Origin of the sequence: Ancylobacter mangrovi (genome assembly GCF_024752355.1) — a bacterium.
In the GTDB taxonomy this organism is placed as follows: domain Bacteria; phylum Pseudomonadota; class Alphaproteobacteria; order Rhizobiales; family Xanthobacteraceae; genus Ancylobacter; species Ancylobacter mangrovi.
Map to the genome: position 1 here is coordinate 225153 of NZ_JANTHZ010000003.1, position 56353 is coordinate 281505.

The following is a 56353-nucleotide window of genomic DNA, read 5'->3' on the forward strand; positions in this document are numbered from 1 at the left end:
TGCGCAGCAGCTCCGCCTTCAGGGCGAGGAAGTAGCTCTGTATGTGCCAGCCGCGCTCGTAATTGTCGGTGAGGCCGACCAGCGCCGCCGGATGGTTCTCGATCCGCTCGATGAGTGTGTGGAAGTCGGCCGCGTTGGTGGGGCCGAGCAGGCTGTCGTTGAGCAGGTAGAGCGTCTGGCACTCGAAGAAGGCGCGGTAGCTGCGCATGATGTGCGCCCAGGCGGCGAAGTCGAGGCCGACATTCTCGCGCACGAAGATGCCGCGGCAGAGCGCGTGCAGCCATGGCGCGTCGCCGGTGAAGGGCTGGTCGGCGGCGACGAGGAGGTAGACCTCGATGCCCTCGCGCACAAGCGCCTCGAGATAGTGCCGCACATGCGGCTTGATGCCCCCGCGCGGGGAATGTGTGACGAACAGCGCCGCGCGCGGGCCGGGCGGGGCGTATTGCAGCACCTGGAGCTGGGCGTCGGCGACCGGCCGGCTGCGCCGGGGCGGGCCCGGCAAGCGGCCCTCGAGACGGCCGACCAGCCGGTAGTGATAAAGCGCGGACAGGCCGGCTTCGCGCACGTCGGGATTGCTGCCCAGATACCAGCCTGCATCGAAGGCCGGTTCGCCCGCCGCGCCCGTGATGGCTTCCTGCCCCGCATTCAGCAGCAGCTCGCGGAAGGCCCGGCGCGGCCGGCCGGACTTGTGCTGGACCAGGAACTTGAGCCGGCTGCGCGGGCGCCCGCTGCGATGGAACAGCGCGCGGCGCACGAAGCCGCGCGGCCTTCCGTCGGCATGGAAGGCGAGGCGGGTGAGCCATCGAGGCAACCGGATCTTCATGGTCGCGGCCCGCCTACCGGCAGGAGATGACGTATGGGAAACCGCGCGGCACGGGCGGGCCCTGCGGTGCCCGGCGCCATCCGGCACGCCATGTGGAGGGGGACGCGGAGCGCCCTCTCGAGCGGATGGCGGCATGCGCCGGAAAGCAAGGGTGTCGAAGCCAATGCGGGGGCCTGCCGCGTTAGGTGAACTCGAATGCGTTACGGATCGAGCCACTGGGATAGATAGGTTTTCGTATGATTTCCATCCCCAAGTGGGGAGCGGGTTGGGGAAGGGCGTGCGCGACGCCTGGGGGAGATGCTTGGTGGCGCGGGTGTGCGGAAATCAGGTGGCGCCGTTTCGGGGCGGCCGGGCGGCGCCTCACCGATTGATGCAGTGTTAATTGGAAATTGCCCGCATTATGGGTTAAAGCCTTGTCCTAACGAGGAACGGGTGCGCCCCTTCCGTAGGCAGCGCCGGAAAGGGTGACCCGCGACTTCCCGGCCCGAGGGCGATCCGATGGAGGGCATCCGGTCATGGACCGTTGCCACGCAGGCGGCGGCCGGCCGGGATCGGGAGGACACATGGACACCGGACACACGAATGCCGGCGACATGGCGCTGGGAGTCATCCCGGAAGGCTGAACGCGGCGCGGAAAGGCGTGGACGCCAATTCGGCTCGCCGGATAGGTCGCTCGACGTAAACCTTATCTAAATACCATTTATTGGTATTTATCAAGTATTTACGATATTGATGGGTCTCGGCCAAAATAGACCCGCAGTTCTTGCCCTGCCCATACGCTATATTCGCGGCGGGTTGCTTGCCTGACGTGCCCGGCGGTGCTATGGGCTTGTTGGGGCAGGGGGGATACCGAAATTGGCGCGCGTGTCTCGGAGCGGTGCGGGAGAACCGTGCCGCCGATCAGGCATCGATGAATTGCTGCGGCCGCCGTCGCGCGTGCGCGCCGCCTCGCGCCGTTTGCCGATCAGCCTCCCACGACCTTCCCTTCACCTGGCGCATGTCGCCGGCGGCGGTCGGGCGATCCACCTCCATGGAGAGCGCCATGGACGGTAAGCATCTCGTGCTCGGCGGCAGCGGGTTCGTCGGCCGCCACGTCGCGCTGGCGCTGGCCAAGGCCGGCCACGATGTGGTGGTCGCTGACAGGACGCCGCTGCCGAACGACCTGCCGGCGGTGCTGCGCGAGCGGATCTCCTGGCGCTTCTTCGAGCTCGATGGCGCGCCCTGGCGGGAGCTGATCGAGGACGTCGCGGTCGTCCATCACTATGCCTGGAGCTCGGTGCCGGCGAGCGCCAACGACTGCCCGGCACTCGACCTGGCGTCCAATGTTGGGCCGACCATCGCACTGCTGGAGACGGTGCGCGCGCGGGGAGCCGGGCACGCGCCGCGTCTGGTGTTCTCCTCCTCCGGCGGCACCGTCTACGGCCGGCTGCGGCGGGTGCCGGTGCATGAGGACCACCCGCTCAGCCCGCTGAACGCCTATGGTGCCGGCAAGGCGGCGGCTGAGCACTACATCAGCTGCTACCGCAACCAATACGGGCTCGACTGCCGCGTCGCCCGCCTCGCCAACCCGTTCGGGGCGGGGCAGAACCTGGCGCGCGGGCAGGGCGCGGTGACGACCTTCCTCTACCGCGCCCTCGCGCATGAACCGATCGTGATCTGGGGCGATGGCGAAGTGGTGCGCGATTACGTGCACATTTCCGACGTGGCGAACGGGCTGATGACGCTGGCCTGCACCGAGGATGTCGGCGAGCAGCACGTCTTCAACATAGGCAGCGGCATCGGGGTCAGCCTGAACGCGATCGTGGCCGAGCTGGAGACAGCGTTGGGCCGCCGACTCGAGGTGCGCCGGCAAGCCGGCCGGCCATATGATGTTCCGGTGAGCGTCCTTGACATATCGATGATGCATGATTTGCTGAATTGGCGGCCATGGCTGAGTTTTTCGGATGGTATCCGCCGTACGCTGTCGGACCTTGAGCGCGGTTACGCAGTATCCACGCTGGATTAACAATAATAGGCGTCGTGCCGTCAGTTGAGCGAGGCGATCTTGGGGGAGATTTTCGAGAGATTCATTCCGGACAAGGCGCTGGACTGGACGGGAGAGCGGCTGACTTCGGCGATTTCCGGCCAGGCAGAGATCGAACATCTGCATCGTTATTTTATCGCCCGTGAGCTTTGCCGTGATTGCGACGTCATAGACCTGGGCTGCGGCGAGGGCTATGGCAGCGCGTTGCTGGCGCAGGTGGCGCGCTCGGTCGTCGGTATCGACGTGTCGCAGCAGGCGGTCGCCCATGCGCGCGCCAGCTATGCGAGCCCGCGCCTGCGCTTCGAGGAGGGCGATGCGCGCCGGCTGGAGCTGCCGGAGGCAAGTGTCGACCGCATCGTCTGCTTCGAGACCCTGCCCCGGCTCGACGACCCGGAGGCCGTGATGGCCGCCGCGGCGCGGCTGCTGCGGCCGGACGGGCTGCTGCTCCTCTCCATGCCCGAGCGCGACGTGCCCTCGCCGTCCCCTTCCGCGGCGGCGGCGAGCGCCTTCCATGTGCGCGAGCTGAGCCGGGCCGAGCTGGAGGCGCTGGCCCGGCGGCATTTCCCGCATGTGCGCATGCTGGCGCAGCGGGCGATGATCGGTTCCTCGCTGGCGCCGGACGGGGCCAACCCGGCGGCCGGGCTCATCACCTTCGAGAAGCGCGGTGGCGCGCGCTACGAGGTGAATGCGGGCATGCCGCACGCACCCTGTCTGCTCGCCATCGCCTCGGCGGCGGCTCTTCCGCCGACGCCGGTCTCGCTGTTCATCGAGGACGGGGCGGTCGGGACCGTGCTCGAGCGGGCCCAAGGGGGCGCGGCGCTGGAGGGCCGGCTCAAGACGGCGCTCGCCTCTGTCGACCGGCTGACCGCGGATGTCGAGCACTACAGGCGCGAGGTGGACAAGGCGCGGCTGCTTGCCAGCCACGAGGCCGCCCGCCTCGACCAGGCGCGCCAAGAGGTCGAGCGGACACGGCGCGAGAGCGAGATGTTCCGGGTCGTCGCCAGCCGCAGCTTTGCCGTCCTCGGCACCCATGCCTCGACGGGCGTCACCCGCAATTCGGTTGGGCGGGGGGGCGACCATAAGGAATGGCGCCACCTCTACGAGGATTCCGAAGCCCGCCGGGCGCAGCTCGAGGCGAATGTCGCGGGGCTGACGGAGCGCTGCGCGAAGCTCGAACACGAGCTGACGGTCGCGCATCGCTACACCACCAATCTGGTACGGGAACTCGACGGCCTGCGCGGGCGCTACGAGCCAGGCGGCGTCGAGATCAACACGCTCAAGATGGAGCTCGAGCAATGGCGGAGCCGCTATTTCCGGCTCCACGACCGCGTCGAAAAGATGATCCGCCGGGTGACCCCGCGGATCTGGCGCAAGGCCGTGCGCCGGAAGCTGCTCGGCCCGGCGGAGGAGATCTGATGCTGGACCGGCCGGATTCCGACGAATCCGCCGCGGTCGGCGCCGGACTGCTGACGGCCTCTCTCGCCTTCTCGACTGGCGCCTACCGCGAGCTTGCCGGGCTTGGGCCCGATACGGACGCGGCGCTGCATTACGTGACCGAGGGGTGGCGGCAGGGCCTGGAGCCGCTGAGTGGGATCGAGACCGCCTATCTCGCGCCCTATCTCGCCTCGATCGGGCTCGACATGGCGCCCGCCGTCGCCTGGCTCTATTTCGACGCGCTGGGCCTGACCATGCCGGCGATGCGCGAGGCCGCCGAGGAACTCGCGCGCGCAGTCGCCACCAGCGCCAGCTTCGACGAGGCCTATTATCGTAAATGGGCTCCCGACGTTCCCGACGCGGCGTTGCACTACGTGCTGCTGGGCGAGGCGGTGGGGCTGCGGCCGAGCGAGAATTTCGACCCGGCCTATTACCGCGAGAACTATCCCGACGTGACGGCCTTCCTGCCGCACTCTCGCCTCATCAAGCATTACGACGATTTCGGGCGTATGGAGGGCCGGCGCGGGCGCTCCCATGCCGACGACATACGCTTCGAGCCTCTGCCGGAGGGGCGGCGGCCAGCGGTGCTGATGATCTGCCACGAGGCTTCGCGCACCGGCGCGCCGATCCTTGGCTGGAATATCATGCGCCAGCTTGAGCCGAAATGCCGCGTGGTCTCGGTGCTGCTGCACGGCGGCGACCTGGAGGAGGAATTCCGTGCCGCCGCCGCGGCCTCGGTGGCGCCGCTGAACGGCGTCGCGCGCAATCCGGTCGAGATGCGCTCGATGGCGAAGCGGCTGCTAAATGAATACCGCCCTCTCTATGTGATCGCCAACAGCATCGAGACGCAGCCGCTGGCGGCCGAGCTCGGCCGGCTCGGCGTGCCGGTGGTGGCGCTGGTGCACGAGTTCGCAACCTATAGCCGGCCACATTCCAAGCTCGAGGAGATGTTCGGCTGGGCAAGCGAGGTGGTGTTCCCGGCACGGGTCGTGGCGCAGTCCAGCTTCGAGATGGTGACGGGGCTGGAGGACCGTTCGGGGATCCATATCCTGCCGCAGGGGCGCTCCGAGCTGCCGCCGTCCCGAGCGCCGGAGCATGCCGGGAGCGAGAGCCTCGATGCGATTTTCGCGCCACGTCCTGCGCCCGTTCGGCAGCCATCGGTTGGTCGAGCGCCGGATCTCCGCCTGCCCGGGCAGGAAGATGCGATCGTCGTCTTGGGCGCAGGTTGGGTGCAGCTGCGCAAGGGCGTCGAAGCGTTCGTCGAGACCGCGGTGGTGGCACGGCGCCTGCGCCCCGATCTGAAGCTGCGCTTCGTCTGGGTCGGCGACGGCTTCGACCCGCGTCACGACCTTACCTATTCCGTCTATCTCGACGATCAGATCCGGCGGTCGGACCTCGGCGACAGCTTCGCCATGATGCCGGCGGTGGACGATATCGCGGGCATATACCGGCAGGCGGACATCTTCCTGCTCAGTTCGCGGCTCGACCCACAGCCCAATGTGGCGATCGACGCCATGTCGCTCGGCATCCCGCTGGTCTGCTTTGCCGGCGGCGTAGGCACCGCCGAGGTGCTGGCCGAGGAGCCGGCGACGCGCGAGCTGGTGGTGCCCCATCTCGACGCCGCGGCGGCGGCGCAGCTCATCTGCCGGCTGGCGGAGGACCGCGCCGGGCGCGAGCGGCTGGGCGAGGAACTGGTCCGGCTCGCGGCGCGCACCTTCGACATGGAGGCCTATGTCGCGCAGATCGACGGGTTCGGGCGGCGTGCGGCCGAGCGCCTCGCGATCGGCGAGGAGGTGCTGAACGAGGCGATGGCGGTGATCGACCCGTTCCTCCTGTTCACGGTGCACGAGAGCTGGACGCCGCCGCATGACTGGCCGCGTATCGCCGCCATCAAGTGGCGGCTGTGGAACGGGGTGGCGGCGAGCGAGCATGGCCGCTCGCCGACGCGCCCGGTGCGGCGAGCGGTGGCCGGCTTCCATCCTACGCTCTACGCGCTCGCGCGGCGCGCGGCATGCGTCGACGGAGACCGTGACCCGCTGGTGCACTGGCTGGAATCCGGGCGCCCGCAGGGACCGTGGTCGCGGCCCGTGCACCTGCCGCACCGGCGGCGCGAGAGCGGGCTGCGGCTCGCGCTCCATGCCCATTTCCACTATCCCGAACTGGCGGACGACCTGATCGACCGGCTGCGCGCCAATGCCAGCCGGCCGGACCTGTTCGTGACCACTGACAGCGCGCTCAAGGCCGAGATGCTCTCGACCGCGCTGGCGCGCTATCCAGGGCGCTCAGAGCTGCGCACGGTGCCGAATGCGGGGCGCGACATCGGCGCGTTCCTGACCGGGCTCGCCGACGTGATCGGCGCCGACACCTATGACGTGATCGGCCATGTCCACGCCAAGCGCAGCCTCGCGGTCGACGCTCAGATGGGCGAGCGCTGGCGCACCTTCCTGTGGACCAACCTGGTCGGCGGACGAGGGGCCATGATGGACACGGCGGCGCTGGCCTTCGAGGAGAACCCCGGCCTCGGCCTGCTGATCGCCGAGGACCCGAACGTCGTCGGCTGGAACGCGAACCGCGAGGTGGCGCAGGAGCTGGCGCGGCGCATGGGGATCGAGGAGCCGCTGCCCGATTTCTTCGACTTTCCGCTCGGCACCATGTTCTGGGCGCGGCGCGAGGGGCTGCGACCGCTGCTCGATCTCGATCTTAGCTGGCAGGACTACCCGCCCGAGCCGCTACCCGACGACGGCACCGTGCTGCACGCGCTGGAGCGGCTGATCCCCTTCGCCGTCGGCAAGGCCGGGCTCGGCATGGCCGGGCTCAGGGTGCCGGGCACCAGCTGGTAGATCGTAAGCCGACAAATATGGCCGCCGGCCGCGGTCTCGGCAGTTCCGGTTTTTCCGGCCTTGGATTATGGTCTTAAGTCCCGGGGGTGCGACGTGCAGAGAGCAAGTTCCGGGAGGGGCGGCAACAAAAAGTTATTTGTATGCATGTGTTTTCGGGCACGGCCAGGCTTTCCGCTGCGCCGTACGCAGGTCGGTGTGATCTGCGGTGCCGCCCGTGGCGCGCAGCATGCGGGGAGAACGCGTCATGAAGCTGCTGAATGAGGGGGTGGAGTCTCCTCCCTCCCGGGTGGCGGGCCCGCAGATCCCGGCCGCCGAGGTGCCGCTGCGATTCCCCTTCGTGCGTCCGCGCCTGCCGGCGCTGCAGGAGGTGGAGGCCGAGTTCTCGCGGGCGCGGCAGAGCAATTTCTACTCGAATTTCGGCCCCTCCTCGCTGCATTTCGAGCGGTTGCTGGAGGTCGCCTACTTCCCCGGCATGTCGGCGGTGGCCTGCGCGAACTGCACGGTCGGGCTGTCGGCGGCGCTGATCGCGCTGCGCGTCAACCGCCCGGTGCTGTATCCCGCCTTCACCTTCCCCGCGACGGCGGCGGCGATCCGCGGGGCGGGGCTGGCGGCGGTGGTGGGCGACGTCGACCCCCTGACCGGCGTGCTTGATGCCGCGCTCGCCGATGAGCTGATCGCCCGCTACGATATCGGAGCGGTGATCGCGGTCCGTCCCTACGGCATCTGGACCGACATCGGCGCGCTGGGCGAGGTCTGTCGCCGCCACGGCGTGCCGCTGGTGATCGACAACGCCGCCGGCATCGGCGTCGACCGGGCGGTGGTGGAGCGGTTCGCGGTCGAGGGCGCGATGGAGCTGTTCTCGCTGCACGCGACCAAGCCGTTCGGCGTCGGCGAGGGCGGCGTCGCGGTGGTGCCGCCGGCGCACCAGCACAATCTGCGCTCGGCGCTCAATTTCGGCCTGTGGGCGCTGGGCGATCTCCAGCCCGGCGAGGGGCTGAACGGCAAGATGGACGAACTCACCGCCTCGATGGCGATCGCCGTGTTCCATCATCTCGCCGCCCGGCTCGCGGAACGCCGGGCCATGGCGGCGCGCTACAACGCGCTGGCGCAGGCGGCGGGGCTCGGGACCTTCGTGGCGCCGGGCGAGGAGGAGCGCTCGCCCTGGCAGTGTTTCGCGCTGCGCCTGCCCGACGGCGTCGACCCCGAGCGGGTGCTGCGCGCCTGCCGGACCTCCGGCCTGCTGGCGCGGCGCTACTACTACCCGACCGTGGGGCTCGGCATCGGCGCCGCGCATGTGCCGAACGCGGCCGCGCTTTCGGCCCGCGCCGTGTGCCTGCCGGTCTATGACGGCGAGGACGCGGGCAGCGCCGACGAGATCTGGAGCATCTTCCACGAGGCGCTGGCGCGGGCCGGCGGCGGAGGGTGAGCGAAGGCTGGCTGGCGCGAGGGGCCGGGATCGTCCCGCGCTCTCGCCGCTATCATGGTCCGGGGGCATTGCGCGCAGGGCGGCGCGCCGCGTCCGGCCGTAAGTGCCGCGCGGTCCACCCGGCGAGCTCGGGCGTGAGGTGAAGCGGCTGGAACAGGAACGAAGGGGGCGAGGATGGGGGCAGAGGCATTGGACGATAGGCTCGAGGCGGAGCTGGCCATCGTCGCGCGTGCTTTCGACCCCGCCTTCTATCTGTCGACCTATCCGGACGTTGCCGCTTCCGGCATGGATCCACTGCTGCACTTCGTGCGCTTCGGCTGGAAGGAACGGCGCAACCCGAACGCCTTGTTCGATACCGCCTATTATCTGCAGCGCTATCCCGATATCGCCGGAAGCGCTGACAATCCGTTCGCTCACTATGTCGAGCATGGCCGGGGCGAGGGGCGCTTCGCCTCGCCGGGGGAGGAGGCCGCCCAGAGTGCCGCGGCAGCGCCGATGGCGCCGGGCCCCGGATATGCCGGCCTCCTGACCGACCGGGAGGCCGACGATCTGGCCGCCATCGCGGACCAATTCGACCCGGTCTATTACGCGGCGATGTACCGGGATGTCGCCGGGACGGGGCTTGATCCGCTGATCCATTTCGTGACCCTCGGATGGAAGGAATACAGGAAGCCCAATTCGTCTTTCGATACGCGGTATTATCTGGAAGCCAATCCGGACATCGCTGAAGCGGGAGCGAACCCTTTCGTCCACTACGTCCGGCATGGCCGGGCGGAGGGACGCGCGGGATCAGCCAAGGAGCAGGTGCTCCTCGACGAAGCGGCGGCGATCCGGCCGGAATTCGACATCCCGTATTATCTCGCGGCCAACCCCGACGTCCGGGAGGCGGGCGTCGATCCGGTCCATCACTATGTCCTGCATGGCTGGAAGGAGGAGCGGAATCCCACCCCGGATTTCAACAGCGCCGCTTATCTCTTGCTCAACGAGGACGTGGAGCGGAGCGGCATGAATCCCTTTCTCCATTACATTCGCGGAGGCCGTCGGGAGAAGCGGCCCAACGCGGACATCGATACCCCGCAAAGCGCCTTGCTCGGTTCGCGCATCATCCGGCAACTGCAGGACGCGACCTTTCCCGCCCATATCGAGAATGCCAAGGCGTTGTGCGTCTTCCTCGTGCCTGAACATACAGGCATGGGTGGGGGCGTCCTCTCGCTGTTCACGATCGCCGGCGCCGCGGGGCGGCTGCGTCGGAGCCACGGCTATGAGGTCGTGCTGATGACCCGTCCCAACAGGTCCGACCTGACGTTCACGCGGCACGACAAGTTCCGCAACAGCGAGGATGTGTTCCGGTTCTCGCAGCTGCTGCGCTGCCAGTCGGTGGAGAGGCTTTACATCCATATGCCGGAGTACATGGTGTCCGGCTTCATGACGCAGGTGACGGACGAGTTGCGCGACTATCTGGCCTCGCGCCAGCACCTGTTCATCAACATCACGAACCAGAATATCCAGATGATGCCGCGCCGGGAGGAGCTCGAAGATCTTCGTGTCCTTGCGGACGAGCTGACCCAGTCGGTCGCCCATCCAGCCTCCTTTACCCAGCAAACGGCGGATTTCTACAACCTGCCGACGCTGCTACTGCCGGCTTATGTCGACCTCAGCGGCTACGAGCCGATTGATGTGAGCGACAAGGAAAAGCTGATTATCTATTCGCCCGACCCGGCGCCGTACCGGGAGGCGGTGCTCGCTGCGCTGAAGGAGGCGCTGCCCGATTACCGCTTCGTCGAAATCTTCAAGATCACGTTCGACACGTTCATGGACCTCGCCAGCCGCTGCCTGTTCTCGATCAGCTTCGGCGAGGGGTTCGACGGCTATATCGCCCAGCCCGTGTGCCAGGGCGGGATCGGCTTCGCCGTCTACAACGAGACGTTCTTCCATTCGGAAACCCTGAAGGACCTGCCGGTGATCTTCGCGGATCCGGAGGACATGATCGCGAACATCGTCGCGCGGATCCGGGATTTCGAAGCAGATGAGGAGATGTATCGGCAGGTCAACCAGGAGCTGAAAGCGCTGCATGACTCGCTGTACAAGCGGGCGGACTACATAAAGCGGGTCGGCCAGTTGATGCGGCGGGAGTTCGATCTTCTGCCGCAGGCCGAGCCGGCGGAGGAGCCCTGAGACGGGCGGGGCGCCGCGACGCGCGGGTCGTCGCGATCGCGTGGTCGGCAGGAGTGGAGAGAGAGCGTGTCAGTTCCCAATATCGTCATCTACGGCGCGTCCGGCCAGGGCTGGGCGCTCGAGACCATGCTGCAGGACGTCTACAAGGTCGCGCGGATCATCGCCTATATCGACGACATAGATGGCGACAAAGGCCTCGAAATGGCTGGCAAGCCGCTGATCACACGCGATTCCTGGCTGAAGATCGACCCGCTCCCGGATGTGTTCATCTCCGTCGGAAACGCCGCCCACCGGCGGATGATGGCGGACAAGATCGCCGCCGCCGGCGGCAGGCTGCTCGACATCCGTCACATCTATCCCAGCCTCTTCCCCCATATCGAGGTGGGGGTGGGCACCATCGTCGCTTCGCCCTGCTATGTCGGCCCGGGGACGATCATCGGCAACAACATCCAGCTGATGCCGATGTGCTCGATCGGCCATGACGTAACCATCCACGACCATTGCAACATCTGCCCCTCGGCGACGATCTCCGGCTATGTCGTGATCGAGGAGGAGGTCTATGTCGGTGGCGGGGCCACCATCACCAACGGACGGCGCGGGCGGCCGCTGGTCATCGGCAAGGGCGCGACCATCGCGGTGGGCGCCGTGGTCACCAAATCGGTGGCGCCCGGCGCGACGGTGATGGGCAATCCGGCGGTGTCTCCGCGCGAGCTGGCGCGTTCGCGCCGACGCTGAACCGTGCCACCTACGCCGTCTTTCCCGATTGCCGAGGACGGCGAGGGACACTAAGCCATGGGGTGACAGGTCCTTTGGCCGTGTCGTCCCATGGCTTCGACCGAGTGCGCTCATGACGACCCTTGACCCGCCCTTCGCCGCTCCCTCCCTCCTCGATCATGTGCGCCCGCAGGCGCTCTCGCTGCCGGAGAGCGGCATCGTCGAGGTGATGAACTATGGCCGCCAGCGCGAGGGGATGATCCCGCTCTGGGCCGGCGAGGGCGACCTGCCGACGCCGGCCTTCATCGCCGAGGCGGCGACCCGCTCGCTGGCGGCGGGCGAGACCTTCTACACCTGGCAGCGCGGCATCCCGGAGCTGCGCGCCGCCATCGCCCGCTACATGGCCGGGCTCTACGGCGTCAGCGAGGACCCGGAGCGCTATTTCGTCACCGGCTCGGGTATGCAGGCGATCCAGATCGCGCTGGCGCTCACCCTCTCGGCCGAGGAGGAGATCATCATCCCGTCCCCGGCCTGGCCGAACGCGGCGGCGGCGGCGGAGGTGATCGGCGCGCGGCCGGTCTACGTGCCGCTCGCCTTCGACGAGGCGCGCGGCTTCTGGATCGACCTCGACCGGCTGGAGAGCGCGGTCTCGCCGCGCACGCGCGTGATCTTCATTAACACGCCGGCCAACCCGACCGGCTTCGTCGCCAGCCGCGAGGCGCTCGCCGGCGTGCTCGACATCGCCCGCCGGCACGGGCTGTGGATCGTCGCCGACGAGATCTACGGCCGCTTCTACTACGAGGCCGGCGAGGGCGGGCGCGCGCCTTCCTTCCACGACATCATGGAGCAGGAGGACCGGATCCTGTTCGTCCAGACCTTCTCCAAGAACTGGGCGATGACCGGCTGGCGGCTCGGCTGGATCGAGTCCCACCCGCTGCTGGGCGACGTGCTGGAGAACCTGATCCAGTATTCGACCTCGGGCGTCGCCGCCTTCATGCAGCGCGCGGGCATCGTGGCGCTGGAGCGCGGGGAGAGCTTCGTCGCCCACCAGATCGAGCGGGCGCGGCGCGGGCGCGACATCGTCGCCGACGGGCTCGCGACCTCGAACCGGGTACGCTTCGCCCGCCCGCCGGGCGCCTTCTACATGTTCTTCGGCGTCGAGGGCGAGCGGGACATGCGCGCGCTGGCGCTGAAGCTGGTGGACGAGGCCCGCATCGGCCTCGCCCCCGGTACGGCGTTCGGGCCGGGCGGGGAGAGCTACATCCGCATGTGCTTCGCGCGCGGCGAGGCGCAGATGAGCGAAGCGACCAATCGTCTCGTCGACTGGCTGAAGCGGTGATCTTCCCCGATTACCGCCCGTGGAAGGCTTGCGGGCGGCAGATGGCCGGCGCAAATTGGCGCCATGCGCGAGTTTGGTGACGAGCGAAGCGCCGTGGACCAGCCGACCGTTTCCGAGGCGCGGCTGCTTTCGGTGCTCGATACGGCGGCCGATGGCATCATCGTCATCGACGAGCGTGCCCGCATCCTGATCTTCAACAAGGCCTGCGAGACCATGTTCGGGATCGGCGCGGCCGACGCGATCGGGCAGAACGTCAAGCTGGTGATGCCGACCGAATACGCGGCCGATCACGACGAATATGTCGGCAGCTACATCCGCACCGGGGTGAAGAAGATCATCGGCATCGGCCGCGAGGTGCGCGGGCGCCATGCCGACGGCACGGTGTTCCCGCTCGAGCTTTCGGTCGGCGAGGCGGCGACGCCGGAGGGGCGCCAGTTCATCGGCATCCTGCGTGACCTGCGCCCGCGCAAGGAGAGCGAGGCGCGGCTCGCCGAGCTGCAGAGCGAGCTGGTGCATCTCGCCCGGGTGTCGGCGATCGACGAGATGGGCGCGGCCATCGCCCACGAGCTGAACCAGCCGCTGACCGCGCTGATGCTCTATCTGCAGGCGATCCGCCGCGCCCATTCGCGCGGGGTCGACATCAATACCGTGGTCGGCGACATCCTCGACAAGGCGGCGGGCGAGGCCGAGCGCGCGGGCCACATCATCCAGCGCATGCGCCAGTTCGTGGAGAAGCGCGCGCCCGAACGGCACGCGCGCGACCTCGACCCGCTGATCGACGACGCCATCGACCTGACGCTGCTCGGCCAGCGCCACCGCATCCGCATCGACCGCGAGGAGGGGCCGGCGCTGCCGCCGGTGTCGGTGGACCCGGTGCAGATCCAGCAGATCGTGGTCAATCTGGTGCGCAACGCGATCGAGGCCGCCTCCGTCTCGCCCGAGCCGGCGATCCGCGTCTCGACCCGGCTGAAGGGCGACGACGTGATCCTCGACGTGCAGGATAACGGGCCGGGAATCGCACCCGAGGCGCTGCCCAAGCTGTTCGAGGCGTTCGCCAGTTCAAAACGTCGCGGCATGGGTCTCGGGCTTGCGATTTCGCGGACGATCGCCCAGAACCACGGGGGTGACCTGCTGGTCGATCCCGGCGGACACGGCAAGGGGGCTTGCTTCTCTTTGGTCCTGCCGGCCTTCGCGTCGGCCACGGCCGTTGCTGGTGAGGGGGGCGCCGATGGCGCAGATGGGTGAAGTCTTCATCGTCGACGACGATTCGGCGGTCCGCGATGCGCTCTCCCTGGTGCTCAGCCTGGAAGGCTATCACGTGCGCGGCTTCTCCGACGGTGCGGCCTTCCTGTCGGTCGCGCGCACCCATGTCCCGGCCTGCATCGTGCTCGACGTCCACATGCCCGGCCGCTCCGGCCTCGACATATTGAAGGAGCTGGAAGCGGACCGCTATCCGGCGCCGATCTTCATCATTTCCGGCCAGGGCGACATCCCGATGGCGGTGGACGCGATCCGCCACGGCGCGCTCGACTTCATCGAGAAGCCATTCGACGCCGACACTGTGGTGGAGCGTGTGCGCGACGCCATCGACGCGCACAACAGGCGCGCCGGGGCCGAGCCCTCGGACCTGCTGACGGCGCATTTCCCGGGCCACGACCTACTGACCCCGCGCGAGCGCGAGGTGCTGGTGCAGATCGCCTCCGGCGCCTCGAACAAGGAGGCCGGGCGGGTGCTGGGCATCAGCCCGCGCACCATCGAGGTGCACCGCGCGCGCATCATGGAGAAGCTCGGCGCCAAGAACGCCGCCGACCTTGTGCGCATCGTGCTGAAGGACATGCGCGCCTGAGGGCGCGCCGCAACTTCCACCGCCAGCGGAAGATCCGTCCGGCCCCCGCCGGGCCTCGCTCTTTCTTGCACTCGCGAGGGACGAAATGGCGACGGGGCGGGAACCTTTCGATTTTCTACGCATCCCTACGAATTGCTAGGGCGACGGCCCCTGGCTCACCTTCGCGTGCAACAAGCGGGAGAATGCCTGTGCGGGTTCATGTGGTGGAGGACGACGCCGGAGTGAGCGATTCGCTCAGCCTGATTCTGCAGAATCTGGGGCACGAGGTGATCCTCTATCCCGATGCCGAGGGCCTGTTGCGGACCACGCCGCCGGCCGGCGCGGACACCGTCATCGTCGATCTCAGCCTGCCGGGGATTTCCGGCGGGCAGCTGATCCGCTGGCTGCAGAAGCTCGCCTCCCCGCCGGTGCTGGTGGTCATCACGGGCCAGTCGCAGGGAGCGATCGACCACCAGCTGCGTGGGGTGAGCCCGGTGCGGGTGCTGCGCAAGCCGCTGAACGCGGAATCGCTGCTGCACGTGCTGACCGGCGACTAGCTCGCGGACGACCGGCCGGCAGCGACCGGGCCGGTCGGGAAAGTCCCTTACGCAGCCCACCGAACTGTGCGGCGCCGGCAAGCCCTCTACCATTGAGAAAGATCAACGGCGGAGGGAAATATGCGCCAGATCATCGAGGAACGGACCGGCAGCTTTTCGCGCAGCCCGCAGCTTGTGGAGGCACCCGCCGCCAATCTGCGCGTCGCTGCCCACACCACGGTGCTGCATGAGGGCGACCCCGCGCGCCGGATCATGGAAGTGGTCGAGGGCGCGGTGATGCTCACCAAGCTGCTGCCGGACGGGCGCCGCCAGGTGGTCGAGCTGCTCGGGCCGGGCGACGTGTTCGGCCTCGCCCATGACGAAGCCTATGCCTGCTCGGCCGAGACGCTGACCCCCTCCGTGATCTCCACCCATGAGCGCAGCGCGCTGGAGCGCGACCCGGTGCTGGCGGCGCGGCTGCTGCGGCGCTTCGAGGCGCAGCTCTGCGTCATGCATTCCCACGCGCTGGTGCTCGGCCGCATGTCGGCGCTGGAGCGAGTGGCGTTCTTCCTGCTGCGGCTGATGCCCGAGGGCATGGTCGGCGGCGCCACGCTGCACCTGTCGATGACGCGCCAGGAGATCGCCGACTTTCTCGGCCTGACGCTGGAGACGGTGAGCCGGGCCTTTTCCGAACTGAAGCGGCGCGGCCTCGTCGCCCTGCTGCGCGCCGACGAGGTGCGCATCCAGGATCGCGGCAGCATGCGGCGCCTCGCCGGCGCGGCCTGAGGCCGGCAGCGAATAACCACAAGAAGAATCCCTCCGTTGGCCTTATGCCCCGCCTCGAGCGGGGCATTTCCTTTTGCGCTGTCGCCGTCGCCGCCATGCGGGGAAGGGGGCGGCAAGGCCTCCCCCACGCCTTCACACCGCGGTGGAATGGCGCCCGGTGCCGGCCTGCAGGCGCGCGTCGAGCGCGGCGGCGGCGAGCCGCACGAAGGGCCGGCCCTCATCGGTCATCGCCACGTGGCCGCCGTCTATGCTCAGCAGCCCGTCGGCGGCGAGCGAGGCGAGGCGCGGGGCGGCCTCGGTCATCAGGTCGGCGTCGAGATCCACCGCGAGGTCGCACATCAGCCGCTCGATCGCCGCCCCGCGCCTGAGGTCGTCGCCGGTGAAGGCGACGCCGCGGACGGTGGCGAAGTCGCCGGCGTCGATGGCGCGGCGGTAGCTGTGCGCGTCCGGCGCGTTCTGGGTGAAGCCGGCGGGAAAGCGGCTGATCGCCGAGGCGCCGAGCCCGACCAGCGCGTCCGCCCTGTCGACCGTGTAGCCCTGGAAGTTGCGGTGCAGCCGGCCGGCGGCGGCGGCGCGCGCCAGCGGGTCGGACGGCCGGGCGAAATGGTCGAGGCCGATCGCCACATAGCCGGCTTCGAGAAGCGTCTCGCGCGCGGCTTCCGACTGCTCCAGCCGCTCGGCCGCGCCGGGCAGCGAGGACTGATCGATCATCCGCTGGTTGGTGCGCATCCACGGCACATGGGCGTAGCCGAACAGGGCGAGCCGCTCGGGCGCGAGCAGCGTCGCCATCTGCGCCGAGCGCCGCACGTCGCGCGCGGTCTGGTGCGGCAGGCCGAACATGAGGTCGAGATTGATCGCCGCGACGCCTGCCTCGCGCATCAGCCGCACCGCGCGGTCGACTGTGCCGAAGGGCTGCACGCGGCCGATGGCGCGCTGCACATGGGCGCTGAAGTCCTGCACGCCGAAGCTGACGCGGTCGACGCCGATGGCGGCCAGCGCATCGGCGAGCTCCTCGTCGGTCTCGCGCGGGTCGAGCTCGATGGCGTGCTCGGCGACCGAATCGAGGTCGAAATGCCCGGCGATACGGGCGTGGAGCCGCTTCAGCGCTTCGGGGCCGATCAGGCTCGGCGTGCCCCCGCCCCAGGCGAGGTGGACGACGCGCCGCCCGCCGGCCCTGGCGGCGACGAGGTCGATCTCCTTCTCCAGCCGCGCCACATAGGCGGCGACCGGCTCGCGCCGGCGCGTCGCCTTGGTGGTGCAGCCGCAGTAGAAGCACAGCGAGGGGCAGAACGGCACATGCAGGTAGAGCGACAGCGTCGCCTCCGGCCCCAGCGCGGACAGCCAGCTTGCGTGCTCGCCCGCCCCGACCTCGCCCGAGAAATGCGGGGCGGTGGGGTAGGAGGTGTAGCGCGGCACGGCGCGCTCGGCATGGAAGAGCGATGAGTTATGCATGGAGCGGATTTGACCGCGGGGGCCAATCGGCGCATTGATCCGGCGCAAACCGGACGCGACCATCCCTTTCTTTTCGCGCCGCTTTTCCCGCCTCCCGCCCGATCCGCCCGATGCCGCTGCCCAAGCTGTTCAAGCATACCTTCGGCTCCTCGCCGCGCCAGTTCGCCAGCTATGCCTCGACCCTCGTCGCCGCTGGCGTGGGCGGCGCGCTGTTCGCCTATGCCGGCATGCCGGCGGGCTGGCTGTCCGGCGCGCTGGTGCTGACCGCGGTGCTGGCGCTGGCCGGCGTGCCGGTCGCCGTCTCCCCGCCCATACGCACCGCGACCTATGTGGTGATCGGCACCTCGATGGGGGCGACCATCACCCCGGACACGCTGCGCGGCATCGCCACCTGGCCGGTGACGATGGCGGTGCTCGGGCTCTCCGTGCCGGTCATGATCGGCGCCTCGGTGCTCTATCTCGAGAAGGTCTCGCGCTGGGACCGGCGCAGCGCCTTCTTCGCCTCGGTGCCGGGGGCGCTCTCGACCGTGCTGATCATGGCGGAAAGCTCAGGCGCCGACACGCGGCGCGTGGTGTTCGGCCAGTCGATGCGGCTGTTCGTGCTGGTGGCGCTGCTGCCCGGGGTGATGGGCGGGCTCGGCCACCAGCCGGCGGGCACGCTGCCGGTGACGCCGGTGGTGCCGGATCTCGCCGGATTCCTGATGTCGCTCGGCGTCGGCATCCTCGGCGGGCTGGTCGCCGAGCGGGCGAACTTCCCCGGCGGCTCCATGGTCGGGGCGATGCTGGCGAGCGGCTTCGTCCACGGGCTCGGGCTGATCGAGGGACGGCTGCCGGACCTCCTGCTGATCGCCAGCTTCGCGGTGCTCGGTGCCAATACCGGCAGCCGCTTCACCGGCACGCGGCTGGAGACGCTGCGACGCTTCCTGGTCGATTCGGTGGTGGCGCTGGTGATCGCGACGGCGGTGGCGCTGGGCTTCGCGCTGCTCGGCTCGTGGCTCGCCGACGAGCCGCTGCCGAAGGTGCTGCTGGCCTATGTGCCGGGCGCGCTGGAGGCGATGACGATCATGGCCTTCGTGCTCGGCGTCGACCCGGCCTTCGTCGCCGCACACCACCTGATGCGCTTCCTGGCGCTGGCGATGCTGGTGCCGGTGATCGCGCGGCTGTTCTTCGGCCGGGCGGTGGTGCCCTCCGAGGCGGTCGAGATCGACAAGAGCGAACCGAAGGACTGATCCCCGGCGGGATTGGTCCCCGGCCCGCGGCCGGGGAGGGCGCGCGTGCTACTCGGCCGCCTGCGCGCGCGGCACGAAGGCGAGGCCGAGCCGGTTCCACACATCGGTCAGCGCGCGGGCGAGGTCGGCGACCAGCGCGTCGTCGTGGAACGGGCCGGGCGTGATGCGCAGCCGCTCGGTGCCGCGCGGCACGGTCGGGTAGTTGATCGGCTGGATGTAGATGCCGTGGTCGTTGAGCAGCATGTCGCTGGCGGCCTTGCAGGCCTCGGCGTCGCCGACCATGACCGGCACGATGTGGGTCTCGGTGTCGAGCTGGGGCAGCCCGGCGAGATCGAGCGCGCGCTTGACCTTGCCGACCTGCGCCTGCTGGCGCGCGCGCTCGGCGCCCGACGCCTTGAGGTGGCGCACCGAGGCGACCGCCGCCGCCGCGATGGCGGGGGGGAGCGCGGTGGTGAAGATGAAGCCGGGCGCATAGGAGCGCACTGCGTCCAGCACCGCCGCCTTGCCGGCGATGTAGCCGCCGACGACGCCGAACGCCTTGCCGAGCGTGCCCTCGATCACGTCCACCCGGTCCATCACGCCGTCGCGCTCGGCGACGCCCGCGCCGCGCGGGCCGTACATGCCGACTGCGTGCACCTCGTCGAGATAGGTCATGGCGCCGTAGCGCTGGGCGAGGTCGCAGATGGCGCCGATCGGGGCGACGTCGCCGTCCATCGAATAGACGCTCTCGAACACGATCAGCTTGGGCCGGTCGCCGGCCGCCTGCAGCAGCTCCTCGAGATGGGCGAGGTCGTTGTGGCGGAAGATCGCCTTCTCGCGGCCGGCCTGGCGCACGCCCTCGATCATCGAGTTGTGGTTCAGCGCGTCGGAGAGGACGAGGCAGTCGGGAATGAGCTTGGCGAGGGTCGAGATGCCGGTCTGGTTCGACACGTAGCCGGAGGTGAAGACCAGCCCCGCCTGCTTGCCGTGCAGGTCGGCGAGCTCGGCTTCCAGCTCGACGATGGCATGGCTGTTGCCGGAGATGTTGCGGGTGCCGCCGGCGCCGGCGCCGACCTCGCGGGCGGTGGCGCACAGGGCCTCTACCACGTCAGGATGGCAGCCCATGCCGAGATAGTCGTTCGAGCACCAGATGACGATGTCGCGCTCGCCCTCGGGCGAGTGCCATACGGCATGAGGGAAGCGCTGCGTGTCGCGCTCGATCTCGGCGAAGGTCCGGTAGCGCCGCTCATTCTTGAGCGCGTCGACGGCATCCTGGAAAAAGCGTCCGTAGTCCATGTGCACCCACTCCGGCCCCCGAACACAGAGCGAACGGGGCGCGTCGAGCGGCAACATGAACTTTGGAGCCGTTCCGATCAACCCGGCAAACCCCTGACGCGGCGATCGGGCGCGCTTTTGCGAAAAGCGCCCGGCTCACGTCTCTGCGAGGTCGCGCACCTGCGCCAGCGTCAGGGGCAGCACGGCGCGGCCGTCGAAATAGAGGAATCGCAGGCGCCGCCGGCGCGAGACCATGGAGGCGGGCAGCGGATCGTAGCGGAACGCGCCGCCGCCGAGCTGCGGCATCACCGCGCCGACATCGGTCGCCTCGTCCGTCTCCACCCGCAGCAGGCTGACCCGCGCGCCCTCGCGGCTGACGGCGTCGAACGGGATGCGGGCGAGGCGCAGGAAGCTGGTGGGGTCGGAGGTCGAGCCGAAGCCTTCCACGAACGCCTTCTCGACCAGGTCGAGATCGGGCTCGACATGGGCGTGGTCGCCCTCCTCGGGCGGCTCGGGAAGATGCGGGGTCTGCCACTGCGCCGCCGGGCGCGGGCCGGGGCCGTGATTGTGGCCGCCATGGGCGTGGGCGTGGGCATGCGCCTGGGCGTGCGAATGCGCTGTGCCGTGGCCGTGGCTATGGCCGCCGGCGCCGTGGGAATGGTCGTGCGGGTGGTCGTGATCATGACCGCGATGCATGGCGCTCTCCTCCTCGCGCCGGCCGGACCAAAGGCCCGGCGCGGCGGGAGCTGGGCTCAGAAGCTCACCGGCTTGTCGATGATGTGCTTGTGCGCGCCCATCTTGCCATGGGCGACCATGGAGCCGAGCGCCTCGACCACCACGCGCAGGCCGAACAGGGCGGTGATGTCCGAAGTGTCGTAGGGCGGGGAGACCTCAACCACCTCCAGCCCGCACAGCCCCTCGGCGGCGACGAGGCCGAGGATCTTCAGCGCCTCGCGCGGCAGGAAGCCGCCCGGCTCGGGCCAGCCGGTGCCGGGCACGAAGCCGCAGTCGATCGAATCGACGTCGAAGGAGATGTAGACCGCGTCCGCGTCCTTCCAGGCGAGCTCGAGCGCGATCTCGGCGGTCTTCTCCAGCCCGATCTTCTCGATGTCGTCGATGGTCAGCACGTTGGTGCCGCGCTTGCGCGCTTCCTGCACGCCGTAGCGCGGGACCTGCCAGCCGCCGATGCCGAGCTGGACGAGGTTCTGCGGCTTCACGTTCGGCAGGTTGGTCGCCCAGTACCAGGGCGTGGTATGCATGCGCTCGTCGAGATCCTTCTCCTGGATGTCGATGTGGCGGTCGAAATGGATGATGCCGATGCGCTTGGAGGTGCATTCGGCGATGCCGCGCACGCAGGGAAAGCCGATCGAATGGTCGCCGCCGAGCATGATCGGCAGCGCGCCCGACGAGAAGACGTGGGAGACGCCCTTCGAGATCTGGTCGAAGCTCTTCTCGAGATTGGCGGGGATGGTGAACACGTCGCCGGCGTCGCACAGCGTCATCTGCTCGCGCAGGTCGACGCCGAGCTCGTAATTATAGGGCGTGTAGAGCGCGGAGATGCGACGGATGCCCTGCGGCCCGAAGCGGGTGCCGGGCCGGTAGGTGGTGCCGGAATCGAACGGGATGCCGAGCACGGCGGCGTCGTACTTGCCCACGTCGCGCACGTTCTCGACATAGGGCGCCTTGAGGAAGGTGTTGATGCCGGCGAAATGGGGCAGCTCGCCGCGGGCGAAGGTCGGGATCGACTTGTCGGTGATCGAATCCGCGCCGGGCAGGCCCATGTCGAGCGCCCATTGCTGCTCCTTGCGCCAGCCGGCCTCGGACAGGCCCTCCTCGGCCTCCAGCGCCTTCCAGCCCTGCATGCCGCGGATCTCGAAATTGGGATGGTGGCGGCGCCGGCGCTCGGGCGCGGCCATGGGGCCGGCGACGCGGGTGGCGCGGGCCGGGGCGCCGGCGAGAGGCGAGTGGGGCGGGCGGGCGGTGATCGCGAAGGCGTCGATCGGGGTCGCAGGCATTGGGCGTTCTCCTCGCTTGGCCGGAGGCCGGCCGTCGGTCCTGTCGGACGGTTTCGAGGAAGACCCTGCGGTGCCAGAAGATCTGCGCCGCGAAACCGTCGCGCGAGCCTCCCGGGCTTTTGTCCCGCCGTGGACCCGGCGAATGTGATGGGGAACCTCCCCGCGCCGGGCTGCCCCTCTCGGACCAGCCGCGCCGCGACCGGCGCCGGAACCCTAGGGACGAGGAAGGATAGACGGGCTCCCGGCGGACCGGAAGCCCGGATTGTCGGCATCGCGCCGGCCGTGGCGCCGAAAGTTTCGGCGGCGGCCGGCGGGGATTGCGTCAGGCAGGCGCCCCGGCGCGGCTCAGATCGCGCCGGAGAGGATGCCGAGGCCGGCGACCGCGACCACGGCGCCGACCGCCTGGGCCAGGCGCGGCGCGCGGGCCTCGGAGAGCTTGCCGATGGAGAGGGCGAGGCCGATGCCGGCCGCGTGCAGCGCCGCCGTCGCCGCCATGAAGCCGGCGGCATATTCGAGGCCGGACGCGTCCACCGGCATCTCGGCGCCGTGGGCGTGGCCGTGGAACAGGGCGAAGAAGCCGACCAGCGCCATGGCGGCGCCGAGCGGCCAGTCCTTCCGGCCGAGCGCCACCGTGCCGCCGAGCACGATGATGGAGAGCGCGATGCCGAGCTCGACCAGGGGCAGGCCGATGCCGGACATGCCGAGGAAGCCGCCGGCCGCCATCAGCGCCACGAAGCTCGCCGGCACCGCCCAGATGGCGCGCCCGCCGAGCTGGGCGGCGAAGATGCCGACCGCGACCATGGCGAGGACGTGGTCGAGGCCGCTCACCGGGTGCAGGAAGCCGTGCGCGAAGCCGACCGCCGGGCCGTGGCCGGGATGGGCGAAGGCGAGCGCGGGCACCAGCGCGAAGCCGCCGGCGAGGACGGCGCGCGCCGCGTGGCGGGCGAGACCGGGAACGGAACGGCGGGCCGGCGAGACGACGTTGGACATGACAACCCCTCTGGAACGGGCAGGCCGCCTTCGGGGAGCCCCCGGTGCGTACGTCTGCGTATGATGAAATGACGCAGTCAGCTTACGTTCGACGGGGACGGCGTCAATCGTCCTTGTGCGCCTGCGAGGGCAAATCATGCGCCGCGTCATCGTGCGCATGGCCCGCGTGTGCGCGGGCCTGTGCGTCGGCCGGCGCCGGCAGCAGGTGCAGGTGGCCGTAGCGCACGCCGCGCTGGGTCACCACCTCGTCGGCAAGGCTCCGCACCGCGTCGGCGGGGCCGTGCAGCACCGCGACCTCGAGGCAGGTCTCGTGGTCGAGATGGACATGCAGCGAGGCAACGGCGAGATGATGATGGCCGTGCTGCACCCTGGCGAGGCGGCGCGAGAGGTCGCGCTTCTCGTGGTCGTAGACATAGCTGAGCGTCGCGTGGCAGGGCGCGGCGGGGTCCGCCGGAGGGTCGGCGGGTGCCGGGGCCGCCGCGGGCTCACCCTCGGCGAGCACAGCGCCCGACAGCGAGGCGCCGGAAAGGGCGGCGCGCAGCGCGTCGCGGACCGCCTCCGAGCGGGTGGAGTAGCCGTGGCGGGCGGCATAGGCGTCGACGGCGGCGAGCAGCGCGTCGTCGATGGTGAGGGTGATCCGCTGCATGGGCTGCGCCCGCCCGCCGCTACTTGGTGCCGAAGATGCGGTCGCCGGCATCGCCGATGCCGGGCACGATGTAACCGTGGTCGTTGAGGTGGCTGTCGATGGCGGCGGTGTAGACCGGCACGTCGGGATGCGCCTCGTGGAAGGTGGCGAGGCCCTCGGGCGCGGCGATCAGCGAGACGAACTTGATCGACTGGCAGCCGGCCGCCTTGACCTCCGCCACCGCGGCGGCGGCGGAATTGCCGGTCGCCAGCATCGGGTCGAGCACGATCGCGGTGCGCTCGGAAATGTCGCGCGGGAGCTTGAGATAATACTCGACCGCGGCGAGCGAGACCGGGTCGCGGTAGAGTCCGACATGGCCGACGCGGGCGGCGGGCAGGATCTCCAGCATGCCCTCGAGAATGCCGCCGCCGGCGCGCAGCACCGAGACCAGGCAGAGCTTCTTTCCCGCCACCACCGGCGCCTGCATGGTGGCGAGCGGGGTCTCGATCTCGATCATTTCCATCGGCATGTCGCGCGTGACCTCATAGGCCATGAGCATGCTGATCTCGCGCAGCAGCAGGCGGAACTCGTTCGCCGGCGTGCGGGTGCGGCGCATCAGCGTCAGCTTGTGCTGGATCATCGGATGATCGACGACGACGGTGGAAGGCGGCGTGGTGAGGGTCGGGGCGGAGGGCGCGTTCATCGTCGGCTCGCTCGGGCTCGGGACTGTCGGCGGAAGGGTGGGTGGTCGGCGGTCGCGCCAGCCTCCCACAGCGTAGCGGAAAGAGCGATTCCCGATACAAGAAACGGACCATCTCGTCCGATTTTTTAACACTTCCGCGCGCAACCTCTTGCGGAACGGGGGAATTGGCGCTCACATTGAGTGCTTCCCAGCAGCCCGGCACAGGGCCGGACGAGAAGCGAGCCAGTCATGTCCGTCAATGCCAGTGCAGGCGGTCGTTCCCGCAACCACATCGTCCTCACCTCCCATGGCGCGCCCACCGGCGTCGCCGCCGACGCCCCGACCCTGAACTGGGGCGCCCCGTCCCCGCGCGAGCGCGGCCCGGTGGTGGCGACGCTGACGGACCCGAAGCGGCGCAACGCCATCGGCACCCATGCGGGCGGCTATTCGGTCTACCGCGCGCTTGCCATCGCCGCCGGCTCGCTTACCGCCGACTTCCGCGCCGACCTCACCGACACCTCGCCCTCCGACCCGATCGGCCCGCACCCGCAATGGGGCGATCCAGGCAAGATCGTCTCGCTCGACCCCTACGGCCACATGACCGGGGAGGCGTTCGCCGAGGAGATCGCCGCCGGCATCGACGCGCGGCCGAGCATCGCCATCACCCGCGCCCATATCGACATGCCGGAGATCCGCGAGGCGATCCGCGCCGGGCGGCTCGCCATCGACGGCGACATCATCGGCCCCAAGGGCGACGTGCGCGTCACCAAGGCGGCGGTCGACCCGGTGTGGTACCTGCCGGGCATCGCCGAGCGCTTCGGCGTGGGCGAGGGGGCGCTGCGCCGGGCGCTGTTCGAGCACACGGGCGGCATGTTCCCGGAGCTGGTGACGCGCGGCGACCTCAAGGTGTTCCTGCCGCCGATCGGGGGCATGACGCTCTATATGTTCGGCGACCCCTCGAAGATCGGCGACGGCGTGACCCCGCTCGCCTGCCGGGTGCATGACGAGTGCAACGGCTCGGACGTGTTCTCCTCCGACATCTGCACCTGCCGGCCCTATCTCGCCCACGGCATCGAGATGTGCGTGGAGATGGCGCAAAAGGGCGGCGTCGGCCTCGTGGTCTACAACCGCAAGGAGGGCCGGGCGCTGGGCGAGGTGACCAAGTTCCTCGTCTACAACGCCCGCAAGCGCCAGCAGGGCGGCGACCTGCCGGAGACCTATTTCAAGCGCACCGAATGCGTCGCCGGGGTGCAGGACATGCGCTTCCAGGAGCTGATGCCGGACGTGTTCCACTGGCTCGGCATCTCCCGCATCGACCGCTTCGCCTCGATGAGCGACATGAAGTTCAACGCGCTGGCGCGCGCGGGCATCGAGGTGGTCGAGCGGGTGCCGATCCCGGACGATCTCATTCCCTCCGATGCGCGGGTCGAGATGGAGGCGAAGGTTTCCGCGGGCTATTACGGCGTCGGATTCCAGAGCCAATACGACGCGACGCAGGGCCGCGCGCTGAAGGAATAGGCCCTTGCGCCTCGCCTCCGGCCCCGGTGGTGCGCGCGAGTGCAAGGATGAAAGAGATGGATATGGCCGGCGACGACGACGCGTATGTGTATGACGAGGAAACCGGGGAATGGCGTCCCGCTTCCGAGATGGCGGCCGCGGCGGCCGCGGCCTCCGCGGTACGCGACGCCGCCGGCAACGTTCTCTCCGACGGCGATTCCGTGGTCCTCGTCAAGGACCTCAAGGTGAAGGGCGCGGGCCAGACGCTGAAGCAGGGCACCGTGATCCGCGCCATCCGTCTTACCGACAACCCGGAAGAGATCGACTGCCGCTTCGAGGGCATCAAGGGCCTCGTGCTGCGCACCGAATTCGTACGCAGGCGCTGACGCCCGCCTGTCAGAACCGTCCGAGCGGGGCCTTCGCAGGCGCGGGCCCGCTTCAGCCAGTCAAGGACGCCGTATGATCCCGCCCGAACTCGCCGCCCTGCGCTCGCCAGCCGCGGTCCGCTCCCGCTGTCACCTGGTGCTCGACTATGTGCTGGCCGGCCGCTCGGCGCATTTCACCGTCGACGAGGCCGCGCTCGGCACGGTGGCGGACTATGTCGCCGAGGTGACGCGGCAGGCCTATCCCACGCTCGACATCCCCTATCACAGCCGCTGGCGGCACTTCGACGCCGGCGGGCTGCAGCGCTGGCCGGCGCTGGAGCAGCGCTTGCCCACGAACGACGCGGCCGAGCGGGCGCGGGTGATGATCGACCTCGCGGTGGTGAGCGTGCTGCTCGACGCCGGGGCGGGCGATGCCTGGTACTACCACGAGGAGGCGAGCGGGCTCACCATCGGGCGCTCGGAAGGGCTGGCGGTGGCGAGCCTGCGCATGTTCGAGGCGGGCGGCTTCTCCTCCGACCCGAAGGTGCCGCTTCGGGCCGATGCGGGCGCGCTGATGCGGATCGACGCCGACACGCTGGCCCGCCACTTCCAGGTGAGCGAGGCCAAGCCGCCGGTCGGGCTCGAGGGGCGGGTGGCGCTGCTGAACCGGCTCGGCCACGCGCTGGCGACCCGCAGGGACCTGTTCGGCGACGGGGTGATCCGCCCGGGCGGGCTGTACGACGCGCTGTTCGACAAGGCGCCGCTCGGCCGGCTGCCGGCGCCGACCATTCTGGAGGCGCTGCTCGACGGGCTGTCGGCGATCTGGCCGGCGGGGCTGGTGGTGGAGGGCGTCGCGCTCGGCGATGTCGGGCGCCACCCGGGGGTCGAGGTGCCGGACCTGTCGAACCATCTGGTGCCTTTCCACAAGCTGTCGCAGTGGCTGACCTATTCGCTGCTGGAGCCGTTCGAGGCGGCCGGCTTCGCGGTGACCGACCTCGACGCGCTGACGGCACTGCCGGAATACCGCAATGGCGGGCTGCTGATCGATCTCGGCGCGATCGTGCCGCGCACGCCGTTGCTGCCCGAGCAGAAGCAGCCGGTCGGCAGCGAGATGGTGGTGGAATGGCGCGCGCTGACCGTGGCGCTGATGGACCGGCTCGCCGACCCGGTGCGCGAGCGGCTGGGGCTCGACGCCTCGCAGTTCCCGCTGGCGAAGATGTTGCAGGGCGGGACCTGGGCCGCGGGCCGGCGCATCGCTGCCGAACGCCGCCCACCGGCCGGCCCACCGCCGATCGCTATCGACGCCGACGGCACGGTGTTCTAAGGATCAGGAGCGGCGGCGGCGCCCGGGTGCCGGGGTCCCGCGACGACAGACGATGCGGGCGTCCATGAGGCAGCCCACAAGCCGGCCCGTGAGCCCGCCGTTGCGGCGAACCATCCTCGGATTGGATACGATCGAGCTATAGATTGTATCCAGTTTGGGCAGGTGTCGCATACCATGCCTAATCGATGTGCGTTCGTCCGCCGTTTCGCGCGGCGACGGGCGCCATCCGCCCGCCTTGGCGGGGCTGCCGGCGGCGGAAACCTTGCCCGCCGCCAATTGGCATATCGCTTGCGTGACGTCCAGGGAACGCCAGGCGGAGCCATGCCCACACCATGACCAGCGGTGCCGACATCGAACTCGTCCAGCTCACCAAGCGCTACGGTCCGGCGCTTGCGGTCGACGGCGTCACCCTCAAGATCCCCGGCGGCACCTATTGCTGCCTGCTCGGGCCCTCGGGCTGCGGCAAGACGACGACGCTGCGCATGATCGCCGGCCATGAGAGCGTGAGCGAGGGCGACGTGCGGCTCGGCCCGACGGTGGTCACCGACCTCGCCCCGGCCAAGCGCGGCACGGCGATGATGTTCCAGAGCTACGCGCTGTTCCCCCATCTCGACACGGTCGACAACGTCGCCTTCAGCCTGAAGATGAAGGGCGTCGACAAGGCGACCCGGCGCGCCAAGGCGATGGAGATGCTGAAGCTGGTCCACATGGACCACCTCGCCGAGCGTCGTCCGTCCCAGCTCTCCGGCGGCCAGCAGCAGCGCGTGGCGCTGGCGCGCGCGCTGATCACCGACCCGCAGGCGCTGCTGCTCGACGAGCCGCTCTCCGCGCTCGACCCGTTCCTGAAGATCCGGGTGCGCCAGGAGCTGAAGCGGCTGCAGCTCCAGCTCGGCATCTCCTTCATCCACGTCACCCACAGCCAGGAGGAGGCGATGGCGCTCTCCGACCTGGTGGTGGTGATGAATGGCGGGCGGATCGAGCAGGCGGCGACCCCGCGCGAGGTGTTCAACCGCCCGGCCACCGCCTTCGTCGCCCGCTTCATGGGCGACCACAACGTCATCGCCGGCCGCGTGACCCGCAAGGATGGCGGGCGCATCATGTTCGAGGTGCCCGGCGGGGCGGCCTTCGTGGTGCCGGAAAGCCTGCCGGCCGAGGTCGGCCAGCCGATCGAGATCGCGGTGCGCACCGACCGGGTGCACATCGCCGATACCGGGGGCATCGCGACCGGCTGCGGGCTGACCGGCCTCGTGCAGAACATCGAGTATCACGGCCAGAAGGTGCAGGTCGCGCTCTCCGCCCCGGGGGTCGACGAGTTCTCGGTGCAGGTGCCCGAGACCGCCTTTTTCGCCAAGCCCCTGTCCGTCGGCGACGCGGTGCCGCTCGCCTGGACCGCGGACGACGTCCACATGCTGCACGCGTCGCCGTCCGCCTGACCTTACTGCCCAAGGAAACCGCCCGTTCCTCAATCTGCTGCATAACGCTCGGGAGACTTCGATGACCAGGAAGACCACGGATCGCACGGGCGCGGGAAGCGCCACGCCGGGCGCCAAGAGCGCCGGGCCGCAGGCCGCGCGCGGCGCCGGCATCAGCCGCCGCACCATGCTCAAGGGCGCCGCCGCGCTCGCGGGCGTCGCCAGCGGCTCTGGCGCCGTCACCGGCTTTCCCACCATCTGGGCGCAGAACCCGATCACGCTGCGCCAGTTCGGCACCGGCGTCTCGAACCTCAACGCCATCGCCGAGAAGTGCAAGGCCGACCTCGGCATCACGCTGCAGATGACGGCGCTCGATTCCGACGCCGTGTCGCAGCGCGTGGTGACGCAGCCCAACAGCTTCGACATCGCCGACATCGAATACTGGATCTGCAAGAAGGTGTTCGCCGCCGGCACGCTGCAGCCGATGGACGTCTCCAAGATCAAGTACTACGACCAGATCGTCCCGATCTTCACCACCGGCAAGCTGACGCCGGAATCGACGATCGCCCAGGGCACCGCGCCGAACACGGTCGGCTTCGTCGAAGGGCCGGATTCGAAGACCTTCGCCTCGGCGCCGACCCAGTGGATGACGCTGATCCCGACCATCTACAACGCCGACACGCTGGGCATCCGCCCCGACCTCGTCGGCCGCCCGATCAAGAACTGGAAGGACATCCTGGACCCGGCCTTCAAGGGCAAGACCTCGATCCTGAACATCCCGTCCATCGGCATCATGGACGCGGCGATGATCTGCGAGAGCGCCGGGCTGATCAAATATGCCGACAAGGGCAACATGACCAAGAAGGAGATCGACTTCACCATCGATTTCCTCATCAAGACCAAGAAGGACGGCCAATTCCGCGCCTTCTGGAAGACCTTCGACGAGAGCGTCAACCTGATGGCCTCGGGCGAGGTGGTGATCCAGTCCATGTGGTCGCCGGCGGTGGCGGCGGTGCGCTCGAAGGGCATCCCCTGCGTCTACCAGCCGCTCGAAGAGGGCTACCGCGCCTGGGGCGGCGGCCTCGGCATGGCCAAGCACCTGAAGGGCGCGCAGCTCGACGCGGCCTACGAGTACATCAACTGGTACCTGTCCGGCTGGGTCGGCGCCTATCTCAACCGGCAGGGCTACTATTCGGCCGTGCTCTCCACCGCCGAGAAGAACATGACGCCGGACGAGTGGGCGTTCTGGATGCTGGGCAAGCCGGCCAAGGCCGACATCCTCTCGCCGGAAGGCAAGGTGATGTACACGGCCGGCGCGATCCGCGACGGCGGCTCCTTCCAGGAGCGCATGGGCGCGGTCGCCTGCTGGAATTCGGTGATGGACGAGGACCGCTACATGGTCCGTCGCTGGAACGAGTTCATCGCCGCCTGACGCGGCGGCTGACGGCTCTCCTGCCGGGAGGGGGGCGGGCGAGGGTTTCGGAGCCGGGGGCGCCGGTGCCCCTCGCCCCATCCCTCTCCCGGCGGGGCGGTGCCCTCCATCAGGTGCCGCCCGATACGCCTTCGCCAACTCCGCGACTCGCCCGATACGTCACTCGCCGAGACTTCGCCCCACGCCTCTCGCCGGGCTTCCCACGCGCAGGCCCCGACCCGGAAACGCCGCATGACGCTCTCCCGCCTTGCCCCGCGACTGGCGCCCTATCTGCAGGCGATGCCGCTGACGCTGATCCTGGCCGCGTTCCTGGTGCTGCCGATCGCCACCATCGTCATGGTGAGCTTCTGGGACTACGACTCGATCCGGATCTTCCCGGCCTTCGTCTTCACCAACTACCAGGAGACGATCACCTCGCCGGTGACCTGGAGCACCTACATCAACACGCTGAAATACACCGTCATCGTGTGGGCGCTGACGCTGGTGATCGGCTTCTGGGTCGCCTACTACCTCGCCTTCCACATCCGCACGGCGACGACGCAGATGGTGCTGTTCCTGATCTGCACCATCCCGTTCCTGACCTCGAACATCATCCGCATGATCTCGTGGATCCCGTTCCTCGGCCGCAACGGGCTGCTCAACCAGACGATGATGAGTCTCGGCATCATCCACCAGCCGCTTGAATTCCTGCTGTTCTCGGACTTCGCGGTGGTGCTCGCCATGGTGCACCTCTACACGCTGTTCATGGTGACGCCGATCTTCAACACGCTGATGCGCATCGACCGCTCGCTGATCGAGGCGGCGCGCGACGCCGGCGCCAGCGCGTTCCAGATCCTCACCAACGTCATCATCCCGCTCGCCAAGCCGGGCATCGCCATCGGCTCGATCTTCGTGGTGACGCTGGTGATGGGCGACTTCATCACCGTGCGCTTCATGTCCGGCGGGCAGTCGGCCTCGGTCGGGCTGATGATGGCGAACCAGATCGCGCTGCTGCAGTACCCGGCCGCGGCGGCCAATGCGGTGATCCTGCTGATCCTGGTGCTGCTGCTGGTCGGGGGCATCCTGCGCATCGTCAATATCCGCAAGGAGCTGTGAGATGAATTCCGAGCGGCGCGGCCCCGGCTTCTACGTGCTCACTGCCTTCTTCGTGCTGTTCGTGCTGTTCCTCTACGGGCCGCTGACGACGATCTTCATCCTCTCGTTCCAGGGCCCGAACGGGGGCCTGACCTTCCCGATGAACGGGAGCTCGCTGCGCTGGTTCGAGAACCTTCTGTTCGAGCAGCAGGCGGTGGGCGACTTCGGCGGCGCCTTCTCGCGCTCGCTGATGCTCGGGTTGATGACCATGGCGACCACGGTGGTGGTCTCGCTCCTGGCGGGGCTCGCCTTCCGCCGCCGCTTCCTCGGCGCGGGGCCGCTGTTCTATCTCACCATCGCCAGCCTGATCGTGCCCTCGATCCTGATCTCGCTCGGCATCGGCCTCGCCTTCAACGTGGCCGGGCTGGAGCCGGCCTGGTACTCCTCCGGCTTCGGCGCGCACCTCACCTGGACGCTGCCCTTCGGCCTGCTGATCATGTTCGCGGTCTTCAACCGCTTCAACCCGGCCTATGAGGAGGCGGCGCGGGACCTCGGCGCCTCGCCCTGGCAGACCTTCGCGCATGTGGTGCTGCCGATCATCCTGCCGAGCCTGATCGGCGTCGGCCTGTTCGGCTTCACCCTCTCCTATGACGAGTTCGCCCGCACGCTGATGACCTCGGGCTCGTTCAACACGCTGCCGCTCGAGATCTATGGCATGACCACCAACGTCACCACGCCGGTGCTCTATGCGCTCGGCACGCTGACCACGGTGTTTTCGATGGCGATCATCGTGGTGGCGCTGGCGAGCATCGCCGTGCTGCGCCGGCGCCGGGCGCGCCGCGTCGCGGGGTGATGACCCTGGGGCAGGTGGCCGGCGAAAAGCCGTCCCCGGATCGGTAAGGAACCGGATACTCCATGGCGCGTTGAGGCCGGAAAATGTTGACGGTTGACGACGTCAGCAAGGGCGAGCCGAATAGGGGCTGGTCCGAAGGGCCGAAACGGGAGGGAAAATGCCATGAACATCTGCACCAGCACGCGCACAATCTGCGATCTGATCCAGGAAGTGGCGAAGGACAGCAGCAAGCACGCGCTGACGATCAAGCTGCGCAGCGGCGACACGGTTACCGCCTACGGCCCGATCGAGGTCGCCGACCGCTTCATGCTGTGCCGGCTGCACGACAACAACTATCAGGGCAACCAGCTCATCGCGCTCGACACGATCGAATTCATCCGCTGAGCTTCCGGCCGCCCGCCGGCGCGGGACCCGTCCTCGTCAGCCGCCCGTCCGCGCCTTCACGCCCGCGCATCCCCGCCCGATGCCGCCGCGACTTCGCGCGGCTACGCCTGTGCGCCACCGCGTCCGTGCCCGTGCGCCCGGCATCCGCGCAATGTGATCCGCTCCTCCCCCACGCGCGTAGTATGATCATACGTCCGCCGCCGACGGAGCGGGCGCCCACCTAGCGTGCCGAGGCTCATCATGCGTGCCGTCCTGTTCGCCCTCGCGTTCCCCCTCGCCGCGTCGCCGGCGCTCGCCCAGTCGATGCCGAACTCGCTCGACCTGAGCTGCGCCGCCGCCTTCGACATGGTCCGCCAGAAGGGCGCGGTGGTGATGGCCACCGGGCCGAATATCTATGACCGCTACGTCTCGGACCAGCGCTATTGCGGGCTGGCCGAGACCACCTTCCCGGTCTGGATACAGACCTCGGACATGAAGCAGTGCTTCGTCGGCTATCGCTGCCGCGAGCCGATGGTCCGCAATCGCTGAGCGACTTCCTCCTCCGCTACGACGCTACCCGGGTGCCGCCTTGGGGCGGGTCCGGCGCACCCGCGCGGCGGCACGACGCCCCGCGCGGACTGCGCATTCGGTTATCCGTCCTTCGGAACCGATCAATCAGCGCCGGCCGACCGGCGTAGGCTTTCCCTTGCGATGCCGCCTGCGGCATGATCGCCAACATGGGGAACAGCAATGATTTCACGCAGTCTCGTTGCCTGCCTCAGCTTGTCCGCCGCGCTCATCGCGTCGCCGGCCTTCGCCAGCGACCCGGCCGCGTGCGCCAAGCCCCGCTTCTCCGACGTCGGCTGGACCGACATCACGGCCACAACCGAGATCGCCCGCCAGGTGCTGGACGGGCTCGGCTACAAGCCGGAAGTCTCCATCCTGTCGGTCGCCATCACCTTCAAGTCGCTGGAGAACGGCGACCGCGACGTCTTCCTCGGCAACTGGATGCCGCTGCAGGAGCCAAGCCAGGTGCCGCTGGTCAAGGCCGGCAAGATCGAGGTGGTCGCGACCAATCTCGAGGGCGCGCGGATCGGCTTTGCCACCTCCAAGGACGCCTATGATGCCGGGCTCAAGACCTATGCCGACATCGCCAAGTTCAAGGACAAGCTCGACGGCAAGATCTACGGCATTGAGGCGGGGAGCGGGGCGAACGCTACCATCTCCAAGATGATCGCCGCCAACGACTTCGAGCTGAAAGGCTTCGACCTGGTCGAATCGAGCGAGCAGGGCATGCTGGCGCAGGTGGCGCAGAAGATCCGGCAGAAGGAGCCGGTGGTGTTCTTCGGCTGGCGCCCGCACCCGATGAACGTCAATCTGCCGATCGCCTATCTCAGCGACGGCCACGACGTGTTCGGCCCCAATGACGGCGGCGCCACCGTGCTCACCCTGACCCGGCCGGGCTATGTGAAGGAGTGCCCGAATGTCGGCCGTTTCCTCACCAACCTCGTCTTCGACGTGGCGATGGAGGACCGGTTGATGAGCGACATCCTCGACAAGGGCATGCAGCCGGAAGCGGCAGTGCGGGCCTGGATCAAGGAGAACCCGGCCATTCTCGACAAGTGGCTCGACGGCGTCACCACGCTCGACGGCAAGCCCGGCCTGCCGGCGGTGAAGAGCGGGCTCGGTCTCTAGGCCGCCCCGGGGTGGCGACCGCTCCGCCCGAGGCGCCTGCGGGCTATCTTCAAAGCACCGTCCGGCGGACCCGCGTCCGCCGGATGTGCGTTGTCGGAAGGGGTCCACGCGCGGTGGGTCCCTTATGCCGTGCCGGAGCCGGGAGGTGTCATGACCCGCGACGAACTTTGCGCGACCTATCGCGGCTATATCGCCTGCCTCAACGCGCGGGAACTCGACCGGCTCGGCACCTTCGTCGACGAGGTGGTGGATTATAACGGCGCGGGCATCGGCCTCGCCGGCTATCGCGCCATGCTGGAAGAGGACTTCCGGGCGATCCCCGACCTGCGCTTTTCGATCGGGCTCCTGATGTGCGATCCGCCGCGCATCGCCTGCCGCCTCGACTTCGACTGCACGCCGGCCGGCCTGCTGTTCGGCCTTCCCGTCAACGGCCGGCGCGTCACCTTCACCGAGAACGTGTTCTATGAGTTCGACGCCGGGCGCATCCGCAGGGTCTGGTCGGTCATCGACAAGGCTGCGGTGGGGGCTGCTGTGGCGGGCCAGCTCTGAGCCGGCCGGCTAGAGCCGCGCGCGGCGCGCCGCCGAAGGCGGGGTGCCGAACTGGCGCCGATAGGCGCGCGAGAGCGAGGCGATGGCGGAAAAGCCGGTGCGCTCGGCGATGTCGGCGATGGGAAGGCTGGTGTCGAGCACCAGCCGCCGCGCCGCGTTCAGCCGCAGCGCGACGTAGTACGCGCCGGGCGAAGCGTCGACAGTCTTGAGGAACAGCGTCTCCAGCGCCCGGGTCGAGATGCCGACCCGCCGGGCGATGGCGGCGACCGTCACCGGGCGGTCGATATGGGTTTCCATGATGCGGATCGCCTCCGCCACCCGCGGCTCGTGCCAGCGAATGCGGCCGAGCGAGACGATGGGCTGGACGTCCGAGCCGGTGCGCATCTCCTCGTAGATGTAGAGGCTGGCGACGTCGAGCGCGGCGGAATAGCCGTTGCGGGCGCGGATCAGCGACAGCATGCAGTCGAGCGCCGGCGTGGCGCCGCCGGTGGTGAATACCGGCTCGTCGACGACGAAGCGGTCCGGCTGCACGTCGACATGGGGGAAGCGGGCGGCAAAGTCTTCGAGGTCCTCCCAGTGGGTGGTGGCGCGGCGCCCGTCGAGCAGGCCGGCGAAGCCCATCAGCCACGGCCCGGATTCGATGCCGCCGACGATGCGCGAGCGGGCGGCGCCGGCGCGCAGCGCCTTGAGGATGCGCGGGGTGGCATAGGTCGCGGCCTCGAAGGCGGCGCTCACGATCAGCGCGTCCTGCCGCGCCGCCGGGTCGAACGCGCCCTCGACCGGGATCGGCAGGCCGCAGCTCGCCGTCGGCATCGTGCCGTCCATCGACACCAGCTTCCAGCGATAGGCCGTGCGCCCGAGCACCCGGTTGGCGCCGCGCATCGGGTCGAGCGTCGCCGCCAGCGAGAGCAGCGACAGGCCCGGGAACAGCAGCAGGGTGACGTCCAGCGGCTCGTCGGAATGGGTGAAGACCATGGCTTCGCGAAGTGTCAAATCCGGTGCGCAAACAGTTGCGTCACGGTTCGGCTTTGCCGTCAAGCTTCCCCTGTCCCGCACCGCGCGGGCCAGCCCGGAGCCAGCCCATGCCCCTGTCTATGAACCGCGATGTCTTCATCACCTGCGCCGTCACCGGTGCGGGCGACACGGCCGGGCGCTCGCCCCACGTGCCGGTGACGCCGAAAGAGATCGCCGAGAGCGCGATCGACGCGGCGAAGGCCGGTGCGGCCGTGGTGCACTGCCATGTGCGCGACCCCGAGACCGGAGCCGCCTCGCGCCGGCCCGAGCTCTACCGCGAGGTGACCGACCGCATCCGCTCGGCCGATGTCGACGTGGTGGTGAACCTCACCGCCGGCATGGGCGGGGACCTCGTCTTCGGCGGGGTGGAGGCGCCGTTCCCGGTCAACCCGGCGGGCACCGACATGGCCGGCGCCACCGAGCGCGTCGCCCATGTCGCCGAATGCCTGCCGGAGATCTGCACGCTCGACTGCGGCACCATGAACTTCAATCTCGGCGACTACGTCATGACCAACACGCCGGCCATGCTGCGCGAGATGGCGCGGCAGATGACGGCGCTCGGCGTGCGCCCGGAGATCGAGGCATTCGACACCGGCCATCTGTGGTTCGCCCGCCAGCTCGTCGAGGAGGGGCTGATCGAGGAGCCGGTGCTGATCCAGCTCTGCATGGGCATTCCCTGGGGCGCACCGGACGACCTCAACACCTATATGGCGATGGTCAACAACCTGCCGGCGGGCTGGACCTTCTCGGCGTTCTCGATCGGGCGCAACGCGCTCGCCTACCCGGCCGCCGCGGTGCTGGCGGGCGGCAATGTCCGGGTCGGGCTGGAGGACAACCTCTATGCCGGCAAGGGCCAGCTCGCCACCAACGCGCAGCTGGTGGAGAAGGCGGCGGGCGTGGTGACGGGCATGGGCGCGCGCCTCATCGGCCCCGCCGAGGTGCGCGAGAAGCTGAAGCTGGTGAAGCGCTGAGGAGACGGACATGACGCGACTGGCACCCATCTGCCGCGCCGCCTGCATCGGCGGGGGCGTCATCGGCGGCGGCTGGATCGCCCGCTTCCTGCTGGCCGGCATCGACGTGACGGTGTTCGACCCGCACCCGGAGGCGCAGCGCATCGTCGGCGAGGTGATCGCCAATGCCGAGCGCGCCTATGGGCTGCTGACGCAGGCGCCGCTGCCCCCGCGCGGGCGGCTCGCCTTCTGCGCCAGCCTCGAGGAGGCGGTGAAGGATGCCGAATGGGTGCAGGAGAGCGTGCCCGAGCGGCTCGACCTCAAGCGTTCCGTGCTGGCACAGATCGACGCCGCGGCGCCGGCGGGAGCGCTGATCGGCTCCTCCACGTCCGGGCTGCTCCCCTCCGATCTTCAGGCGGGGCTGGCCCACTCCGAAAGGCTGTTCGTCGCCCATCCCTACAACCCGGTCTATCTGCTGCCGCTGGCCGAGATCGTCGGCGGCCGGGCGACGGTGCCGGACACGATCGAGCGGGCGAAGGCGGTGCTGGACGCGATCGGCATGAAGGGTGTGGTCATCGCCCGCGAGATCGAGGCCTTTGTCGGCGACCGGCTGCTGGAGGCGCTGTGGCGCGAGGCGCTGTGGCTGATCAAGGACGACATCTGCGACGTCGAGACGCTCGACGACGTGATCCGCTACTCGTTCGGCTTGCGCTGGGCGCAGATGGGCCTGTTCCAGACCTACCGCATCGCCGGCGGGGAGGCCGGCATGCGCCATTTCCTCGCCCAGTTCGGCCCCTGCCTCAAATGGCCGTGGACCAGATTGACCGACGTGGTGAATCTCGACGACGCGCTGGTGGAGAAGATCGGCGCGCAGTCGGATGCGCAGGCGGGCGGGCTGTCGATCCGCGAGCTGGAGCGCATCCGCGACGAGAACCTGGTCGGCATCCTGCAGGCGCTGAAGGCGGGCGATGGCGGGGCCGGCTGGGGCGCCGGCGCGCTGCTGGCCGATTTCGAGCACCGGCTGCTCGCCGGGGCGCGGGCGCCGGCCGCGGCGGACCCGTCCGGCCCGCTCGAACTGCTGGAGTGCCGGGTCTCGCCAGCCTGGATCGACTATAACGGCCACATGACCGAGCACCGCTACCTGCAGGTGTTCGGCGACACCACGGATGCGCTGCTGCGGCTGATCGGCGTCGACCTCGCCTATGTCGAGGCCGGGCACAGCTACTACACGGTGGAGACCCATATGCGCCATCTCGACGAGGCGCACCTCGGCGAGACGCTCCGCACGACCTGCCAGATCCTCGCGATGGACGACAAGCGCATCCACCTGTTCCACCGGCTGTTCGCGGTGGCGGGGCGCGAGGGTGTGGAGCGCGAGGTGGCGAGCGCCGAGCAGATGCTGCTGCATGTCGATGTGGCGGCCGGGCGCGCCGGCCCGGCGCCGGAGGCGGTGCTGGCCCGGCTGCGTCCGATCGCCGACGCCCATGCGCGGCTCGCCATGCCCGAGGGCGCCGGCCGCTCGGTCGGCGCGAAGCGGGTGGCCGCCGTCGCGGAGTGAAGGGCGGCGGTTGCCGCCCTCGGTGGCGGTCGGTCGGCGGGTGGCGTCGAGCCGCCAGATCCAGCTCACCATCGGCACCCTCCCTGCGAGTGCGCCGTCGGCGAGCGCCGGGGCGGTGCCTCAGGCGTCGGCGAGGGCCGGCACGGCGCGGTTTTCCGGGCGCTTCAGGCCGAGATGCTCGCGCAGCGTGCGGCCTTCATATTCGGTGCGGAACAGCCCGCGCCGCTGCAGTTCGGGGATGACCTGCGCGACGAATTCCTCGAGGCAGGCCGGCAGCGAGAGCGGCGACAGCATGAAGCCGTCGCAGGCGCCGGCGCCGATCCATTCCTCCATCAGGTCCGCGACCTGGGACGGCGTCCCGCACAGGAACGCGCGGCTGCGATTGTAGCGCCGGCAGATCTCGCGCAGCGTCAGCCCCTCGCGGACCATGGCGACGATCTCCTGCGCATAGGCGCGGTGCTGGCCCGCGCCCTCGATGATGCGATCCTCCGGCACCGGCTCGTCGAGCGGCAGATCCATCAGGCTGTTGCCAAGATCCTGGCCGATCCGGATCCGGGCGACGTCGGGATGGACGAGGTCGTGCCAGCTCTGCAGCTTCTCGCGGGCATGGGCCTCGCTCTCGCCCAGCACGACCGAGATGCCGGAGAGGATCTTCAGCGCATCCGGCTCGCGGCCGAAAGCGGGGAGGCGGCCCTTGAGGTCGCGGTAGAAGGCGATGGCGGTCGCCATGTCGCCGCTCGGCCCGAACACCACCTCGGCGGTCTCGGCGGCGAGCGCCTTGCCGGTCTCGGACGCGCCGGCCTGGATGATGACCGGCCGGCCCTGCGGCGGGCGGGCGATGTTCAGCCCGCCATCGACCTTGAAGACGGCGCCTTCGTGATGGGTGCGGTGGAACTTCTCCGGCAGGTAGGACAGGCCGGCCGCGTGGTCGTAGACGAAGGCGTCGTCCTCCCACGTGTCCCAGAGCCGGAACACGACGTCGACGAATTCGCGCGCACGGGCGTAGCGCTGCTCGTGCGGGGGAAGCCGGGGCAGGCCGAAATTGCGGGCCGCGTAGTCGTTGGCCGTGGTGACGACGTTCCACGCCGCCCGGCCGCCGGTGATGTGGTCCAGCGAGGCGAACTGGCGGGCGAGGTTGTAGGGCTCGAAGAAGCTGGTCGAGGCGGTGGCGCCGAGGCCGATATGCGTGGTGGCGCCGGCGAGCGCGGAGAGCAGGGTCAGCGGCTCGAGGATATTCTGGTAGGCGGGGGCGCGGCTCCACACATCCATGTTGTCGACGCGCAGGCTCGGCGAGTCGGCGAGGAAGAAGAAGTCGAGCTTGCCGCGCTCGGCGAGCTGCACCAGGCGGCGCTGGTAGCCGATGTCGATCGCGCCGCCATCCTGCGCGCCCGGCAGCCGCCAGGAGGCGGAGTGCGAGCCGTTGGGCATGGCGAGGAGGCCGAGGACCATGTTCGCACTGCCCGCCATCGCCGCCTCCGCGTGTTCAGTTTGCCGGCTGAAGGATTCGCCAATCTATATCAGGCAACGGTAAGGGCCGGGGCCGGAACGGGTAAATTACGATAATCCGGCCTTCTGCATAGGCTGGCCGACTCCGCCCCGCGCCCGATGCGCGGACCCCGGGCGCGGGCGCCGGACCTGCCGGCGTCCCGCGCGCACATCATGCGCGGCCGCTTTGCTGGAGGCGTGCTGGTGATACGCTGCGCAAGCTTCCCAATTTCCGTGTCGTTAGTTCCGAAAATCCAATTTGCGAACCCGCGCGGGCCGGGGCTACCCGATAGTACTCGTCATGCGATCCGCAATGCGTGACCTGCTACCGGGCCCGGCGGCGTCGCCCCCGAGCGATCGTGTCGACGTCAGGGCAAGACATTGCCGGGCCTTCTGCCTGTCGAGAGGCCGACAGATTTCCGAAAGGCCAGGAGACAGCGGCCGCTCAACGACATGCACGACAATACGGGTGGGAGAATGCCTCGATGAATGTTGGCTTCGACATGCCAGATATGACCCTGCGTCAGCAGTTCCTGGCCGGCATGAGCTTCGCGGCATGCACCGTCAACATCGTCACCACCGACGGGCCGGCCGGCCGCTACGGCCTCACCGTCTCGGCCATGACCTCGGTCTCGGCCGACACCGCCACCCCGACCCTGCTGATCTGCGTGAACAGCAACTCGGCCGCCGCCCAGGCGATCATCGACAACGGCGTGTTCTGCGTGAACGTGCTGCGCGACGACCAGTTCTATATTTCCGAATGCTTCGCCAGCCGGGTGAAGACCGAGGACGGCGACAAGTTCTCCTGCGGCGACTGGGGCCGCGGGGCGACCGGGGCGCCGCGGCTGATCGATTCGCTGGTGACCTTCGAGTGCCGGGTGATGTCGAGCCAGCGTGTCGGCAGCCACCTCGTGGTGTTCGGCAGCGTCGACACCATCGTCTCGGCCGATGAGGGCTCGCCGCTCATCTACGCCAAGCGGGCCTACGGCACCGCCTCGCCGATCGACATCCGCCCGCGCGGCGAGATCGCGGCGACCACGCTCCGGCTCGGCGCGTTCCACACCTTCGGGCCCTATGTCATTCCGGGCATCGTGGAGTCGCTCGCCGCCGAGGAGGGGGGCGTGACGCTGGAGCTGGTCGAGGGCGACCAGCGCCGCGTGCTCGACAGCCTGAGGAACGGCGACGTCGACGTCGCGCTGGTCTACGACATCGCGGTCGGCAAGGGCTTCCACATCGAGCGGCTGGCGGCGCTCTCGCCCTACGTGCTGCTGCCCGAGCGCCATCCGCTGGCGAACCATGCGGCGGTGTCGCTGGTCGACCTCGTCGACGAGCCGCTGATCCTGCTCGACGCCCCGCCGAGCGGCGACTACTTCCTGTCGCTGTTCACCGAGCAGAATCTGAGCCCGAACGTGCGCTTCCGCATCTCCTCCTTCGAGATGGTGCGCGGCATGGTCGGGCGCGGGCTCGGCTACGCGCTGCTCGCCACCAAGCCGGCCTCGGGGCTTTCCTATGAGGGCCGGGCGCTGACCGCGCGCCCGCTGACCGACGAGACCGAGCCGAGCCACATCGCGCTGGTGACGCGCCATGGCGACGCGCCGAAGCCGGCGGTGAAGGCCTTCGCCGAGCGCTGCCGGCTGCTGTTCGCCGCCGGCTGAGGACGGTCAGACGCTGCGCAGCACGCGGCGCTCGGTGCTGAGCGCGGCCATGCCGGGAATGTAGCTGTCGCTGATGAAGCTCTGGCAGTGGCTCTGGAACGCGTCGACCAGGCGCGATTTGCGGAAGTTCGCGAGCGTGGCGAGGCCGAGCCGCAGCGCGGGCACGTCGCCGGCGATGCGCAGGCGCATCAGCCGCCGTCCGTCGAGCGCCATGTCCGAGCGCGGGCGCACATTGGCGAGCGAGTAGCCGTAGCCGTTCGCCACCATGGTGCGCACGATCTCCTGATGCGCCGAGCGGGCGGTGATGTTGGGCGTCAGCCCTTCCTTCATGAACATCGCCAGGAAGTATTCGCGGCTGCCGGGCAGGTCGAGCAGGATGTAGGGGAGCGGCGCAAGCTCCTCCAGCGTGGTGGCCGGCTGGCGGGCGAGCGGGTGGGTCTCGCCGACCCAGGCCTGCGGCGGCATGCTGGCCAGCGGCAGGAAGTCGATCTCGCCGGGCAGGTGCAGGTCGTAGCACACGGCGATGTCGACCTCGGCGCGGCGCAGCGCGGCGATCAGGCTTTCCTGGTCGTAGGAGACCTGGTGCAGCCGGGTGCCGGGATAGGCGGCCTCGAAGGAATGGGCGAGCTCCGGCATGACCAGCGGCGCGAGCGTGACGACGCAGCCGACATTGATCTGCCCGCGCACCTGTGTGCTCGCCTCCGAGGCCAGCGAGTACATGCCCTCCGCCTGCTCGATCAGGCGCTTGGCCTCGGCCAGCATGTTCTGGCCGATCGCGGTCAGCGACAGGCCCTGCGCGTGGTGGCGCACGAAGAGCTGCACGCCGAGCTCGCGCTCGAGATGGGAGATCGCGGTCGAGATCGAGGGCTGGGAGATGTGCACCCGTTCCGAGGCCAGCGTGATGCTGCCGGTCTCACCGGCGGCGATGAAATATTCGAGCTGACGCAGCGTGTATCGCATGGGCGACTTCACCTATCACGGGGTACCGGCCGGGCAAAGCGCGGCGGCCTCGCCCGCATGACGCGTGTGCAAGCCCCGTGCCGCCGGATGGCGCGCCGCGGGCGCGGCAAAGCGGGCCGCGCGGGTGGCGTGATCCGCTAAGCGGCCAAGGTGAATCCGCGCGCCGGGATCGCTTTCTTCATGCTGACGCAAGGCTTTTCCGGGCGCGGGCGCGCCCAGCCGTGTGTTTGTCTGCCGCAAGACCCTATAACCCGCCGCGGCGGCGCGCGCGGGGCGGATGCGGGCGGCATTGGCGCGCACGCAATCTGCCGGGCAGGGCCGGTATACGGCGCCTGCCGCACAAAGCGTCAGCCGATCTTGTTGCACTTATTCCGGTGGGGGCATTTGATCCATATCAAGGCGTCCGCTAAGCCTTGAGGTGATCTCGCATTGTCCAAATGCTTAGCACCTGCATATTCAGTAATCGTCTGTATATGCCCAATGTATATTCTAGTTAAGTTATATCTATCCAGAGCCAATCTCAAAAGGTAAAAACGACCGATACGTGATTTTTCCACGCCGTGGACCTGACGATACGTACCTTGGCACGGTGCCTGCAGTACTGGGCGCTGTTTCAACAGGTTCACGAGATGCTGCACGTGTCGATACCGCCCGGGAGCGTGGCCCCGTCCATGCCGCCCATCCCCATCGTCCGTTATGACCGCGTGTCGAAGTCCTATACGCGCGGCGCGCCGGTGGTGCGGGATCTCAGCCTCGACATCATGCCCGGCGAGTTCCTGACGCTGCTGGGGCCTTCCGGCTCGGGCAAGACAACCACGCTGATGATGCTCGCCGGCTTCGACGAGCCGAGCGAGGGGCAGATCTACCTCAACGGCCGCGACCTTGCCGACGTGCCGGCCTACCGGCGCAATCTCGGCGTGGTGTTCCAGAACTACGCGCTGTTCCCGCATCTGTCGGTGGCGGACAATGTCGGCTACCCGCTGCGCATGCGCGGCATCCGCCGGGCGCAGGCCGGCGAGAAGGTGCGCGCGGCGCTCGACATGGTGCGGCTCGGCGCCTTCGCCGAGCGCAAGCCGACCCAGCTCTCCGGCGGCCAGCAGCAGCGCGTGGCGCTCGCCCGCGCGCTGGTGTTCGAGCCCGAGATGGTGCTGATGGACGAGCCGCTGGGCGCGCTCGACAAGCAGCTTCGCGAGCACATGCAGGTGGAGATGAAGGACCTGCAGCGCCGGCTCGGCCTGACGGTGCTCTACGTGACGCACGACCAGGGCGAGGCGCTCGCCATGTCGGACCGGGTGGCGGTGTTCAACAATGGCCAGATCGAGCAGATCGGCGGCCCGCGCGAGCTCTACGAGGCGCCGCTGACCCCGTTCGTCGCCCAGTTCATCGGCGAGAACAACCGCCTGTGCGGGAAGATCGAGGCCATCAAGGGGAACGAGTGCCGGGTCGCGCTCGAAGGCGCGCACATCGTCGCCTCGCCCGTCGGCACGCTCGCTCCCGGCGCGGCGGTGGAGCTGTCGATCCGGCCCGAGCGCATGGTGCTCACCGCTCCGGGCGAGGCCGACGCGCTGCCCGCGAGCGTGATCGACGTCACCTATCTCGGCGACCACTGCCGGCTGCGCCTCTCGGCGCTGGGCGGCGAGACGCTGATGGTCAAGCTGCCGATCCAGCAGGTTCCCGAGCGGCTCCTTCCGGGCCAGCCGGTCGGGGTGCGCTGGGACCCCCTTCATTGCCGCGCCATGACGGCGCCCGCTTCCGCTGCCGGCACCCGGCCCCAACAGGAGAACGACTGATGAAGACCCGCACGTGGCAATTTCTGGTCGGCGCCGGCATGCTCTGCGTGCTCGCGACCGGCGCGTCGGCGCGCGATCTCACCTTCACCGGCTTCGGCGGCGCCTCCAGCGAGCGCGTCAGCAAGGCGATGCTGCAGCCCTACACCAAGAAGACCGGCATCAAGATCACCGAGGCGGCCTATGACGGCGGCATCTCGCAGATGCGGCTGATGGTGGATTCGGGCAACGTCACCTGGGACCTGGTCGACGTCGAGGGGCAGGACCTCTATCGCGGCTGCGAGGAGGGCCTCTACGAGACCATCGACGTCAAGTCGCTGATCGACACCAACGACTTCGTGCCGAGCGCGCTCGGCTCGCCCTGCGGCGTCGGCTGGTCGAGCTGGGCCACGGTGCTCGCCTACAACTCCGACAAGATCAAGAACCCGCCCACGAGCTGGGCCGATTTCTTCGACCTCAAGAAGTATCCCGGCAAGCGCGGCCTGCGGCAGGGCCCGCAGCTCACCCTCGAGATCGCGCTGATGGCCGACGGGGTGAAGGCGGACGACGTCTACAAGGTGCTCTCGACCAAGGAGGGCGTCGACCGCGCCTTCAAGAAGCTCGACACCATCAAGTCCTCGATCCAGTGGTGGACCTCGGGCGCACAGCCGCAGCAGTGGCTGGCGGGCGGCGACGTCGCGCTGACCGCCGCCTATAACGGGCGCGTGACGGTGGCGCACAACCAGGGCCAGCCGCTGGCGCATATCTGGAACGGCCAGATCTACACCTATGACTACTTCGTCATCGTCAAGGGCTCGCCGAAGAAGGAGGAGGCGCTGGCGCTGATGAAGTACATGCTGAGCCCGGAGGCGCTGGCGGCGCAGGCCAAGCTCATCCCCTACGGCCCGGCCAGCAAGAAGGCGATGGCGATGCTGGAGCCCGAGCGGGTCGCCGAGTTCCCGACCGCGCCGAACAACCTCACCAATGCGGTGGCCACCAGCAACGAGTTCTGGGCCGAGCATCTGGAGGACCTGACCGAGCGCTTCAACGCATGGGCCGCTCAGTGACGGGCGGCGCAGTGAACGAGCGCTGCGTGACACGCGCGATCGGGGGCGGCGCCGCGGCGCCGTCCCTTCCTGCCGGCGCGCGGCCGGGGAGCCGCGCATGACCGACATGGTGTTCGACGCCGGCAATGCCGATGCGGTGCTGCGCCCCTCGCTGCGGCGCGGCGGGCGCGGCGCGCTCTGGCGCCGGCGCCTTGCCGGCTTCGTGCTGGTGATGCCGATGCTGCTGTTCTCGCTCGCCTTGTTCGGCGCGCCGCTGGTGCAGACGCTCTGGTACGCGGTGGCAAGCCCGGAAGTGGGCGAGAGCCTGCCCCACGTCGCGGCGCAGATCCGCCGGTGGGACGGCGAGGGCCTGCCGCCCGACCCGGTCTATGCGGCGATGGCCGGCGACCTGGTGGAGGCGGGCAAGACGCGCGCGCTGTTCCACCTCGCCTCGCGCCTCAATTACGAGTTGACCGGCGCGCGCCGCCTGCTCACCCGCACCGAGACCCGGCTCGAGCGCGCCGACGACCCGCCGCAGGATGCGCGCGCGGCGCTGATCGCCATCGACAAGGAATGGGGCCAGCCGGAGATCTGGCAGGTGGTGCGCCGCGCCGCCCTGCCGGTGACGGCGCATTATTTCCTATCCGCCTTCGACCTGCGGCAGGAACCGGACGGGGCGATCGTCGCCGCGCCGGCGGAAAACGCGATCTTCCTCAACATCATGGCGCGCACGCTGTGGATGAGCTCGGTGGCGACCGCGCTGGCGCTGCTGCTCGGCTTTCCGGTCGCCTACCTGCTCGCCAACGCCTCGGCGCGCTGGCGCGGGCTGTTGCTGATCCCGGTGCTGCTGCCGTTCTGGGTGTCGCTGATCGCGCGGCTATGCGCGTGGATCGTGCTGCTGCAGAAGGACGGCATCATCAATTCCTCGCTGATCTCGCTCGGCGTGATCGACAGCCCGCTGCCGCTGCTGTTCAACCGGCTCGGCACCTACATCGCGATGGTGCACGTGCTGCTGCCCTTCGTGATCCTGCCGCTCTACAGCGTGCTGCAGGCGATCCCGCCGACCTATATGCGCGCGGCCTCCTCGCTCGGCGCCTCGCCGGTGCGGGCCTTCTTCACCGCCTACCTGCCGCAGGCGCTGCCGGGCCTCGGCGCGGCGGCGAGCCTCGCCTTCATCATCTCGATCGGCTTCTACGTGACGCAGACCCTGGTCGGCGGGCCGAAGGAGATGATGATGAGCTACTTCGTCGCCTTCTATGCCACCCAGACGGTGAACTGGGGCATGGCCGCGGCGCTGGCGATCATCCTGATGGCGATCACGCTGATCATCTATGTCGCCAGCAAGCGCATCTTCGGCGCCGACGGAGCGCAGGCATGATCGGCGCGTCGCGCGAGATGGTCCGCCGCCACGGCGGCTGGTGGGTCGCCAATGCGGTGGTGAGCGCGCTCGTCATGGTGTTTCTGCTGGCGCCGGTGCTGGCGGTGATCCCGCTCTCCTTCAGCTCCGGCACCTTCCTGCACTACCCGCTGCCCGGCCTGTCGCTGCGCTGGTACGACGAGGTGCTGGCCTCCGGCCCGTGGCGAAGGGCGCTGATGAACAGCCTCATCGTCGCGAGCTCCAGCGCGGCGCTGGCGAGCGTGCTGGGCATCAGCGCGGCGCTCGGCATCAGCCGGCTGTCCGGCAAGCTCGCCACCGCGCTCACCGCCTTCCTGCTGGCGCCGATGATCGCACCGGTCATCATCGTCGCCTTCGGGCTGTTCATCCTGTTCTCGCAGTTCGGGCTGGTGGCGACCTATACCGGGCTGATCCTCGCCCACACGCTGGTGGCGACGCCGATGGTGCTGATCACCGTGTCGGCGGCGCTGCGCACGCTCGACCCGCGGCTCGCGCGGGCCTCGGCGAGCCTGGGTGCCAGCCCGGTGCGCGGCTTCTTCACCGTGACGCTGCCGCTGATCCTGCCCGGCGTGCTGTCCGGCGTGCTGCTCGCCTTCGTCACCTCGTTCGACGAGATCGTGCTCACCCTGTTCATCTCGGGGCCCGAGCAGCGCACCCTGCCGCGCTACATCTTCGAGAACCTCAGAGAGAATATCGACCCCTCGATCATCGTCGTCAGCACGTTCCTGGTCGTGTTCGCCGCCGTGCTGCTGTTCGTGATGCAGGCGCTGCGTGGGCGCGCCGGCACGGCGTGAACGACCGACCCCTTCCGACCCCCGAGCCCCGGAGACCCGACATGCCGCACAGACCGCCCGCACAGATGGCCCTCGGCTCTTTCGCCTATGCGTTCGGGTACCACCCGGCGGCTTGGCTCCAGCCCGGCGTGCCGCACGACGCGGCGACCAGCCTGGCGCACTGGGTCGAACTCGCGCGCATCGCCGAGCGGGGAAAGATGGACTTCATCTTCATCGCCGATTCCCCGGCGGTGGCGCCGGGGCCGAACGAATCCATCGCCCGCTGGACCAACTCGATGAACCGGCCCGAGCCGCTGACCCTGCTGGCGGCGATGGCGGCGCAGACCACGCATATCGGCCTCGCCGCGACGCTCTCGACCAGCTTCTACGAGCCCTACAACGTCGCCCGGCTGTTCGGCATGCTCGACCATGTCAGCCATGGCCGCGCCTCGTGGAACGTGGTGACCTCCGACCATCAGGCGACCTCGTACAATTTCGGCCTCGACGGTCTGGAGCCGCACGCGCTGCGCTACGAGAAGGCGCGCGAGTTCTTCGACATCGTCTGCGGGCTGTGGGACAGCTATGACGACGACGCCTTCATCTGCGACCCCGGGAGCGGCTACTACTTCCATCCCGACCGGCTCCATCCGCTCGACCACAAGGGCAAGCACTATTCGGTGCGCGGCCCGCTCAACCTCGCGCGCCCGCCGCAGGGCCGGCCGGTGATCGCGCAGGCCGGAGGGTCGGAGGCGGGCAAGGAATTCGCCGCCGAGACCGCCGAGGTGGTGTTCTCGATCGGCTCTTCGATCGAGGAGAGCCGGGCCTTCTACGCCGACCTCAAGGGGCGGATGGCGAAGTTCGGGCGCGCGCCGGACCAGCTCAAGGTGATGCCGGGCATCCCGGTCTATGTCGGGCGCACCGAGGAGGAGGCGGACGAGAAGCTGGCGCGGCTCGGCGCCAGCCTGAACCCGGCGGCCGGGCTCTCGGCGCTGCAGCTCTTCATGACCGGGGTCGACTTCTCCGGGCTCGACCTCGACCAGCCGGTGCCGGCGAGCCGCATCGATTCCAACTCCAACGCCTCCAAGGCGATCTTCGGTGTCGCCGAGCAACTCCTGCGGCAGGAGGGCATGACGCTGCGCCAGATGATCAGCCGCTGGGCGGCGCAGGGCTCGCACACGCTGTTCAAGGGCTCGCCCAAGCAGGTCGTCGACCAGATGGAGGAGTGGTTCTCCACCGGCGCGGCGGACGGCTTCATGGTGATGCACCCGGTGATGCCGCACGACCTGACCGATTTCGTCGAGCTGGTAGTGCCGGAGCTGCAGCGGCGCGGGCTCTATCGCGAGGACTACAGCGGCACCATGCTGCGCGACCATCTCGGCCTCGCCCGCCCGGCGAGCCGCTACGCCGCCCCGCCCGCGCGCGACGAGGTGGCGTGAGGCTTTCGGCGCGCAAAGGGTGGCCGGCTCTTGCGCGGTAAGCCGCTGATTCAAATCCGAGAAGTCCTCTCCCCGGCGGGGAGAGGAAGCGCGGCGATGGGTCGAACCGTCGCCGCGCCCGCCCGTCAGGCGATGAGCTCGTCCACCGTGCTGCGCAGCTTGGTCTCGGCGGCGGCGAGGCGGGTTTGGATGCCCTCGACGATAGCCTCGTCCGCCTCCAGACGCGCGCTGAACACGCCCACCTGGCGCAGCGACTCGTCCGGCGCCGGGCCGCCGAGCAGGGTGCGCTTCTCGACGAACAGCACGGGGTCGAGCGCGGTCATGATCTCCTCGCGGGTGAAGCCGACCGGCTTCTCGTGATAGAGCATCGCCGCCTCGTCGAGCAGCTCCGGGGTGACGTCGGCCGGGGTGAGGCCGCGCTCCTCGCTGAGGCGCACCAGGATGCCGACGATCTGGTGCGCGGTGCGCCAGGGCATGTCGCGCCCGCGCACCAGCGCGCTGGCGAGGTCGGTGGCGGTCGCCCAGTGGCGCCAGGAATGCTCGCGCAGATAGTCGGTGCGGATGGTGAGCTCGGGCAGGAACTCGCCGAACCAGTCCATATGCGCGACCAGGCTCTCGCCGACCCGCCAGAGCATGTCGAGCGCCTGGTAGCGCTCGTTGATCGGCAGGCCGGTCGGCCCCTTCAGCGCGTGGTAGGAGGAGACGACGCAGGCGATCGCCTCGGCGGAATTGGCCTTCAGCTCGGCCGGGCCGATGACGTTCTTCTTCTGCATCATGATCGAGGAGGTGCCGCAGAAGCGGTCCGGGATCTCGACGAAGTCGAATTCGCGCGTGGTCCACAGGATCAGGTCGTCCGCCCACTTGGCCATGGAATGGCACAGGATGGAGAACACCATCGGCACTTCGAGGCTGTCGTCGGCGGTGAGCTCGAGGATGGCGTCGGCGCAGTTCTCGTGCACCGCGTCGAAGCCGAGCAGGTCCGCCGTGCGCTCGCGGTCGATCGGGAAGTCCGAGCCGACCATGATGGCCGCGCCCGCCGGGCTGGTGTTGACGCGCTGATAGGCGCCGTGGATGCGGGCGAAGTCGCGCTCCAGCGTCGCCACCCAGGACAGCCACAGATGGGCGAAGGTCATGGGCTGGGCGTGCTGGCCGAAGCTGTAGCCCGGCAGGATCGAGCCGGTGTGCTTCGGGATCAGCTTCAGCAGCATGGACCGGAAGCGGTTGATCCCCTCCAGCACGGCGAGGCAGTGCTCGCGCTGCAGCACGTTGATGGCGACCGAGCTGAGATCGCCGGAGCTGCGCGCCACGTGGAAGCGCCCGCCGATCTCCTCGCCGAGGTCGCGGATGACGTAGTGCTCGCCCGAATGAAGGCCGCCGCCCACCCGCATGCGTGCGGCGACGACGCCTTCTTCCTCCATCTTGCGGATCGAGCGCAGCACCGCGATGCCGGTCTCGCGCGGCAGCACACCCTGTTCGATCAGCATGATGGTGTGCGCCTGGTCGAAGGCGTGCAGCGCCGGCAGCATCGACTGGGTGCGGTTGGAGTACACCTTGCCGAGATGCGGGATCATCTCTTCCTTGAGGCGGATGCCGGGGGTGCGGTAGCCGCGATATTCAGCCGAATTCTGCTTGAGCATTTCCCAATCCTCCGGCGGATCACGCCGATCTGGCTTTGTTCGGAAGGCTGTCGGGCGGCGCCGAGGGGGATGCCGGCGTCGGCGTCGGTGTCGGCGGAGGCGCGAGATCGACGTCGAGCACGGCGGCGAGCAGGCGCTGGGTGTAGGCCTCGCGCGGGGACTGCATCACCTGCTCGGTCTCGCCCTGCTCGACGATGCGGCCGTGATGCATCACCACCACGCGCTGGGCGAGGGCGCGCGCGACCAGCATGTCGTGCGTGATCAGCAGGAAGGCGATGTTCTGCTGCGCCTGCAGGTCGAGCAGCAGGTTGAGGATCTGGGCGCGGATCGACACGTCCGCGCCCGAGAGCGGCTCGTCGGCGATGATGAGCCGCGGGCGCGGGGCGAGGGCGCGCGCGATGGCGAGCCGCTGGCGCTGGCCGCCGCTGAGCTCGTGCGGGTAGCGCTCGACATAGTTCTCCGGCGGGCGCAGCTCGACCTGGGACAGCAGCTCGAGGGCGCGCGCGCGCATGTCCGGCTCGGGCGTGGTGCCCTGGGCGATGGCCTGGCGCAGGCTCGACCACACGCTGCGGCGCGGGTTGAACGAGGCCGAGGGGTCCTGGAACACCGGCTGCATGGCGAGCCGGCGGGTGCGCAGTTCGCGCGGGCTCATGTCGAGCAGCGAGCGGCCTTCGAGGAACACCTGCCCGCTGTCCGGGCGCAGCAGCGACAGCGCCATCCGCGCCACGGTAGACTTGCCCGAGCCGCTCTCGCCGACGATCGCCACGCATTCGCCCGGGTGGACCGAGAGGCTGACGTCGTCGACCGCCTTGAACGCCTCGGCGCCGGGCAGGTGGAAGGTCTTCGAGATGTTGCGGATCTCGAGCACCGGCTTTCCGGCCTGCGAAGTCTCCTCGCGTGCCGTCTCAGGCGCCGACATTGCGGGCCTCGCTCGCGCGGGTGTCGGGGGGAAGGGCGGGCGCGCCGCCGGGCTCGGGCGTCAGCAGCCAGCAGCGCCCGAGATGGTCGGGCTCGGCGGTGTCGAGGAAGGGCGGCATCTCGGCGCAGACCGGCATGGCCGAGCCGCAGCGCGGCTGGAACGGGCAGGCTGTGATGCGCTGCTGCAACGAGGGCACGTCGCCGCCGATGGTGGAGAAGCGTCCGTCCGGCCCGCGGGTGAGGCGCGAGGCGGCGATCAGGCCGCGCGTATAGGGATGGGCGGGCGCGCCCAGCACCTGCGCGGTGCGCCCGGTCTCGATGGTGTGGCCGGCATACATGACGTAGATCCGGTCGCACAGCCGGCGCAGCACGCCGAGGTCGTGGCTGATGAGCACCAGCGCCATGCCGAGCGTGCGGCGCAGCTCGTCCAGCAGGGCGAGGATCTCGCCCTGGGTCGTTACGTCGAGCGCGGTGGTGGGCTCGTCGGCGACCAGCAGGCGCGGCCGGCAGCCGAGCGCGATCGCCAGCATCACGCGCTGTCGCATGCCTCCGGAGAGTTCGTGCGGGTAGGCGTCGATCACCGAGGGACGCAGCTTCACCAGCTCCAGCAGTTCGCGGGTGCGCGCCTTGCGGTCGGCATGCGGGTCCTGCAGGGCGATGCCCTCGGCGATCTGCCGGCCGACCCGCACCACCGGGTTGAGGAAGCTGAGCGGGTCCTGGAACACCATGGCGACCGAGCTGCCGCGCAGGCTCTGCCAGTCGGACGGTCCGAAGCCGGTGGCGTCGACGCCCTCGACCACGATCCGCCCGCCGACGATGCGCGAGGTGGTGGGCGGCAGCAGGCCCATCACCGCGCGGGCGAGGGTGGACTTGCCCGACCCCGACTCGCCGGCGACGCCGATGGCCTCGCCCTCCTTGACCAGCAGGCTCGCGTCCTGGATCGCGTTCACGTCGCGGCCGCGCCCGGTATAGACGAGAGCGAGCCGGTCGACCTCGAGAATGGTTCGGGTCATGGGGTCCCTCAGTGAGCGTGGCGCGGGTTGAGGGCGTCGGCGAGCGCGTCGCCGAGAAGGTTGAAGGCCAGCACGGTGATGAAGATCGCCATGCCGGAGAACACCGACAGCCACCAGGCCGTGAACAGATATTGCTGGGCGACGCTGAGGATGCGGCCCCAGCTGATGATGTCTGGGCTGGCGAGGCCGAGGAAGCTCAGCGAGGCCTCCAGCAGGATCGCCTGCGCCATGATGAGGCTGGCCAGCGCCAGCGCCGGGGCGATGGCGTTCGGGATCACCTCGCCATAGAGGATGCGCCAGCCCGGTATGCCCATGCAGCGCGCCGCGTCGACATAGTCGAGCTGGGAGACGCGCATGATCTCGCCGCGCGCCACGCGCGCCGTCTGCGGCCAGGACAATACGGCGATGACGATGATGACGCGGGTGAGGCCGGGGCCGATCAGCGACACGATCAGCACGGCGAGGATGAAGGTCGGCATCACCTGGAAGAACTCGGACAGGCGCATCAGCGCCGCGTCCACCCGCCCGCCGACATAGCCGGCGACCGCGCCCACCAGCACGCCGATGACAGTGGTGGCGAGGGCGGCGGAAATGCCGACGAAGAGCGAGATCTTGGCGCCTTCGATCATGCCCGCGAGCACGTCGCGGCCGAGATCGTCGGTGCCGAGCGGGTGCAGCCAGCTCGGCGCTGCGTTGACCTCCACGGAAAGCGCGAAAGGGTCGACCGGATAGAGGGTCGGCCCGGCGACCGCCGCCAGCGCCAGCAGCAGCACCACCGCGCCGCTGACGATGCCGACGGGATTGGTGAACATGCGCCTCAGAGCGGGATACATGGTGGCTCCTCCGCTCAGGCCGGCTTCAGCGTCGCCACACGCACGCGCGGGTCGACGACGGCGTAGAGGATGTCGGTGATGAAGTTGGCGGCGACGACGGCAGTCGCGGCCAGCAGGAAGATGCCCGACAGGACCGGGAAGTCCTGGTAGTGGATCGAGCTGACGAACAGCCCGCCAATGCCCGGCCAGGCGAACACGGTCTCGGTCAGGATCGCGCCGGTGAGCGAGTAGCCGAAATTGTAGCCGATCACGGTGATGACCGGGATCAGCGCGTTGCGCAGCACATGGCGTACCACGACCTGGTTCTCGCTCAGCCCCTTCGCCCGCGCGGTGAGCACGAAGTCCTGGTGCAGCATCTCCAGCATGGAGGTGCGCGCCACCCGAACCACGATGGCGAGGTAGAAGATGGTGATGCAGAAGGAGGGCAGGATGAGGTGGCGCAGCAGGTCGAGGAAATAGGCGAGGCCGGTGTAGTTGGCCCGCACCGACACCATGCCCTGCGCCGGCAGCCAGCCGAGCCGCACCGCGAACAGCATCACCAGCATCTGCGCCAGCCAGAACACCGGCACCGAGGCGCCCGCAAGGCTCAGCGCGGTGAGGAAGGTGTTGAGCGAGGAGCCGGCGCGGCGTGCGGCGCGGACCGCGATCAGCACGCCGATGATGGAGGCGAGCGTCAGCGAGGGCAGCATCAGGATCAGCGTGACGCCGGCCCGCCGGAGGATCAGCGGCAGCACATTCTGCCGGCCGACGAAGGAGAAGCCGAGGTCCCCCTGCGCCACATGAACGAGGTAGTAATAGAGCTGGGCGGGGATGCTCTGGTCGAGCCCGAAATCATGCCGGATCTGGTCGATATAGGCCTGCGGCACCGGGAATTCGCCAACCAGTGCCGTGGTGGGATCGCCGGGGACGATCCGCGTCAGCACGAAATTGACCACCACGATCCCGAAGACGATGACGACCGACCAGAACAGCCTTTGCGCGATGTAGTACCGCATTCAGCGACGACGGCCGCTGGTGAGGAGACGGGTGCAGTCGCGGAAGTCCTTCAGATCCTCCAGGCCGGCGATCATGGCGCCGAGCGCCTTGAACGCTTCCGGCTCGAACACCGGGGCGGCGATGGCCGCGTGCTTGCGCGCGAGTTCGGCGTCCGAGGGCGGGCGGGCGGCCGCGCCCTTGGAGACCGGGACGTGCTTTGCGAGCTGGCGCCCGTCCTTCAGGATCACTTCCACGTCCGGCTCGTCATAGGGACCGAGCGGGCGGTCGGCGCGGACCTCGACGCGCTCCATCAGCGCGGCGACGCGCGGGTCGCCGGTGCGCAGCGGGATGAACTCCTCCAGCGTGGCGTCGCCGCTGGTGGCGATGCTGGCGAGCGCGTAGGGCAGGCTGAACTGGCCGTCGAGGATGGTGGTCATCTCGCGCTTGGAGAACTGGCGGCGCGTACGCTCGGCGCCGTGGACGATGATGGTGTCGATCTCCTCGCCGGTGCAGGGCGTCTCGCTCATGATGTCGAGCAGGGCCTCGATCGAGGAGTGCAGGCCGCGGCAGCAGGGGAACAGCTTGATGCCCGCGGTCATGACGCCGAAGGCGACGCCGAGCTTGTCGATTACCGCTTCCGGCACCGCCTCGGGGCCGCAATAGGTGCTGAAGAAGCCGCCCCATCTGGCTTCCAGCGCCTGCGCGGGGCCGGTGAGTCCGCTGCGGGCGAGATAGGCCGAGACCACGCCGTTGGATGTGGCGCGGCCGGGGTGGAAGCGCTTGGTCATGGCGCCGTCGCCGAGATAGGACCAGGTGCCCGCCGCGTTGGACGAGGCGATGCCGAGCGCCCAGGTGAAGCGCTCCGCGTCGAGGCCGAGCGCGGCGGCGGCCCCGGCGGCGGCGCCGAAGGTGCCGCAGGTGCCGGTCGAGTGCCAGCCGCGGTCGTTGTGCGGCCGGTAGCCGCCGACGCCGGCGGTCATGCGGTGGGCGAGGTCGTAGCCGGCCGCCAGCGCGCGGATCATGCCGCGCCCGTCGATGCCCTCCGCCTCGGCGATGGCGCAGACGGCGGGGACGACCACGGCGCTGGAATGGCCGCAGCCGCCGAAATCGTCGAATTCCAGCGCATGGGTGGCGGTGCCGTTGATCAACGCCGCGACCGCCGGGGCGGCGGTGCGCCCGCTGCCGTCCCACAGCGCCGAGGGGCCGGCGAGCGGGCCGAAGGCATCGGCGGCGCCCGCCGTCGTGGCGCGCGCATCATCGCTGTCGGCGCCGCGCGCGCCGACCAGCAGCGTGTCGAGCAGCAGGCGCTTGCACATCGCCACCACCTCGGGCGGCAGTTCCTCATAGCTGACGCTCGACCAGTAATTGGCGAACTGGCGCGTCAGCGACGGGCCGCCCTGGGTCGTGGCGATGTCCTGCGCGTTCATCAGTCGACCCACACGTCTTCCCAGAAGCTGTAGCCGTCGCTCCACGCCCAGCGCCCGTGCACCCGCGTGGTGGCGACGTTGATCGCCGCCGTCTCCCACATCGGGAACACCGGCATGTCTTCGGCGAGGATGGCGGAGACCTTCTTGTAGGCCTCGCCGCGCGCCTTGGTGTCGGTTTTGGCGAGACCCTCGGCGAACAGCTTGTCGACCTCCGGGTTGGAGTAGCCCGACACGTTGCGGAACGGCGTCTTCACGATGGCGTCGGACACGTAGAGGCGGGCCACGCCGAGCGCGGGGTCGCCGCTGGTCGAATAGGCCTGGATGGTGCCGTCGAAATCCCAGTCCTTGAACACGCGCTCGATCATCACCGCGCGCGGCACGGCGTCGATGACCAGCTTGATGCCGATCTGGCCCCAGTTGTTGGCCAGCACCTGGGCGATGCGTCCGTAGTCGGTGTCGGCGGAATCGAAGGCCATGCGGAAGGTCATGCGCTGGCCGTTGGCATCGGGCTTCAGCCCGGCCTCGTCCAGCGCCGCCGCCGCGGCCTTGAGGTCGAACGGATACTTCTCGGTCAGGTCGATGGAGGCGTCGTGCGCCCAGCCGAGGCGCGAATCCATGTGGTTGACCATGACTTTGCCGAGCTTCTGGTAAACCACCTGCTGGATGTAGGTCATGTTGGTGGCGCGGTAGAGCGCCTGGCGGACCTTCGGGTTGTTGAACGGCTCCTTGCGCACGTTCCAGATGATGATCTTGTCCTCCGGCAGCGCCTTCTCGCGAAG

Annotated in this window: 49 protein-coding genes and 1 riboswitch (2 of these 50 only partly in view); of the genes, 31 read left to right on the forward strand and 18 right to left on the reverse strand. The window is 69.2% G+C overall.

Translation table 11 applies throughout. From position 1 onward, the window contains the following. A protein-coding gene (locus tag NVS89_RS10285) for a rhamnan synthesis F family protein (protein ID WP_258732602.1) crosses the window boundary here: on the reverse strand, window positions 1–823 show its beginning. It extends 1508 nt beyond the left edge of the window; 823 of the gene's 2331 nt are visible here — the first part of the coding sequence; the start codon lies at window positions 821–823; its stop codon lies off the left edge, out of view. A gap of 1030 nt (window positions 824–1853) precedes the next feature. On the opposite strand from NVS89_RS10285, the gene NVS89_RS10290 reads away from it, so the two are divergent. From NVS89_RS10290 to NVS89_RS10345, 11 genes are all read left to right on the forward strand, one after another. Continuing rightward, the gene (locus NVS89_RS10290; RefSeq protein ID WP_258732604.1) at window positions 1854–2828 is read left to right on the forward strand and encodes an NAD-dependent epimerase/dehydratase family protein; all 975 of its coding nucleotides are present in this window, start codon (window positions 1854–1856) and stop codon (window positions 2826–2828) included. Window positions 2829–2867: 39 nt separating this feature from the next. Beyond that, window positions 2868–4262 (forward strand): class I SAM-dependent methyltransferase, encoded by a 1395-nt coding sequence (locus NVS89_RS10295; protein WP_258732605.1) that lies wholly within the window; start codon window positions 2868–2870, stop codon window positions 4260–4262. Beyond that, a complete protein-coding gene (locus NVS89_RS10300) occupies window positions 4262–7120 on the forward strand; it encodes a rhamnan synthesis F family protein (protein WP_258732606.1) in 2859 nt (952 codons plus the stop codon). The genes NVS89_RS10295 and NVS89_RS10300 overlap by 1 nt, the downstream gene beginning before the upstream one ends. Before the next feature lie 244 nt (window positions 7121–7364). Further along, entirely contained in the window at window positions 7365–8546 is a 1182-nt protein-coding gene (locus tag NVS89_RS10305) for a DegT/DnrJ/EryC1/StrS family aminotransferase (protein WP_258732607.1), read from the forward strand. Window positions 8547–8720: 174 nt separating this feature from the next. Beyond that, window positions 8721–10721 (forward strand): hypothetical protein, encoded by a 2001-nt coding sequence (locus tag NVS89_RS10310; protein ID WP_258732608.1) that lies wholly within the window; start codon window positions 8721–8723, stop codon window positions 10719–10721. Window positions 10722–10787: 66 nt separating this feature from the next. Next, window positions 10788–11456 carry a PglD-related sugar-binding protein gene (locus NVS89_RS10315; RefSeq protein ID WP_309486193.1) on the forward strand — a complete coding sequence of 223 codons (669 nt, stop codon included), beginning with the start codon at window positions 10788–10790 and terminating at the stop codon, window positions 11454–11456. 112 nt (window positions 11457–11568) lie between these two features. Beyond that, on the forward strand, window positions 11569–12774 hold the full coding sequence (locus tag NVS89_RS10325; protein ID WP_258732609.1) for a pyridoxal phosphate-dependent aminotransferase: 1206 nt from the start codon (window positions 11569–11571) through the stop codon (window positions 12772–12774). A 93-nt stretch (window positions 12775–12867) separates the two neighbouring features. Beyond that, window positions 12868–14019, forward strand: coding sequence for a sensor histidine kinase (locus NVS89_RS10330; protein ID WP_258732610.1), 1152 nt, complete (start codon window positions 12868–12870; stop codon window positions 14017–14019). Beyond that, complete coding sequence (locus NVS89_RS10335) at window positions 14003–14620, forward strand: response regulator transcription factor (RefSeq protein ID WP_258732611.1); 618 nt, start codon at window positions 14003–14005, stop codon at window positions 14618–14620. The genes NVS89_RS10330 and NVS89_RS10335 overlap by 17 nt, the downstream gene beginning before the upstream one ends. 182 nt (window positions 14621–14802) lie before the next feature. Then, window positions 14803–15156, forward strand: a complete 354-nt coding sequence (locus NVS89_RS10340; protein ID WP_258732612.1) for a response regulator — start codon at window positions 14803–14805, stop codon at window positions 15154–15156. A 120-nt stretch (window positions 15157–15276) separates the two neighbouring features. After that, complete coding sequence (locus NVS89_RS10345) at window positions 15277–15921, forward strand: Crp/Fnr family transcriptional regulator (RefSeq protein WP_258732613.1); 645 nt, start codon at window positions 15277–15279, stop codon at window positions 15919–15921. 132 nt (window positions 15922–16053) lie between these two features. Here NVS89_RS10345 and hemN read toward each other — a convergent pair whose 3' ends face one another. Further along, window positions 16054–17373, reverse strand: a complete 1320-nt coding sequence (gene hemN, locus NVS89_RS10350) for an oxygen-independent coproporphyrinogen III oxidase (RefSeq protein ID WP_258732614.1) — start codon at window positions 17371–17373, stop codon at window positions 16054–16056. 110 nt (window positions 17374–17483) lie between these two features. Here hemN and NVS89_RS10355 point away from each other — a divergent pair, with 110 nt between their 5' ends. After that, window positions 17484–18602 carry an AbrB family transcriptional regulator gene (locus NVS89_RS10355; RefSeq protein WP_258732615.1) on the forward strand — a complete coding sequence of 373 codons (1119 nt, stop codon included), beginning with the start codon at window positions 17484–17486 and terminating at the stop codon, window positions 18600–18602. A 48-nt stretch (window positions 18603–18650) separates the two neighbouring features. Here NVS89_RS10355 and hemA read toward each other — a convergent pair whose 3' ends face one another. The 6 genes from hemA to upp all read right to left on the reverse strand — a co-directional run bounded on the left by hemA (window position 18651) and on the right by upp (window position 24189). Next, window positions 18651–19877 carry a 5-aminolevulinate synthase gene (hemA, locus tag NVS89_RS10360; protein WP_258732616.1) on the reverse strand — a complete coding sequence of 409 codons (1227 nt, stop codon included), beginning with the start codon at window positions 19875–19877 and terminating at the stop codon, window positions 18651–18653. 135 nt (window positions 19878–20012) lie between these two features. After that, window positions 20013–20552, reverse strand: a complete 540-nt coding sequence (locus NVS89_RS10365) for a hypothetical protein (protein WP_258732618.1) — start codon at window positions 20550–20552, stop codon at window positions 20013–20015. A 56-nt stretch (window positions 20553–20608) separates the two neighbouring features. Then, window positions 20609–21772, reverse strand: coding sequence for an agmatinase family protein (locus NVS89_RS10370; RefSeq protein ID WP_258732725.1), 1164 nt, complete (start codon window positions 21770–21772; stop codon window positions 20609–20611). Between the two features lie 205 nt (window positions 21773–21977). After that, window positions 21978–22099, reverse strand: a riboswitch (guanidine-I (ykkC/yxkD leader). Between the two features lie 117 nt (window positions 22100–22216). Beyond that, window positions 22217–22861 carry a HupE/UreJ family protein gene (locus NVS89_RS10375; RefSeq protein ID WP_258732620.1) on the reverse strand — a complete coding sequence of 215 codons (645 nt, stop codon included), beginning with the start codon at window positions 22859–22861 and terminating at the stop codon, window positions 22217–22219. A 103-nt stretch (window positions 22862–22964) separates the two neighbouring features. Beyond that, window positions 22965–23507: a nickel-responsive transcriptional regulator NikR gene (gene nikR / locus NVS89_RS10380; RefSeq protein WP_258732621.1), complete on the reverse strand. Its 543-nt coding sequence runs from the start codon at window positions 23505–23507 to the stop codon at window positions 22965–22967. Window positions 23508–23526: 19 nt separating this feature from the next. Continuing rightward, window positions 23527–24189, reverse strand: a complete 663-nt coding sequence (gene upp / locus NVS89_RS10385; RefSeq protein WP_258732622.1) for a uracil phosphoribosyltransferase — start codon at window positions 24187–24189, stop codon at window positions 23527–23529. 228 nt (window positions 24190–24417) lie between these two features. On the opposite strand from upp, the gene NVS89_RS10390 reads away from it, so the two are divergent. From NVS89_RS10390 to NVS89_RS10440, 11 genes are all read left to right on the forward strand, one after another. Then, complete coding sequence (locus tag NVS89_RS10390; protein WP_258732623.1) at window positions 24418–25686, forward strand: GTP cyclohydrolase II; 1269 nt, start codon at window positions 24418–24420, stop codon at window positions 25684–25686. Window positions 25687–25748: 62 nt separating this feature from the next. Beyond that, window positions 25749–26051: an alkylphosphonate utilization protein gene (locus tag NVS89_RS10395; protein WP_258732624.1), complete on the forward strand. Its 303-nt coding sequence runs from the start codon at window positions 25749–25751 to the stop codon at window positions 26049–26051. A 73-nt stretch (window positions 26052–26124) separates the two neighbouring features. Further along, window positions 26125–27354, forward strand: a complete 1230-nt coding sequence (locus NVS89_RS10400; RefSeq protein WP_258732625.1) for a URC4/urg3 family protein — start codon at window positions 26125–26127, stop codon at window positions 27352–27354. 332 nt (window positions 27355–27686) lie between these two features. Beyond that, on the forward strand, window positions 27687–28787 hold the full coding sequence (locus tag NVS89_RS10405; protein WP_258732627.1) for an ABC transporter ATP-binding protein: 1101 nt from the start codon (window positions 27687–27689) through the stop codon (window positions 28785–28787). 166 nt (window positions 28788–28953) lie between these two features. Beyond that, a complete protein-coding gene (locus tag NVS89_RS10410; protein WP_258732727.1) occupies window positions 28954–30198 on the forward strand; it encodes an ABC transporter substrate-binding protein in 1245 nt (414 codons plus the stop codon). Window positions 30199–30429: 231 nt separating this feature from the next. Beyond that, window positions 30430–31293 carry an ABC transporter permease gene (locus tag NVS89_RS10415; RefSeq protein WP_258732628.1) on the forward strand — a complete coding sequence of 288 codons (864 nt, stop codon included), beginning with the start codon at window positions 30430–30432 and terminating at the stop codon, window positions 31291–31293. 1 nt (window position 31294) lies between these two features. Continuing rightward, complete coding sequence (locus NVS89_RS10420; RefSeq protein WP_258732629.1) at window positions 31295–32125, forward strand: ABC transporter permease; 831 nt, start codon at window positions 31295–31297, stop codon at window positions 32123–32125. A gap of 162 nt (window positions 32126–32287) precedes the next feature. Beyond that, a complete protein-coding gene (locus tag NVS89_RS10425) occupies window positions 32288–32509 on the forward strand; it encodes a hypothetical protein (RefSeq protein WP_258732630.1) in 222 nt (73 codons plus the stop codon). 240 nt (window positions 32510–32749) lie between these two features. Further along, a complete protein-coding gene (locus NVS89_RS10430) occupies window positions 32750–33037 on the forward strand; it encodes a hypothetical protein (protein WP_258732631.1) in 288 nt (95 codons plus the stop codon). Between the two features lie 201 nt (window positions 33038–33238). After that, a complete protein-coding gene (gene choX / locus NVS89_RS10435; protein ID WP_258732632.1) occupies window positions 33239–34183 on the forward strand; it encodes a choline ABC transporter substrate-binding protein in 945 nt (314 codons plus the stop codon). A 150-nt stretch (window positions 34184–34333) separates the two neighbouring features. Further along, window positions 34334–34732: an ester cyclase gene (locus NVS89_RS10440; protein ID WP_258732634.1), complete on the forward strand. Its 399-nt coding sequence runs from the start codon at window positions 34334–34336 to the stop codon at window positions 34730–34732. Window positions 34733–34741: 9 nt separating this feature from the next. Here the strand turns inward: NVS89_RS10440 and NVS89_RS10445 are convergent, their stop codons facing one another. Then, window positions 34742–35707, reverse strand: coding sequence for a GlxA family transcriptional regulator (locus tag NVS89_RS10445; RefSeq protein WP_258732728.1), 966 nt, complete (start codon window positions 35705–35707; stop codon window positions 34742–34744). A 107-nt stretch (window positions 35708–35814) separates the two neighbouring features. On the opposite strand from NVS89_RS10445, the gene bcoG reads away from it, so the two are divergent. Continuing rightward, complete coding sequence (bcoG, locus tag NVS89_RS10450; RefSeq protein ID WP_258732635.1) at window positions 35815–36717, forward strand: 3-dehydrocarnitine:acetyl-CoA trimethylamine transferase BcoG; 903 nt, start codon at window positions 35815–35817, stop codon at window positions 36715–36717. A 10-nt stretch (window positions 36718–36727) separates the two neighbouring features. After that, window positions 36728–38254, forward strand: a complete 1527-nt coding sequence (locus tag NVS89_RS10455) for a carnitine 3-dehydrogenase (RefSeq protein WP_374114556.1) — start codon at window positions 36728–36730, stop codon at window positions 38252–38254. Window positions 38255–38374: 120 nt separating this feature from the next. Here NVS89_RS10455 and NVS89_RS10460 read toward each other — a convergent pair whose 3' ends face one another. Continuing rightward, entirely contained in the window at window positions 38375–39721 is a 1347-nt protein-coding gene (locus NVS89_RS10460) for an LLM class flavin-dependent oxidoreductase (RefSeq protein ID WP_258732636.1), read from the reverse strand. 530 nt (window positions 39722–40251) lie between these two features. On the opposite strand from NVS89_RS10460, the gene NVS89_RS10465 reads away from it, so the two are divergent. Continuing rightward, window positions 40252–41394, forward strand: a complete 1143-nt coding sequence (locus NVS89_RS10465) for a LysR substrate-binding domain-containing protein (RefSeq protein WP_258732637.1) — start codon at window positions 40252–40254, stop codon at window positions 41392–41394. Window positions 41395–41400: 6 nt separating this feature from the next. Here NVS89_RS10465 and NVS89_RS10470 read toward each other — a convergent pair whose 3' ends face one another. After that, window positions 41401–42354 carry a LysR family transcriptional regulator gene (locus tag NVS89_RS10470; protein WP_258732638.1) on the reverse strand — a complete coding sequence of 318 codons (954 nt, stop codon included), beginning with the start codon at window positions 42352–42354 and terminating at the stop codon, window positions 41401–41403. 629 nt (window positions 42355–42983) lie between these two features. Here NVS89_RS10470 and NVS89_RS10475 point away from each other — a divergent pair. The 5 genes from NVS89_RS10475 to NVS89_RS10495 all read left to right on the forward strand — a co-directional run bounded on the left by NVS89_RS10475 (window position 42984) and on the right by NVS89_RS10495 (window position 48771). Beyond that, window positions 42984–44144 carry an ABC transporter ATP-binding protein gene (locus NVS89_RS10475; protein ID WP_374114558.1) on the forward strand — a complete coding sequence of 387 codons (1161 nt, stop codon included), beginning with the start codon at window positions 42984–42986 and terminating at the stop codon, window positions 44142–44144. Next, on the forward strand, window positions 44144–45187 hold the full coding sequence (locus NVS89_RS10480; protein ID WP_258732640.1) for an ABC transporter substrate-binding protein: 1044 nt from the start codon (window positions 44144–44146) through the stop codon (window positions 45185–45187). Before NVS89_RS10475 ends, NVS89_RS10480 begins: the two co-directional genes overlap by 1 nt. Before the next feature lie 97 nt (window positions 45188–45284). After that, entirely contained in the window at window positions 45285–46544 is a 1260-nt protein-coding gene (locus tag NVS89_RS10485) for an ABC transporter permease (protein WP_258732641.1), read from the forward strand. After that, window positions 46541–47356 (forward strand): ABC transporter permease, encoded by an 816-nt coding sequence (locus NVS89_RS10490; RefSeq protein ID WP_258732642.1) that lies wholly within the window; start codon window positions 46541–46543, stop codon window positions 47354–47356. Before NVS89_RS10485 ends, NVS89_RS10490 begins: the two co-directional genes overlap by 4 nt. Window positions 47357–47397: 41 nt before the next feature. Next, the gene (locus NVS89_RS10495; protein ID WP_258732643.1) at window positions 47398–48771 is read left to right on the forward strand and encodes an LLM class flavin-dependent oxidoreductase; all 1374 of its coding nucleotides are present in this window, start codon (window positions 47398–47400) and stop codon (window positions 48769–48771) included. A 125-nt stretch (window positions 48772–48896) separates the two neighbouring features. Here the strand turns inward: NVS89_RS10495 and NVS89_RS10500 are convergent, their stop codons facing one another. The 7 genes in view from NVS89_RS10500 to NVS89_RS10530 are tightly spaced (at most 19 nt apart) and all read right to left on the reverse strand, a layout consistent with a single transcriptional unit that may run on beyond the window. Continuing rightward, the gene (locus NVS89_RS10500; RefSeq protein WP_258732644.1) at window positions 48897–50408 is read right to left on the reverse strand and encodes an argininosuccinate lyase; all 1512 of its coding nucleotides are present in this window, start codon (window positions 50406–50408) and stop codon (window positions 48897–48899) included. 19 nt (window positions 50409–50427) lie between these two features. Next, the gene (locus tag NVS89_RS10505) at window positions 50428–51327 is read right to left on the reverse strand and encodes an ABC transporter ATP-binding protein (protein WP_258732645.1); all 900 of its coding nucleotides are present in this window, start codon (window positions 51325–51327) and stop codon (window positions 50428–50430) included. After that, window positions 51314–52339, reverse strand: a complete 1026-nt coding sequence (locus NVS89_RS10510) for an ABC transporter ATP-binding protein (RefSeq protein WP_258732647.1) — start codon at window positions 52337–52339, stop codon at window positions 51314–51316. Before NVS89_RS10510 ends, NVS89_RS10505 begins: the two co-directional genes overlap by 14 nt. Before the next feature lie 8 nt (window positions 52340–52347). Beyond that, window positions 52348–53172 carry an ABC transporter permease gene (locus tag NVS89_RS10515; protein ID WP_258732648.1) on the reverse strand — a complete coding sequence of 275 codons (825 nt, stop codon included), beginning with the start codon at window positions 53170–53172 and terminating at the stop codon, window positions 52348–52350. Window positions 53173–53186: 14 nt separating this feature from the next. After that, window positions 53187–54167 (reverse strand): ABC transporter permease, encoded by a 981-nt coding sequence (locus NVS89_RS10520; RefSeq protein ID WP_258732649.1) that lies wholly within the window; start codon window positions 54165–54167, stop codon window positions 53187–53189. Then, the gene (locus NVS89_RS10525; RefSeq protein WP_258732650.1) at window positions 54168–55574 is read right to left on the reverse strand and encodes an MmgE/PrpD family protein; all 1407 of its coding nucleotides are present in this window, start codon (window positions 55572–55574) and stop codon (window positions 54168–54170) included. Beyond that, a protein-coding gene (locus NVS89_RS10530; protein WP_258732651.1) for an ABC transporter substrate-binding protein crosses the window boundary here: on the reverse strand, window positions 55574–56353 show its 3' end. It continues 813 nt past the right edge of the window; only the last 780 of its 1593 coding nucleotides appear in the window; the start codon falls outside the window, past its right edge; it ends in the stop codon at window positions 55574–55576. The genes NVS89_RS10525 and NVS89_RS10530 overlap by 1 nt, the downstream gene beginning before the upstream one ends.

What these genes read in the sequence shown, in the direction of transcription:
- NVS89_RS10500 (WP_258732644.1), bottom strand. Translation starts at nt 50,408, where the DNA reads ATGCTCAAGCAGAATTCGGCTGAATATCGCGGCTACCGCACCCCCGGC.
- hemN (WP_258732614.1), bottom strand. Translation starts at nt 17,373, where the DNA reads ATGCATAACTCATCGCTCTTCCATGCCGAGCGCGCCGTGCCGCGCTAC.
- NVS89_RS10480 (WP_258732640.1), top strand. Translation starts at nt 44,144, where the DNA reads ATGAAGACCCGCACGTGGCAATTTCTGGTCGGCGCCGGCATGCTCTGC.
- NVS89_RS10310 (WP_258732608.1), top strand. Translation starts at nt 8,721, where the DNA reads ATGGGGGCAGAGGCATTGGACGATAGGCTCGAGGCGGAGCTGGCCATC.
- NVS89_RS10520 (WP_258732649.1), bottom strand. Translation starts at nt 54,167, where the DNA reads ATGCGGTACTACATCGCGCAAAGGCTGTTCTGGTCGGTCGTCATCGTC.
- NVS89_RS10475 (WP_374114558.1), top strand. Translation starts at nt 42,984, where the DNA reads ATGCTGCACGTGTCGATACCGCCCGGGAGCGTGGCCCCGTCCATGCCG.
- NVS89_RS10345 (WP_258732613.1), top strand. Translation starts at nt 15,277, where the DNA reads ATGCGCCAGATCATCGAGGAACGGACCGGCAGCTTTTCGCGCAGCCCG.
- NVS89_RS10395 (WP_258732624.1), top strand. Translation starts at nt 25,749, where the DNA reads ATGGCCGGCGACGACGACGCGTATGTGTATGACGAGGAAACCGGGGAA.
- NVS89_RS10490 (WP_258732642.1), top strand. Translation starts at nt 46,541, where the DNA reads ATGATCGGCGCGTCGCGCGAGATGGTCCGCCGCCACGGCGGCTGGTGG.
- NVS89_RS10505 (WP_258732645.1), bottom strand. Translation starts at nt 51,327, where the DNA reads ATGTCGGCGCCTGAGACGGCACGCGAGGAGACTTCGCAGGCCGGAAAG.
- NVS89_RS10410 (WP_258732727.1), top strand. Translation starts at nt 28,954, where the DNA reads ATGCTCAAGGGCGCCGCCGCGCTCGCGGGCGTCGCCAGCGGCTCTGGC.
- NVS89_RS10355 (WP_258732615.1), top strand. Translation starts at nt 17,484, where the DNA reads ATGCCGCTGCCCAAGCTGTTCAAGCATACCTTCGGCTCCTCGCCGCGC.
- NVS89_RS10365 (WP_258732618.1), bottom strand. Translation starts at nt 20,552, where the DNA reads ATGCATCGCGGTCATGATCACGACCACCCGCACGACCATTCCCACGGC.
- NVS89_RS10420 (WP_258732629.1), top strand. Translation starts at nt 31,295, where the DNA reads ATGAATTCCGAGCGGCGCGGCCCCGGCTTCTACGTGCTCACTGCCTTC.
- NVS89_RS10305 (WP_258732607.1), top strand. Translation starts at nt 7,365, where the DNA reads ATGAAGCTGCTGAATGAGGGGGTGGAGTCTCCTCCCTCCCGGGTGGCG.
- NVS89_RS10455 (WP_374114556.1), top strand. Translation starts at nt 36,728, where the DNA reads ATGACGCGACTGGCACCCATCTGCCGCGCCGCCTGCATCGGCGGGGGC.
- upp (WP_258732622.1), bottom strand. Translation starts at nt 24,189, where the DNA reads ATGAACGCGCCCTCCGCCCCGACCCTCACCACGCCGCCTTCCACCGTC.
- NVS89_RS10445 (WP_258732728.1), bottom strand. Translation starts at nt 35,707, where the DNA reads ATGGTCTTCACCCATTCCGACGAGCCGCTGGACGTCACCCTGCTGCTG.
- NVS89_RS10515 (WP_258732648.1), bottom strand. Translation starts at nt 53,172, where the DNA reads ATGTATCCCGCTCTGAGGCGCATGTTCACCAATCCCGTCGGCATCGTC.
- NVS89_RS10375 (WP_258732620.1), bottom strand. Translation starts at nt 22,861, where the DNA reads ATGTCCAACGTCGTCTCGCCGGCCCGCCGTTCCGTTCCCGGTCTCGCC.
- hemA (WP_258732616.1), bottom strand. Translation starts at nt 19,877, where the DNA reads ATGGACTACGGACGCTTTTTCCAGGATGCCGTCGACGCGCTCAAGAAT.
- NVS89_RS10335 (WP_258732611.1), top strand. Translation starts at nt 14,003, where the DNA reads ATGGCGCAGATGGGTGAAGTCTTCATCGTCGACGACGATTCGGCGGTC.
- NVS89_RS10370 (WP_258732725.1), bottom strand. Translation starts at nt 21,772, where the DNA reads ATGGCCGCGCCCGAGCGCCGGCGCCGCCACCATCCCAATTTCGAGATC.
- NVS89_RS10415 (WP_258732628.1), top strand. Translation starts at nt 30,430, where the DNA reads ATGACGCTCTCCCGCCTTGCCCCGCGACTGGCGCCCTATCTGCAGGCG.
- NVS89_RS10510 (WP_258732647.1), bottom strand. Translation starts at nt 52,339, where the DNA reads ATGACCCGAACCATTCTCGAGGTCGACCGGCTCGCTCTCGTCTATACC.
- NVS89_RS10485 (WP_258732641.1), top strand. Translation starts at nt 45,285, where the DNA reads ATGACCGACATGGTGTTCGACGCCGGCAATGCCGATGCGGTGCTGCGC.
- NVS89_RS10440 (WP_258732634.1), top strand. Translation starts at nt 34,334, where the DNA reads ATGACCCGCGACGAACTTTGCGCGACCTATCGCGGCTATATCGCCTGC.
- choX (WP_258732632.1), top strand. Translation starts at nt 33,239, where the DNA reads ATGATTTCACGCAGTCTCGTTGCCTGCCTCAGCTTGTCCGCCGCGCTC.
- NVS89_RS10400 (WP_258732625.1), top strand. Translation starts at nt 26,125, where the DNA reads ATGATCCCGCCCGAACTCGCCGCCCTGCGCTCGCCAGCCGCGGTCCGC.
- NVS89_RS10405 (WP_258732627.1), top strand. Translation starts at nt 27,687, where the DNA reads ATGACCAGCGGTGCCGACATCGAACTCGTCCAGCTCACCAAGCGCTAC.
- NVS89_RS10325 (WP_258732609.1), top strand. Translation starts at nt 11,569, where the DNA reads ATGACGACCCTTGACCCGCCCTTCGCCGCTCCCTCCCTCCTCGATCAT.
- NVS89_RS10460 (WP_258732636.1), bottom strand. Translation starts at nt 39,721, where the DNA reads ATGGCGGGCAGTGCGAACATGGTCCTCGGCCTCCTCGCCATGCCCAAC.
- NVS89_RS10300 (WP_258732606.1), top strand. Translation starts at nt 4,262, where the DNA reads ATGCTGGACCGGCCGGATTCCGACGAATCCGCCGCGGTCGGCGCCGGA.
- NVS89_RS10340 (WP_258732612.1), top strand. Translation starts at nt 14,803, where the DNA reads ATGCCTGTGCGGGTTCATGTGGTGGAGGACGACGCCGGAGTGAGCGAT.
- NVS89_RS10390 (WP_258732623.1), top strand. Translation starts at nt 24,418, where the DNA reads ATGTCCGTCAATGCCAGTGCAGGCGGTCGTTCCCGCAACCACATCGTC.
- NVS89_RS10290 (WP_258732604.1), top strand. Translation starts at nt 1,854, where the DNA reads ATGGAGAGCGCCATGGACGGTAAGCATCTCGTGCTCGGCGGCAGCGGG.
- NVS89_RS10430 (WP_258732631.1), top strand. Translation starts at nt 32,750, where the DNA reads ATGCGTGCCGTCCTGTTCGCCCTCGCGTTCCCCCTCGCCGCGTCGCCG.
- NVS89_RS10470 (WP_258732638.1), bottom strand. Translation starts at nt 42,354, where the DNA reads ATGCGATACACGCTGCGTCAGCTCGAATATTTCATCGCCGCCGGTGAG.
- NVS89_RS10495 (WP_258732643.1), top strand. Translation starts at nt 47,398, where the DNA reads ATGCCGCACAGACCGCCCGCACAGATGGCCCTCGGCTCTTTCGCCTAT.
- bcoG (WP_258732635.1), top strand. Translation starts at nt 35,815, where the DNA reads ATGCCCCTGTCTATGAACCGCGATGTCTTCATCACCTGCGCCGTCACC.
- NVS89_RS10465 (WP_258732637.1), top strand. Translation starts at nt 40,252, where the DNA reads ATGACCCTGCGTCAGCAGTTCCTGGCCGGCATGAGCTTCGCGGCATGC.
- nikR (WP_258732621.1), bottom strand. Translation starts at nt 23,507, where the DNA reads ATGCAGCGGATCACCCTCACCATCGACGACGCGCTGCTCGCCGCCGTC.
- NVS89_RS10425 (WP_258732630.1), top strand. Translation starts at nt 32,288, where the DNA reads ATGAACATCTGCACCAGCACGCGCACAATCTGCGATCTGATCCAGGAA.
- NVS89_RS10525 (WP_258732650.1), bottom strand. Translation starts at nt 55,574, where the DNA reads ATGAACGCGCAGGACATCGCCACGACCCAGGGCGGCCCGTCGCTGACG.